The sequence below is a fragment of the Aliidongia sp. genome, assembly GCF_035943795.1.
Classification (GTDB): domain Bacteria; phylum Pseudomonadota; class Alphaproteobacteria; order ATCC43930; family CGMCC-115725; genus Aliidongia.
Genome location: NZ_DASZBY010000140.1, coordinates 1 through 55895, shown reverse-complemented (window position 1 = coordinate 55895; position 55895 = coordinate 1). Strand labels below are relative to the sequence as shown.

General features: G+C 65.6%; 57 protein-coding genes and 1 tRNA gene (1 of these 58 running past the window's edge). 24 read left to right on the top strand and 34 right to left on the bottom strand.

Going from position 1 to position 55895, the window contains the following annotated elements:
* Positions 1–97: the end of a nuclear transport factor 2 family protein gene (locus tag VGV37_RS26935; RefSeq protein WP_326882897.1), read on the top strand. 344 nt of this gene lie to the left of the window's left edge; 97 of the gene's 441 nt are visible here — the last part of the coding sequence; its start codon lies off the left edge, out of view; it ends in the stop codon at positions 95–97.
* A gap of 54 nt (positions 98–151) precedes the next feature.
* Here VGV37_RS26935 and VGV37_RS26930 read toward each other — a convergent pair whose 3' ends face one another.
* The 3 genes from VGV37_RS26930 to VGV37_RS26920 form a co-directional block, all read right to left on the bottom strand.
* Entirely contained in the window at positions 152–1615 is a 1464-nt protein-coding gene (locus VGV37_RS26930; protein ID WP_326882896.1) for a catalase, read from the bottom strand.
* A gap of 92 nt (positions 1616–1707) precedes the next feature.
* Positions 1708–2823: an NAD(P)/FAD-dependent oxidoreductase gene (locus VGV37_RS26925; protein WP_326882895.1), complete on the bottom strand. Its 1116-nt coding sequence runs from the start codon at positions 2821–2823 to the stop codon at positions 1708–1710.
* Complete coding sequence (locus tag VGV37_RS26920) at positions 2820–3515, bottom strand: CreA family protein (RefSeq protein ID WP_326882894.1); 696 nt, start codon at positions 3513–3515, stop codon at positions 2820–2822. Before VGV37_RS26920 ends, VGV37_RS26925 begins: the two co-directional genes overlap by 4 nt.
* Between VGV37_RS26920 and VGV37_RS26915 the strand changes: the two genes are divergently transcribed.
* Positions 3505–3762, top strand: a complete 258-nt coding sequence (locus VGV37_RS26915) for a hypothetical protein (protein WP_326882893.1) — start codon at positions 3505–3507, stop codon at positions 3760–3762. The genes VGV37_RS26920 and VGV37_RS26915 overlap by 11 nt on opposite strands.
* A gap of 18 nt (positions 3763–3780) precedes the next feature.
* Here the strand turns inward: VGV37_RS26915 and VGV37_RS26910 are convergent, their stop codons facing one another.
* On the bottom strand, positions 3781–4347 hold the full coding sequence (locus VGV37_RS26910; RefSeq protein WP_326882892.1) for a sigma-70 family RNA polymerase sigma factor: 567 nt from the start codon (positions 4345–4347) through the stop codon (positions 3781–3783).
* A gap of 233 nt (positions 4348–4580) precedes the next feature.
* Here VGV37_RS26910 and VGV37_RS26905 point away from each other — a divergent pair, with 233 nt between their 5' ends.
* Positions 4581–5297 (top strand): response regulator, encoded by a 717-nt coding sequence (locus VGV37_RS26905; RefSeq protein WP_326882891.1) that lies wholly within the window; start codon positions 4581–4583, stop codon positions 5295–5297.
* Positions 5298–5332: 35 nt separating this feature from the next.
* On the opposite strand, the gene VGV37_RS26900 is transcribed toward VGV37_RS26905, so the two are convergent.
* A complete protein-coding gene (locus VGV37_RS26900; RefSeq protein WP_326882890.1) occupies positions 5333–5755 on the bottom strand; it encodes a hypothetical protein in 423 nt (140 codons plus the stop codon).
* A 260-nt stretch (positions 5756–6015) separates the two neighbouring features.
* Between VGV37_RS26900 and VGV37_RS26895 the strand changes: the two genes are divergently transcribed.
* Together VGV37_RS26895 and VGV37_RS26890 are read left to right on the top strand one after the other, a co-directional pair.
* Positions 6016–7029 carry a helix-turn-helix domain-containing protein gene (locus VGV37_RS26895; RefSeq protein ID WP_326882889.1) on the top strand — a complete coding sequence of 338 codons (1014 nt, stop codon included), beginning with the start codon at positions 6016–6018 and terminating at the stop codon, positions 7027–7029.
* A gap of 179 nt (positions 7030–7208) precedes the next feature.
* Positions 7209–7907 (top strand): hypothetical protein, encoded by a 699-nt coding sequence (locus VGV37_RS26890; RefSeq protein ID WP_326882888.1) that lies wholly within the window; start codon positions 7209–7211, stop codon positions 7905–7907.
* A gap of 81 nt (positions 7908–7988) precedes the next feature.
* Here VGV37_RS26890 and VGV37_RS26885 read toward each other — a convergent pair whose 3' ends face one another.
* The 3 genes from VGV37_RS26885 to VGV37_RS26875 form a co-directional block, all read right to left on the bottom strand.
* Positions 7989–10259 (bottom strand): tetratricopeptide repeat protein, encoded by a 2271-nt coding sequence (locus VGV37_RS26885; protein ID WP_326882887.1) that lies wholly within the window; start codon positions 10257–10259, stop codon positions 7989–7991.
* 72 nt (positions 10260–10331) lie between these two features.
* Positions 10332–11267: a cytochrome c gene (locus VGV37_RS26880; RefSeq protein WP_326882886.1), complete on the bottom strand. Its 936-nt coding sequence runs from the start codon at positions 11265–11267 to the stop codon at positions 10332–10334.
* Positions 11237–11713 (bottom strand): cytochrome c, encoded by a 477-nt coding sequence (locus VGV37_RS26875; protein ID WP_326882885.1) that lies wholly within the window; start codon positions 11711–11713, stop codon positions 11237–11239. The genes VGV37_RS26880 and VGV37_RS26875 overlap by 31 nt, the downstream gene beginning before the upstream one ends.
* 395 nt (positions 11714–12108) lie before the next feature.
* Between VGV37_RS26875 and VGV37_RS26870 the strand changes: the two genes are divergently transcribed.
* Entirely contained in the window at positions 12109–12603 is a 495-nt protein-coding gene (locus tag VGV37_RS26870; RefSeq protein ID WP_326882884.1) for a helix-turn-helix domain-containing protein, read from the top strand.
* A gap of 145 nt (positions 12604–12748) precedes the next feature.
* On the top strand, positions 12749–12874 hold the full coding sequence (locus VGV37_RS26865; protein WP_326882883.1) for a hypothetical protein: 126 nt from the start codon (positions 12749–12751) through the stop codon (positions 12872–12874).
* A 95-nt stretch (positions 12875–12969) separates the two neighbouring features.
* On the opposite strand, the gene VGV37_RS26860 is transcribed toward VGV37_RS26865, so the two are convergent.
* The 7 genes from VGV37_RS26860 to VGV37_RS26830 all read right to left on the bottom strand — a co-directional run bounded on the left by VGV37_RS26860 (position 12970) and on the right by VGV37_RS26830 (position 17992).
* Positions 12970–13494 (bottom strand): hypothetical protein, encoded by a 525-nt coding sequence (locus VGV37_RS26860; protein WP_326882882.1) that lies wholly within the window; start codon positions 13492–13494, stop codon positions 12970–12972.
* A gap of 20 nt (positions 13495–13514) precedes the next feature.
* On the bottom strand, positions 13515–13967 hold the full coding sequence (locus VGV37_RS26855) for a structural protein (RefSeq protein ID WP_326882881.1): 453 nt from the start codon (positions 13965–13967) through the stop codon (positions 13515–13517).
* Positions 13968–13986: 19 nt separating this feature from the next.
* Positions 13987–14343, bottom strand: coding sequence for a hypothetical protein (locus tag VGV37_RS26850; protein ID WP_326882880.1), 357 nt, complete (start codon positions 14341–14343; stop codon positions 13987–13989).
* 200 nt (positions 14344–14543) lie between these two features.
* Positions 14544–15236, bottom strand: coding sequence for a hypothetical protein (locus VGV37_RS26845; RefSeq protein ID WP_326882879.1), 693 nt, complete (start codon positions 15234–15236; stop codon positions 14544–14546).
* Between the two features lie 134 nt (positions 15237–15370).
* Positions 15371–16801, bottom strand: a complete 1431-nt coding sequence (locus tag VGV37_RS26840) for a terminase (protein ID WP_326882878.1) — start codon at positions 16799–16801, stop codon at positions 15371–15373.
* Positions 16740–17246: a hypothetical protein gene (locus VGV37_RS26835; RefSeq protein WP_326882877.1), complete on the bottom strand. Its 507-nt coding sequence runs from the start codon at positions 17244–17246 to the stop codon at positions 16740–16742. The genes VGV37_RS26840 and VGV37_RS26835 overlap by 62 nt, the downstream gene beginning before the upstream one ends.
* A gap of 146 nt (positions 17247–17392) precedes the next feature.
* On the bottom strand, positions 17393–17992 hold the full coding sequence (locus VGV37_RS26830; protein ID WP_326882876.1) for a DUF6456 domain-containing protein: 600 nt from the start codon (positions 17990–17992) through the stop codon (positions 17393–17395).
* A gap of 130 nt (positions 17993–18122) precedes the next feature.
* On the opposite strand from VGV37_RS26830, the gene VGV37_RS26825 reads away from it, so the two are divergent.
* A complete protein-coding gene (locus VGV37_RS26825) occupies positions 18123–18788 on the top strand; it encodes an XRE family transcriptional regulator (protein ID WP_326882875.1) in 666 nt (221 codons plus the stop codon).
* Positions 18789–19082: 294 nt separating this feature from the next.
* Positions 19083–20135 carry an OmpA family protein gene (locus VGV37_RS26820; protein WP_326882874.1) on the top strand — a complete coding sequence of 351 codons (1053 nt, stop codon included), beginning with the start codon at positions 19083–19085 and terminating at the stop codon, positions 20133–20135.
* A 110-nt stretch (positions 20136–20245) separates the two neighbouring features.
* Here VGV37_RS26820 and VGV37_RS26815 read toward each other — a convergent pair whose 3' ends face one another.
* Positions 20246–20752, bottom strand: a complete 507-nt coding sequence (locus VGV37_RS26815; RefSeq protein WP_326882873.1) for a hypothetical protein — start codon at positions 20750–20752, stop codon at positions 20246–20248.
* A 532-nt stretch (positions 20753–21284) separates the two neighbouring features.
* Between VGV37_RS26815 and VGV37_RS26810 the strand changes: the two genes are divergently transcribed.
* Positions 21285–21830 carry an N-acetyltransferase gene (locus VGV37_RS26810; RefSeq protein ID WP_326882872.1) on the top strand — a complete coding sequence of 182 codons (546 nt, stop codon included), beginning with the start codon at positions 21285–21287 and terminating at the stop codon, positions 21828–21830.
* Between the two features lie 18 nt (positions 21831–21848).
* Here the strand turns inward: VGV37_RS26810 and VGV37_RS26805 are convergent, their stop codons facing one another.
* Both VGV37_RS26805 and VGV37_RS26800 read right to left on the bottom strand, forming a co-directional pair.
* Positions 21849–22919, bottom strand: a complete 1071-nt coding sequence (locus VGV37_RS26805; RefSeq protein ID WP_326882871.1) for a GGDEF domain-containing protein — start codon at positions 22917–22919, stop codon at positions 21849–21851.
* 40 nt (positions 22920–22959) lie between these two features.
* Entirely contained in the window at positions 22960–25569 is a 2610-nt protein-coding gene (locus VGV37_RS26800) for a bifunctional diguanylate cyclase/phosphodiesterase (protein ID WP_326882870.1), read from the bottom strand.
* A 385-nt stretch (positions 25570–25954) separates the two neighbouring features.
* Here VGV37_RS26800 and VGV37_RS26795 point away from each other — a divergent pair, with 385 nt between their 5' ends.
* Positions 25955–26152: a hypothetical protein gene (locus VGV37_RS26795; RefSeq protein WP_326882869.1), complete on the top strand. Its 198-nt coding sequence runs from the start codon at positions 25955–25957 to the stop codon at positions 26150–26152.
* Here VGV37_RS26795 and VGV37_RS26790 read toward each other — a convergent pair.
* The 6 genes from VGV37_RS26790 to VGV37_RS26765 form a co-directional block, all read right to left on the bottom strand.
* A complete protein-coding gene (locus tag VGV37_RS26790) occupies positions 26149–27456 on the bottom strand; it encodes a branched-chain amino acid ABC transporter permease (RefSeq protein ID WP_326882868.1) in 1308 nt (435 codons plus the stop codon). The genes VGV37_RS26795 and VGV37_RS26790 overlap by 4 nt on opposite strands.
* A gap of 47 nt (positions 27457–27503) precedes the next feature.
* A complete protein-coding gene (gene panC / locus VGV37_RS26785) occupies positions 27504–28373 on the bottom strand; it encodes a pantoate--beta-alanine ligase (protein ID WP_326882867.1) in 870 nt (289 codons plus the stop codon).
* A 75-nt stretch (positions 28374–28448) separates the two neighbouring features.
* Positions 28449–29348: an ion channel gene (locus VGV37_RS26780; protein WP_326882866.1), complete on the bottom strand. Its 900-nt coding sequence runs from the start codon at positions 29346–29348 to the stop codon at positions 28449–28451.
* 9 nt (positions 29349–29357) lie between these two features.
* Complete coding sequence (locus tag VGV37_RS26775) at positions 29358–30338, bottom strand: hypothetical protein (protein ID WP_326882865.1); 981 nt, start codon at positions 30336–30338, stop codon at positions 29358–29360.
* A gap of 79 nt (positions 30339–30417) precedes the next feature.
* On the bottom strand, positions 30418–31023 hold the full coding sequence (locus VGV37_RS26770; protein ID WP_326882863.1) for an alpha-ketoglutarate-dependent dioxygenase AlkB: 606 nt from the start codon (positions 31021–31023) through the stop codon (positions 30418–30420).
* Complete coding sequence (locus tag VGV37_RS26765) at positions 31020–31484, bottom strand: MmcB family DNA repair protein (RefSeq protein WP_326882862.1); 465 nt, start codon at positions 31482–31484, stop codon at positions 31020–31022. Before VGV37_RS26765 ends, VGV37_RS26770 begins: the two co-directional genes overlap by 4 nt.
* Positions 31485–31661: 177 nt before the next feature.
* Here VGV37_RS26765 and lysS point away from each other — a divergent pair, with 177 nt between their 5' ends.
* From lysS to VGV37_RS26750, 3 genes are all read left to right on the top strand, one after another.
* Positions 31662–33203 (top strand): lysine--tRNA ligase, encoded by a 1542-nt coding sequence (gene lysS / locus VGV37_RS26760; protein WP_326882861.1) that lies wholly within the window; start codon positions 31662–31664, stop codon positions 33201–33203.
* Between the two features lie 477 nt (positions 33204–33680).
* Positions 33681–34523 (top strand): hypothetical protein, encoded by an 843-nt coding sequence (locus VGV37_RS26755; protein ID WP_326882860.1) that lies wholly within the window; start codon positions 33681–33683, stop codon positions 34521–34523.
* A gap of 75 nt (positions 34524–34598) precedes the next feature.
* Positions 34599–35048 carry a MucR family transcriptional regulator gene (locus VGV37_RS26750; RefSeq protein ID WP_326882859.1) on the top strand — a complete coding sequence of 150 codons (450 nt, stop codon included), beginning with the start codon at positions 34599–34601 and terminating at the stop codon, positions 35046–35048.
* A gap of 56 nt (positions 35049–35104) precedes the next feature.
* Here VGV37_RS26750 and ptsP read toward each other — a convergent pair whose 3' ends face one another.
* The 7 genes from ptsP to VGV37_RS26715 form a co-directional block, all read right to left on the bottom strand.
* A complete protein-coding gene (gene ptsP / locus VGV37_RS26745; protein ID WP_326882858.1) occupies positions 35105–36886 on the bottom strand; it encodes a phosphoenolpyruvate--protein phosphotransferase in 1782 nt (593 codons plus the stop codon).
* Positions 36873–37169, bottom strand: coding sequence for an HPr family phosphocarrier protein (locus tag VGV37_RS26740; protein WP_326882857.1), 297 nt, complete (start codon positions 37167–37169; stop codon positions 36873–36875). The genes ptsP and VGV37_RS26740 overlap by 14 nt, the downstream gene beginning before the upstream one ends.
* 7 nt (positions 37170–37176) lie before the next feature.
* Positions 37177–37584 (bottom strand): PTS sugar transporter subunit IIA, encoded by a 408-nt coding sequence (locus tag VGV37_RS26735; RefSeq protein WP_326882856.1) that lies wholly within the window; start codon positions 37582–37584, stop codon positions 37177–37179.
* A gap of 10 nt (positions 37585–37594) precedes the next feature.
* The gene (rapZ, locus tag VGV37_RS26730; RefSeq protein WP_326882855.1) at positions 37595–39004 is read right to left on the bottom strand and encodes an RNase adapter RapZ; all 1410 of its coding nucleotides are present in this window, start codon (positions 39002–39004) and stop codon (positions 37595–37597) included.
* 6 nt (positions 39005–39010) lie between these two features.
* Positions 39011–40699 carry a stimulus-sensing domain-containing protein gene (locus VGV37_RS26725; protein ID WP_326882853.1) on the bottom strand — a complete coding sequence of 563 codons (1689 nt, stop codon included), beginning with the start codon at positions 40697–40699 and terminating at the stop codon, positions 39011–39013.
* Complete coding sequence (locus VGV37_RS26720; RefSeq protein WP_326882852.1) at positions 40668–41366, bottom strand: response regulator transcription factor; 699 nt, start codon at positions 41364–41366, stop codon at positions 40668–40670. The genes VGV37_RS26725 and VGV37_RS26720 overlap by 32 nt, the downstream gene beginning before the upstream one ends.
* 87 nt (positions 41367–41453) lie before the next feature.
* The gene (locus VGV37_RS26715) at positions 41454–41768 is read right to left on the bottom strand and encodes a multidrug efflux SMR transporter (protein ID WP_326882851.1); all 315 of its coding nucleotides are present in this window, start codon (positions 41766–41768) and stop codon (positions 41454–41456) included.
* Positions 41769–42030: 262 nt separating this feature from the next.
* Here VGV37_RS26715 and VGV37_RS26710 point away from each other — a divergent pair, with 262 nt between their 5' ends.
* Together VGV37_RS26710 and VGV37_RS26705 are read left to right on the top strand one after the other, a co-directional pair.
* A complete protein-coding gene (locus tag VGV37_RS26710; protein ID WP_326882850.1) occupies positions 42031–43620 on the top strand; it encodes a phosphoenolpyruvate carboxykinase in 1590 nt (529 codons plus the stop codon).
* Positions 43621–43768: 148 nt separating this feature from the next.
* Positions 43769–44653, top strand: coding sequence for a hypothetical protein (locus VGV37_RS26705; RefSeq protein ID WP_326882849.1), 885 nt, complete (start codon positions 43769–43771; stop codon positions 44651–44653).
* 323 nt (positions 44654–44976) lie between these two features.
* Here VGV37_RS26705 and polA read toward each other — a convergent pair whose 3' ends face one another.
* Both polA and VGV37_RS26695 read right to left on the bottom strand, forming a co-directional pair.
* Positions 44977–47778 (bottom strand): DNA polymerase I, encoded by a 2802-nt coding sequence (polA, locus tag VGV37_RS26700; RefSeq protein WP_326882848.1) that lies wholly within the window; start codon positions 47776–47778, stop codon positions 44977–44979.
* Positions 47779–47970: 192 nt separating this feature from the next.
* Positions 47971–48159, bottom strand: a complete 189-nt coding sequence (locus VGV37_RS26695) for a zinc-finger domain-containing protein (protein ID WP_326882847.1) — start codon at positions 48157–48159, stop codon at positions 47971–47973.
* A gap of 110 nt (positions 48160–48269) precedes the next feature.
* Here VGV37_RS26695 and VGV37_RS26690 point away from each other — a divergent pair, with 110 nt between their 5' ends.
* From VGV37_RS26690 to VGV37_RS26655, 8 genes are all read left to right on the top strand, one after another.
* Complete coding sequence (locus tag VGV37_RS26690; protein WP_414638109.1) at positions 48270–49295, top strand: ABC transporter ATP-binding protein; 1026 nt, start codon at positions 48270–48272, stop codon at positions 49293–49295.
* A 58-nt stretch (positions 49296–49353) separates the two neighbouring features.
* Positions 49354–50349 (top strand): lysophospholipase, encoded by a 996-nt coding sequence (locus VGV37_RS26685; protein ID WP_326882846.1) that lies wholly within the window; start codon positions 49354–49356, stop codon positions 50347–50349.
* Positions 50350–50454: 105 nt separating this feature from the next.
* Positions 50455–50531 (top strand) — tRNA-Arg (locus tag VGV37_RS26680).
* Between the two features lie 502 nt (positions 50532–51033).
* Entirely contained in the window at positions 51034–51813 is a 780-nt protein-coding gene (locus VGV37_RS26675; RefSeq protein ID WP_326882845.1) for a helix-turn-helix domain-containing protein, read from the top strand.
* 168 nt (positions 51814–51981) lie between these two features.
* A complete protein-coding gene (locus tag VGV37_RS26670; RefSeq protein WP_326882844.1) occupies positions 51982–52605 on the top strand; it encodes a ParA family protein in 624 nt (207 codons plus the stop codon).
* A gap of 17 nt (positions 52606–52622) precedes the next feature.
* The gene (locus VGV37_RS26665; RefSeq protein ID WP_326882843.1) at positions 52623–52901 is read left to right on the top strand and encodes a hypothetical protein; all 279 of its coding nucleotides are present in this window, start codon (positions 52623–52625) and stop codon (positions 52899–52901) included.
* Between the two features lie 353 nt (positions 52902–53254).
* The gene (locus VGV37_RS26660; RefSeq protein WP_326882842.1) at positions 53255–53938 is read left to right on the top strand and encodes a hypothetical protein; all 684 of its coding nucleotides are present in this window, start codon (positions 53255–53257) and stop codon (positions 53936–53938) included.
* A complete protein-coding gene (locus tag VGV37_RS26655; RefSeq protein ID WP_326882841.1) occupies positions 53935–54978 on the top strand; it encodes a hypothetical protein in 1044 nt (347 codons plus the stop codon). The genes VGV37_RS26660 and VGV37_RS26655 overlap by 4 nt, the downstream gene beginning before the upstream one ends.
* Before the next feature lie 182 nt (positions 54979–55160).
* Here VGV37_RS26655 and VGV37_RS26650 read toward each other — a convergent pair.
* Positions 55161–55895, bottom strand: a 735-nt coding sequence (locus VGV37_RS26650; protein WP_326882840.1) for an AIPR family protein, incomplete at its 5' end; no start/stop codon positions are given.

Here is a 55895-nt window from a genome sequence, read left to right as displayed (position 1 = left end):
CTTCGAGGTGCGCATCGCGAATTTCCTGACGCTCGACCACGGGCTGATCAAGCGCGACGACGCCTATTACGATGCTAAAGGCCGCCCCTGCAGCTGACGGCAAGCCACCCTCTTTTCCGATGCGTCCGGAAAAGAGGGTGGCCAGGCGGGATCAGCGTTCTGTCGGCACCGGCAGGCCGAGCGACGCCGCCACGCCGGCGCCATAGGCGGGATCCGCCTTGGCGCAGTTTGCGATGTGGCGCTGCTTGATGTGGACCGCGGCATCGCCCATCGCGCGGGCCGTGTTGTCGAACAGCACCTGCTGCTGGGCCGGCGTCATCAGCCGGAACAGGTTGCCTGGCTGTTCGTAATGGTCGACGTCGACCCGATGATCCCAATGGGCGGCCGCACCGTCGATCGGCAGCGGCGGCTCGGCCAGACCGGGCTGGTCGGCCCATTCGCCGTGGCTGTTGGGGAAATAGCTGGGCGTGCCGCCGCCGTTGCCGTCGACCCGCATCGCGCCGTCGCGATGATAGGAATGGTACGGGCATTTCGGCGCGTTGACCGGAATATGGTTGAAGTTCACGCCCAGCCGGTAGCGCTGCGCGTCGCCGTAGGAGAACAGGCGGGCCTGCAGCATCTTGTCGGGCGAGAAACCGATGCCGGGCACGATGTTTGCCGGCGAGAACGCCGCCTGCTCGACGTCGGCGAAGTAATTCTCCGCATTGCGGTTCAGCTCGGCGACACCGACCTCGATCAGCGGGAATTCCGCCTGCGGCCACACCTTAGTCAGGTCGAACGGATTATGGCGATGGGTTGCCGCCTGGCTTTCGGTCATGACCTGGATGAACAGGGTCCAGCGCGGGAAATCGCCCTTTTCGATGCTGTAGTACAGGTCGCGCTGGCTGCTCTCGCGATCCTTGGCAACCACGGCCTCGGCCTCCGCATCGGTGAAATTCTCGATGCCTTGCTGGGTACGGAAATGAAACTTCACCCAGACCCGCTCGTTGGCCGCATTCAGCAGGCTGAAGGTATGGCTACCGAAGCCATGCATGTGCCGGAAGCTGCGCGGCAGGCCGCGCTCGCCCATCACGTAGGTCACCTGGTGTAGCGCCTCGGGCAGCAGGGTCCAGAAATCCCAGTTGTTGTCGGCGCTGCGCAGCCCGGTGCGCGGATCGCGCTTGATGGCATGGTTGAGGTCGGGAAAGCGCATCGGGTCGCGGAAGAAGAACACCGGCGTGTTGTTGCCGACGATGTCCCAGTTGCCTTCCTCGGTATAGAATTTGAACGCGAAGCCGCGGATGTCGCGCTCGGCGTCCGCCGCGCCGCGCTCGCCGGCCACGGTCGAGAAGCGGGCGAACAGCGGCGTCTGCTTGCCGATCTCCGAGAACAGCTTTGCCCGGGTGTATTGCGAGATGTCGTGGGTAACGGTGAAGGTGCCGAAGGCGCCGGCGCCCTTGGCATGCATCCGGCGCTCGGGGATCACTTCGCGATCGAAGTGCGCCAGCTTTTCGAGCAGCCAGATGTCCTGGAGCAGCGCCGGGCCGCGGGGGCCGGCGGTTTGGATGTTGAGATTGTCGACCACGGGCGCACCCGTCGCATGGGTCAGCTTCCGGCCTGTATCGTCCTGGGGCATGTTTGTCTCCACCGCGTCAATTATGGAGCGAGCCTACCCCGTGTCGAGCGATAGAGGAAATCGCCTATTCCGTTTAGACCAATCGACACAGCCTATCGGTACTCTTCGCGCGCCAGGGTCGCGACATGGTCCGCGATCGCGAGCGAGGCGGTCAGGCCTGGCGATTCGATGCCGAACAGGTTGACCAGCCCGGCCAGACCATGTTGCGCCGGGCCGTCGATGCGGAAGTCGGCGGCCGGCTCGTGCGGACCGCTGATCTTGGGTCGCATGCCGGCATAGCCAGGTTGCAGCGCTCCGTCGGGCAGGCCGGGCCAGTAGCGCCGGATTGCCGCGTAAAAGCCGTCGGCCCGCGCGACATCGACCGCGTAATCGATGCGATCGACCCATTCCGTGTCGGGGCCGAAACGCGCCTGGCCACCCAGGTCGAGCGTCAGGTGCACGCCCAGGCCGGCATGCTCCGGCACCGGGTAGATCAGGTGCCGGAACGGCGGCCGGCCGGCGAGGCCATAATAGGAGCCCTTGCACAGATACGCAGGCGGGATCGCCCCGGCGGCCAACCCTTCGAGCCGCCCAGCGAGGGCGACGGCCCCGAGGCCGGCGGCATTGACCAGCAGGTCGCAGTCGAGCCGCATCGGCTCCGCCCCACCGACCTCGAGCGACCAGCCGCTGCCGTTCGGTCGCCCGCGCAGGATCGGCGCATGGAACGCGACCATGGCGCCCGCATCCTCGGCATCGCCCTGGTAGGCCAGCATCAGCCGGTGGCTGTCGACGATGCCGGTCGAGGGGGAAAGCAGCGCGCCGGTGCAGGCAAGCGCCGGTTCGAGTGCCAAGGCTTCCTCAACCGAGATCGGTCGCAAATCCTCGACGCCGTTGGCCCAGGCCTTGGCAGCGATGCCGTCGAGCGCCCGCGCCTCGTTCTGGCTCGTCGCCACGATCAGCTTGCCGAGCCGGCTCACCGGCACACCATGGGATTGGCAATACTCGTAGAGCAGGCGCCGCCCCCGCACGCAGAGCAGCGCCTTCAGGCTACCCTTCGGGTAATAGATCCCGGCATGGACGACCTCGCTGTTGCGCGACGAGGTCTCCGTGCCGATCGCGTCCGCCGCCTCCAGCACCAGTACCTCGCGGCCGGCCCGGGCAAGCGCGCGCGCGACGGCCAGGCCGACGACCCCAGCGCCGGCGACGACCGCGCCGACCCGTTCGCTCACGGCTTGCGGCCGGTCCAGGTGGCGCTGGTGCCGAACAGCGGCACCGTCGTCACGCTCATCTTGGCGCTGGCGTCCTGGACCTGGCGCGAATAGGCGACGTAGATCAGCGTGTCGCTCTTCTTGTCATAGATCCGGCGCACCGCGATCGATTTGAAGACCAGGCTCGCCCGCTCGGAAAAGACTTCCTCACCCGACTCGTCCGTCTTGATGTCGCCGATCGCGATCGGTCCGGTCTGGCGGCAGGCGATCGAGGAATTGGATGGATCTTCGAACCAGTTCCCCTTGCGCAGACGATCGATCACACTGCGATCGAAGTGGGTCAGGTGGCAGGTGACGCCCTGCACCTTCGGATCGGCGATCGCTTCGACCACGATCTTGTTGCCGGTCCAGTCGTTCTTGAAGGCGCCCACCTCGTCCGCGCGCGCGGCACCGACAACGGCCGGTATCGCGGCCACGATCGCCGCGACCATCAGAATCATCCGCATCCGCAATCCTCCAGCACCATCCTCGAAAATTCGCCGGAGAATAGCTCCCGGCGACACCCCTGTCTCGTGGGCCTCGCCCTGCCCCGGCTGGAACCTTCGGAAGGATTGATCCGTTTGTAAACCGACTGTATCAAATACGATCAGTGTGTACGGGCCACCGGCCGTCAGACGGAAAACGTCTTCGGAGTTGAAAACAATGGCGGCCATCTCCCGTCTGTTCGTCAGCAGTGACGATCTGCACGCCTATATCGATGAAATGCTGCCGCCCCGGGCCGCGACCCGCGTCGCTTCGGCGCTCGAACAGGATGCCGAAGCCTATGCGCGCGTGACGGCTTACCAGATGCAGAAAGCGGATTTGCGGCGGCTCTATGACGACATCCTGGAAGAGCCGGTGCCGGCCGTGATGGCCGACATGATCGCGGCCGCGCGTCGGGAGGCGACGCGCGGCCGATAGCTTCGTCAGGCCGTGGGATCAGGCGGCGCTGACTTCGAGGTCTTCTTCCGACCGCCGGTTGCGGCGCGGCGCGGTATCGGCCTTGCGCTCGGCCCGATCCTCTTCCGACTCGCCCATCAGAGCGCGCAGTGCATCACGGCCACGCGACAGGCGCGAGCGGACGGTACCGACCGGGACGCTGAGGATTTCCGCCACTTCTTCGTAACGCAGCCCTTCCATGCCGACCAGCAGCAGAACCTGGCGCTGTTCGCCCGGCAGCTTGGAAAGCGCACGTTCGAGATCGCGGAGCTCGAGGCGCTTGGTCTGGACGGCGGGTGCCACCAAGGTCGGTTCGGTATCGCTGACTTCGACGACCGTGCCTTCACGCACCGAGCGGCGCACCGTATTGACGTACTGGTTGTGGAGGATAGTGAAGAGCCAAGCCCGGAGATCGGTGCCTTCCTGCCACAGATGCGATTTCGCAAGCGCACGGGCGAGGCAGTCCTGGACCAGGTCGTCGGCGGCCGAGGGATCACGGGTAAGGGCTCGGGCATACCGGCGGAGTCGGGGAATTTCCAGCTCGATACGATTGAAGACGTCGGACATGCTCATCTCCTTAAATTCTTTTTTTGCACTGCAGCGAACGTTCCCCGCCCGCAGTGCGCATCAGAAATCTAAGGGCAGCATGTAATCGCTTAATGTCATGAAGACGCTTATCGCGTAATGAATTGTAACAGCGAGTAAGGTCGGTTTACACTCGCGACGGATGCTTTCGATCTCAGAGGGTTAGACGTGGCCGCCGAGCGAGCGTGGATATTGGCTGGGAGCCGAATGAAGATATGAAAGCGGCAGACCATATCGTCATCGTCGACGACCAGCCGGAGATTTGCGAGCTGGTCTATAACTATCTGACGGGCGAAGGCTACCGGGTATCGACGGCCAACGACGGCCCGTCGATGCGACGGATCATGCAGCAATACGAGATCGATCTGGTGCTGCTCGACATCATGCTGCCCGGAGACGATGGCCTGTCGCTGGCGCGGCAACTGCGCGCCCAGTCGGACATCGGCATCATCATCCTGACCGGACGCGGCGAAACGGTCGACCGCATCATCGGGCTCGAAATGGGTGCCGACGACTATCTACCGAAGCCGTTCCATCTGCGCGAATTGCTGGCGCGCGTCAAAAGCGTCCTGCGCCGCGCGTCGGCCCGCAGCGAATCCGCCAAGGCGCCGCCCCAGTCTGCCGTGTTCAACGGCTGGAAGCTGGACCTGACGTCGCGTGAGCTGACCGCGCCTTCGGGCGAGGAAGTGCGGCTGACGACCGGCGAGTTCGATCTGCTGGCCGCCTTCGTCGGCAACGCCAACCAGGTCCTGTCGCGCGACCGCCTGCTCGATCTCGCCCGCAACCGCTCGTCGGGACCGTTCGATCGGACGATCGACGTCCAGGTCGGGCGCCTGCGCAAGAAGCTGGAAGAGGATCCGCAGAACCCGAGCATGATCAAAACCGTGCGCGGGTCGGGCTATATCTTTACCGCCGCGATCGACGCGGCTTGAAAGAAGGTATGGACGAGGAGGCCTGACCGGCCGCCCTACTCCTCGACGCCGCGCGGGCCGCTCGGCACGCCGCGGCTATTGGCCGGCTCCGGCATGGCCTGTTCCATCCGTTGCAGCACCATCGCCGCCGGCTTCAGGGCCTGGGCGATTTCCAGGGACGCCGTGAAGGCGGCCTCCGGCTCCTGCGCCAACGCCGCAGCCAAGGCGGGAGCCAGCCAGGCCCGCGCCTCACCGCACGTCAGCAATTCCAGCATGCCGACCAGCGTCGCCGCCTCCTGGTACGCCAGCATCGGATCCCGCTCGAGCGCCGCCCCCAGCCAGGTGCGCACATAGCCCGACGTATCGGGGGCCGCCAGGATCCGGGCGATCCCGCCGGTCTCGATCGGCTGCCCGCGCTTGCCAGACCGCCCGTGGGGCGCTGTCGCGGGGGCCGTTCCGTGGGGAAGGCTATCGACCATGCTGTGCCGCTCTCGCGCTTGAAAATATCGAACGATCCGGCAGCCCGACCCGGCGACAGGCCGTCACACTACCCGGCCGAGCAGAGCGAAGAATCGACTATCGCACCTACCCGTATAGCGTGAGTATATCGAGAGCACTCCCGCAAACGCAAATGATTTGATCCGCCATGGCAACATAAATTGCCAAAGTGGCATCACAATTTCGGATGACGCGTCGGGAAAGGGCTTCCATGTTGCCCTGCTGGCGCCCAAATGGTTGAATGCGGCAACAACGCCGTTCACACGGCAGAGCGGGAATGAAGAGCAGCGGGATGCAGAAGCGGTCGACGAACCCTCTCGTGCCCAGTTCCGACAGCCCGGCGCACCTCGAGCAAAGGTCCGAAAGCCCGCTACGGTCGCTACGGTCCCAACGGGGCCTGACCGTCCGTGAACTCGCCAGCCGCGCCGGCATGGCGCCTTCGACGATTTCGCGGATCGAACGCGGCGATCGCGGGCTCGGAATCCACTCCCGCCGGCAGATCGCCGCCGCGCTCGGATGCAGTGAACGCGATCTGTTCGACATCGGAGAACGGGTCGGCACGCCGTTCACCGATCTGTTGGCCGCGCTTTCGAAGCTGATCGAAGCCGGTGCCCACGAACTTGCCGCCGATACTGCAGACCATCTCGCCGCGCAGTTGCGCCAGCAGGATGCGCTCGGCCGACATGACGATATCGTCGACTTGGCCCGCAGCCTGCTGAACGTCGCAGGCGCACCGCTTCGCCCTGCCATGCCGGGCTCCGCCCAACCGCATCAGGTGTCGGAACGCAGCATCGAGGACCTCAAGGTTTTCTGCGGCCGGATCGAACGGCACGAAGCACTGGGCGCGGATGCGGCCGACGACCGCCATGCGCAGTTGATGGAGACCTGGCGTCACTGCAATGGGGAACTGACCTTCGGCTTTCTCGACCATCTGGCCGACCTGGGCCTGTCGCAGCTCGTCAGCATCTATGATAGTGCCATCAAGGTCCGTCATATCGGCGATGGGACGGTGTTCTGGACCGAAGAGCAGCGTCGCGCCGTGATCGGCCGAGAAATATTCGAGCTGGCCGCTCCGCCCGAATATACTCGGTTAGCCCACGAAGCTCTCGTCGATGCCACCCGGACAGGACAAGTGACGCACCGATTGGTCACCTTCGATTCCGGCGTCCATCGCGTAACCTATAAGCGAGCGGCATTCTGGTTTCCGCGATCTGGACTTGTGGTGGGCTCGCCGGCACTTCAGGCGCCGAAATAAAACGCGCCCATTGATGTGCGGCCCCGGGTGTCGATTGGATTTCTGCGAGCGATAGTTGCGTGCATCCTTCGTCCGTTCTCAACCTGGACAAGGGATCCATCATGCATACGGAATTTCTCGTCGCTAATTGCGGACTTACCTTATCGGAATTCTCCGCCATCGACCGGTTGGACGGACAGATGTACCAGGATCTGGCCGCGCGCGGTCTCTGGGCCACATTCTCATCGGACTTCTACGCGCTGAAACTCTTCAACGCGTCGGCTCGCGCGCAAGGCTTCGGCGAACTGGTGCCGATCTACGATCCGCTGATCGAGCATATCGATCAGACGAACGGCCTCTGGATCGCGGTCAGGGATGGCGATGGCGAGCCGATCGGCGCCATGGCTTGCCGTTTGCGCGAAATCACGACCGATCTGGGCCGGGCGTTCGAGGATTGCAGCTTCCTGATGGGGCCGACACCGCCCATGGGCGCGCGCTGCAGCGTCGATGCGGTCGACCTTGCCACGATCCGCGGGCCGGTCGTGTTCGCGGGCGCGCTCTGGGTCCGGCCCAACAAACAGGGATCCTCACTCTCGAAGCTGCTGTTCCAGGCGATCGTCCGCATGGCCTTCGCGCGCTGGAAGCCGACGGCCCTGGTGTCGCTCGTGGCCGAACGCGACATCAACATGTCGATGAGGATCTATGGTTTCCGCCGCGTCAACGGGCTGGTGCGCTTTACCGACCCTCGGTGGAAGGGACTGCCACGCTATGCGCTGCTGAGCCTGGACCAGCACGAGATCCGCGAACGGCTGCTGGGATTGGGCGCGCTGCCGGTCGTCCGGACCGAAAGGATCGAAGCCCAGGACGAGACGGTGCGCGAGGCCGTGGCGGCGGAATAGACCGTCGCCGGGAACCCGACGACCTTGAATGCAGATCGGCTTCGACGGCGGGGCGCGTCCACGGGGCGCGTCCCGTCTCGCTCAACGTCTCGGCCGGCACCATTCATGCCATTGTGCGCGATAGATCGCTTCGAGCGACCGCGCGAATCCCGCGCCATCGCCCAACCCCGCACGCGTCGCTGCGCGCAAGCCGTCGCGCAAACCCGCCAGGCGCGTCCGGTCGGCGGCCAGTGCCACCGCACGATCGATGTAATCCTCGACCGTGTCGGCGATCAGCTCGGACCGCCCGACCGCCTGGAGCATGCTCGCACTGACACGACCGACGAAGGTGTGGCCGCGCAACGTCACCAGCGGCACGCCCATCCACAGCGCCTCGGCCGAGGTCGTGGCGCCGGTGTAGGGGAAAGGATCGAGCGCCAGATCGATCCGACGGTACGCTTCCAGATGGGCTTGCCGGGGCGTCGCGCCCTCGATGATCAGCCGTTCGGCACCGATGCCCAGCCGCGCGAATGCCGCCATCATTTCAGACCGGGTGACGGGATCGCTGAAGCTCGCGGTCTTGAGCAGCAGGCGCGCCCCCGGAACCCGCCGCAGGATCTCCGCCCAGGCAGCAAGCGCCGGCGCGCTCATCTTGTCGCGCCGATTGAAGCACCCAAAGGTGATCGGCCCGGCCGCACCGGCCGGCAGCGGCCCGACCGGCACATCGACCGTTCCGCCGTCGAAGCACAGATAGCAATGGGGCAAACGCCAGACCCGCTCGACGTACCAGGCCTCGGCCTCGACCGGAATGATCGTCGGGTCTGCGATGATATGGTCGATCGCGTCGAGCCCGGTCGAGCAGAAGAAGCCGAGCCAGGTGACCTGCACGGGCGCCGGGCGGTGTTGGAACAGCGGCAGGCGATGGTCGGCCATGTGCCCGGACAGGTCGACCAGGATGTCGATGCCGTCGGCCCGGATCAACGCTGCCGCCGACGCGTCGTCGAGCGCCGTGATGTCGCGCCAGCCTTTGACGGCCCCCGCGATCCGTCGCGTCACGTCATCGGCGATCCGGGAATTGCAGTAGCAATGGATCTCGACGGCAGCGGGATCATGGTGACCCAGGATCGCCGTCAGGAAATATCCCACGGGATGATGACGGAAATCGGGCGAGACATAGCCGACGCGGAGCGGCCGATCCGGATCGGGCGAATTGGCACGATCCGTCGCGGGCGCGGGCACCAGGGACCAGGCCGCGGTCCAGCGCCGCGCCGCCGCCAGCAGGTCGACGCCGGTACTATCCGGAAGGGCGTTGAGCGCGAACATCAGATGATTGAGCGGCTCGTGGAAATCGGGCCGCCGCGTCAGCGCGCGCTCGTAGAACGGCACGGCCTCGTCCACACGACCTTGCGCCTGGAGTGCCGCGCCAAGCCCGCTCAAGGCCTCGGGATAATCCGGCACGATGGCGAGCGCGCGCCGATATTCCGCGATCGCATCGCCCAGCCGATTCTGCCGCTTGAACGCCGTCGCGAGATTATGGCGTGCCGCCGCGTCGTCGGGGGCGATCTCGAGCGCCCGGCCATAGCACGCCATCGCCTCGTCGAACCGCGCCTGTGCCTGCAGCACGCTGCCAAGGTTGCCGAGCGCGCCGGCATGGTCCGGGTCGAGCGCCAGCAGGCGGCGATAGAGTTCTTCGGCCTCGGTCAGCCGGCCCGCCGCCTGCAACAGGTTGCCCAGATTGTTGAGGGCGGGCGCGCTTGACGGATCGATTTGAAGCGCCTGCCGATAACAGGCCGCAGCATTCTCCCGATCGCCGTTGAGCTTGAGCGCGTTGCCCAGATTGACGAGCGTCTCGCCGTGCCCTGGCCGCAGGGACAGGGCCTGGCGATAGACCTCGATCGACTGGTCGGTTCGCCCTTGCAGCGCCAGCAGATTGCCGAAATGAAACCAGCTTTCGGCATCGTCGGCGCGCAATCGCAGGGCCGCCCGATAATGCCCACCCGCTTCGTCGAGCCGACCCGATCGCACCAGAGCCGTCCCGAGATTGACGAGCGCGTCGGGATAGTCGGCCCTGAGCGCCAGAGCCCGCTGAGCGCTCGTCTCGGCACCGGCCCGATCGCCCAGGGCCAGGCGTACGGACGCCAGATTGTTGTGATAGATCGGATTGGTATCGTCGATCGCGAGCGCCGCTTCGATCAATGCCCGCCCGTCATCCGATCGGCCGCGCTGGTGCGTGAGCACGCCCAGCAGGTGCAGGGCATCGGCATCATCCGCACGCTCGGCCAGAAGCTCTCGATAGATCGCCTCGGCCTCGACATAGTGCCCGAGGCCATGCCGGGAGATCGCCGCCTCGAGCCGGGTCTCGCGATCCGCCATGGTTCCCATCCGCCGCGTCATGCCAAGCGTCGATCGACAACTTAGCAAGGACCGTGGCGCCGCGGCCAGGATTTAGCGGGCCGCCGCCGCAGGCTTCGGGGTCGGGTCCTTTGCCGGCAACGCCTTCAGGAAGACGGCGATCGCATGCCGGTCGGCATCGTCGAGCTTTGCGGTATTGGCCACGACGTCAGCCATGCCGGAGCCGACGAAATCGCCGTCGGGCGTGATCCCGTCTTTCAGCAGCCCCTCGATGTCGCCGGTGCTCCATTTGCCGAGCGCGTCTGGATGCTGGGTGATGTTCGGCGCGCTCTGCCCGTCCGGCCCGTTCCAGACGCCGGCCAGCCGCCTCGTCTTCTCGATCGCGCCCAGCGAGTTACGTGGACTATGGCATTCGCCGCAATGGCCGATGGCCTTCACGAGATAGGCGCCGCGATTCCATTCCATGGGCCGGCTGGGATCGCCCATGAACGGCCCCTCCCGGAAATACAGGATCTTCCAGGGCATCAGCGCCCAACGGATACTATAGGGAAAATTGAGGTCGTGCGGCTTGTTGGCCGTCGGCACCGGTGGCTGGCTGAACAGATAGGCCTTGAGATCGAGCAGGTCCCGATCGGTCATACCGGTGAAGGACGTGTACGGAAAAGCCGGGTAATAGTCGCGCCCGTCCGGCGACACGCCCTTGCGGAACGCCTTGATGAACTGGCCGTCGGACCAGGTTCCGATGCCATGCTGGCGATCCGGGGAGATGTTCGGCGTGAAGAAGGTGCCGAACGCGGTCTTGAGCGCCCGGCCGCCACCGAGCGGCGCGCCGGCGTTCTTGGTGTCGGTATGGCAACTGGCGCAGTCCGCCGCAGTGAATAGGTACGCGCCGCGCGCGACCGCGTCGGCCGTCACTTCCTGGGCGACGGCCCGACCGCCCAGAGCCAATGCCGCGGCGAGCAGCAGCGCAGACGCCGGGTACCAGAACATGGGCGCGATCAGGTCTTGGCGCGAAACGCGCCGTGGCATGCGCCGCACCCTTCGCGGCCCATCGCCTCGAATGCGGACGACGCCCCGGCCTTGTCGCCGGCGGCAATGGCCTGCTGCAAAGCAACTGTATCGGCCTGGAAGGTCGCGGCGATCGCCTTGAACTTCGCCTGGTCGTTCCAGATCTCGGGTTTCGCCGCGGTCTTGCCCGAGAAACTGTCGAGACCCGATCCGACCGGGAACCAGCCGGGAATCGACTTCGCGGTGGCGACGAGTACCGCGGCATCGGCCGAGGCTTCGGCCTGGCCAGCGCCGCTCTCGGCAAAGGCCTTGATCTCCTTCAGCTTGCCGCCCATCGCTTTCATGCCCGCCTGGCGTTCGGCGACTACCGATGCCAGATCATCGGCCTTGACCGCCGCCATGAGCGCGATGCTGGCCGCCAGGGCCGCCGCCGCACCGAGAGAAAATTTCCAACGCCAAGTCTGCACCGCTCAGGGCCCCTTCGTTTCGTCGGTTGAGACAGTCCCTCCCCGGGATCGGTCTCGACATCCGTTCGCCTATCGTGCTGCGGGCCGTGCCGAATGCCAATGCTGAAGTGAGCGTCGACCCTGCGACCCAAAGCAGCGGGCGTGCAGCACAGCCCTACGGGCTCGACGCTGGGATGTGGCGACGCCCACCCAACCGCACCCTGCACCATATCCCTTCCGTCCCGCCAGCGGGCACGCTCGCCCGCCAAAATCTTTTCTTTCTGGCACCTGCCGCCAATCGGCACGGAACTTGCCTGATGAAACTTGCGGTTGGCAAATCGGGAATACGGACTCGCTCCGCTGAGCCCGTTGCGAGGTCAACCCCGGATCCCTTTTCGAAAGGCACGTTAGTGACCATGACCCAAGAAAATTCCTACGACTGGCGGCAGCGTGGCGAACCCGATCCGGTCGACATTCACGTGGGAAGCCGCATTCGCATGCGGCGCATCCTGTTGGGCAAGAGCCAGGAGGCCGTTTCGACCTTGCTGGGCGTCAGCTTCCAGCAGCTGCAGAAATACGAGAGCGGCGCCAATCGCGTCAGCGCCAGCCGGCTGTTCGACATGGCGCATATCCTGCTGACGCCGATTTCCTACTTCTTCGACGAAATGCCGGCGGACCTGACCTTGCCGATCGACGAGGCCGGCACGCCGGAAACGGCGAACAAGTCCGTCATGAGCAACCGCATGACCCTCGACCTGATCCGCGATTTCTATCGGATCGGTTCGGCGCAGCAGCAGCGCTGCGTGCTGGATCTGGTCCGCGCCATGGCCGATGCCAGCGACAAGGACCAGTCGATCGCGCCGACTCGCCGGAAGCCGGGCCCGAAGCCCAAGCTCGCCGCCGCCCGCTGACGACGGCGGAGCCCCGGCTCCGCCCCCTCGCCCCGGTTCCTTCCCGCATCCCCGGCACCATGGGGATGCCCGCCTGCCGATCGCCGTAGAATTTCCACGATTGCGTACGTCGCGTGGGGCGGCGACCGGGCGGGGAGGACGTGTCATGACCAGGCTGGTCTGGGTGGTGGCCGGGCTGATGTTCGTCTGGACGCTCGTCGCCGTCACCGAAACGGCCGGTATTCCGATCCTGCCACGCGAAACGATCTCGTTGCATTTGGCCACGCGCTAGGGTGGCGCCGATTCGGCAATTCGCGGCCCTCAAATCAAATTGCATGACGAAACGCGAAACAAGTCGCAAAATGCAATTGCAGTCTGCGGTTGAGCCTATCGCTGCGCCAGCGCATTGATCGCCTTGTCCTTCACTGCGGCACCGACCGATGAGCCATAGTAATAGGTGACGCCGCCGGTCCAGGCGCTGCCCAGCGTGCCCAGCAGGATATTGAGCAGGTCGCGGTTGCCGACCGGAACATCGTGGCTGGCGAGATAGCCGATCAGGCCGAAGAAGCCGCCGGTCAGCAGCATCATGAGCGTTCCCGGCACCCAATCGTGGGTCGCGGCCTCCCGGGTACGTGCACTCGCCCGATCGTCGGACGCGACCTTCTCGGCCGAGAGATCGAGATTCTTGAGTGCCACCTGAAAATCCGTGTCGGCCTTCTTGAGCGCCAGCAGTTGGTCGGGCGAAGCTGCCGTCACGGCCGCCGCCAGTTGCTGCGCCGGCGTCGCCGGATCGAGGCCGAGCGCGGAGGCGACGAGACGGGCCGCCGTTCCGCCCAGCGGGCCGCCGACGGCCGTACCCAGGATCGGCGCCACCGCGCCAAGCGCCTGCTTGGCATCGTCCCAAAGATCCATGATTTTCTCCGATCTCGGGCTCAGGCCCGATTGCTGAATGCGAGCTTCAGGCCGCGCGCGACGGTCTCATGCGGATACCAGAGCGGTCGTCCGCTCGGCAGCGGCCCGTTCTCGCGCCGAATGATCGCCTGAACGATGCCCATCAGGGTTGCCGGCTCGTCGAGCGAGATCCGATCCGTCGCTTCGCGATCGAGCGAGGTCGCGACCCACCGGCAATAGCCGCTCGTGTCATGGACCTCCGGTGGCCGGAACCGGGAGACGAGGCCGGCAATGGTGTGGCGCGCTTCCTGATGCTGGTAGCCGAGCAGAGTCCGGGCGAGCGCGCGAATGCCCCATTCGGGTCCGGTAAAGGCGACCAGCCGCGGATCGACCGATTGATCCGGCGCCAGGCCGCGCCAATCGATCCCGATGCGTTCCAGGCAGCCGGGATTGTTCAGCCGAATGCCGCGCGGCAGCGTCATGACGGTCGTCATGGACGCTCCTCGCCGCCTGTCAGATGACGCTCGATTTTCTCGATCGAGCCGTGGATCGCGTCCAGCCGGCTCTCGATGACGGCAAGACGGCGGTCCGTCGCCTGGTTCTCTCGATCACCAGGCGGACCAGATCGTAGGCGTCGGCGAGACCGCGCAGTTCCGCGAAGCCGGTGCCCTCGTCCTGGCGCGGCTGGAGCCGCAGGTTATAGCCGACCGGATAGTCGAACTGCCGGCCCGCGGTCTCCGCCGGCGCCTCGGGCCGGAGCGGCTGCGACGGGCCGAACCAGGCCGGCGCCGCACCGGTCACCGCATAACGCAGGCCACCGACCACGCGCGCGAACAGGCCCGCCTCGGAAGGGCCAGGGGTTGCTGCCATGAAGCAGGGTCCTTCTTGCTGGAAGCGCAAAACAAAAAGCCCGCCGCGGAGGGATCCGGGCGGGCGTCATGCGAGCGATGGAGAATCTATCTCAGATGTTTCGGAATGGGTCAAGCAAAATGTTCTTATTATGTTCCATTGGTTAGTGCGCGATGCCACGAGGCATCGCTGCCTGGTCTGGTTGAAAAGGTGATGCGTCCTTAGATTAAACGCAGCTTCCGCAGCGCCGGGGCCAGATTTTTGTCTAGCAGGGTAACGACGGCGCCTCTGATCTCGTCGGAATGCTGCCTCGGAGCAACGAACCACGAATCGGGCACACCCTTTTGCACCAATTCGGAAGTGGCGGCGGCCGAGACCTCGAAAGTCTTGCCATCGATAATGTAGATGTTCATCCGAATCGATAGGTCGTGCCCCTGTGCCGCCAGCAACCGGAGCGCCGGCGCCACTTGCGGCTCGGTTATCCAGACGGACCCGCCCTCGATGACTACATAGGCATCCAGCCCTCGCCCTCCGGCCAAAGTCTGGACGACACTGGTAAACAACGGCCTGGAATCACCGAAAATCTGCCGTTCGCCACCGGAATGGACCTTGGGTGTCCCGACGTACTCCGAGGCGAGAGATTGCAGGTCGACGATCTCATGAGCATTGCCCGCGGATTTCTCGACCTGCTCGATCACCAACTCGTTGAGCCCGATATCCAGGTCGAAATGCTCAACCAGTGCGTTATCAAACAAGCTTGGCGGCGTACGTTTACCAATATCCGATTCGTATGCGGGCAATACGCCAATACGACCATAGCGCGCTGTACTCGAAAGCGTGGACGGGGCGCTACACGCGGTCACCAACAATAAAATCGGAACGCATCTATGCATTCGAGCAAATCTACCGAACATTTTTTCCTCGAAAAAACTTGCAACCAAAAATGTGACATACCACTGGCAGTGGATTTCTGCGCTTGTGCACTGTTTCGATTTTGCAAGCAAGCCACGGTAGATGTCTCGCCATGTGGCAACATTGACCCGGCTCGTCAGCCCCGCTCCGCCTCCTCGCGCAGGAAATCCAGCAGCCCCTGCCCCGGCACCATCGGGCGGGCATGGGCATAGACCAGGCTGTCGCCCTTGTCCGGCGAGCGGCCGATGCGGGCGATGATTTCGTCCTTTCGTTCGACCAGGATGCCGGCCCCGCTGAGTCGCCAGCGCGGTGCCGTCAGGTCGGCCAGCAATTCCCGGTCGGGCGGCAGGGCCAATCCTTCACCCGCCACCGGATCGAGCGCCTCGCGCAGGCGCCACCACCATTCGGCCCGCGCATTGGCGAAGCCCAATTGCCCCGACCGGTCGCGCGCCGCCGATCCCGCGGCACCGTTGAGCGGCACGGCATTCAGGCCACGCGCCCGGGCCGCGTCATAGACAGCGGCTCCGACGCCGATCACGTCGATCTGCACCGAAGCGCGCGTCGCCAGCAACGGCACCAGCAGGGCGATCACAGCGCCGCCATCCGGCGTTTCGGCACCGGCGAACGCTTCGGGATGCGCGAACCACAGACCGTGCCGCGGCGTGACGACCGTCCGATCGCGCCCACCACGCGCGACATCGACGCCCAGCGCGTCGAGCGGTCCCGGCGGCGTCTCGCACCAGCGCCCCTGGGCCGCCAGGATCCACTGGGTCGGGATGATCTGCCACGGATCGTCCTCCTGCTTGGCGGCAAAATCTCCGAACAGCATCTGCGAACGCAAAGGTTCCGGCAGGGATTGCAGGGTCGCCCGATAGCCGGCGGCCAGCAGGAACGGGTTGTCCTCGACCCGGGCGCGGATGAAGCTGCGCGAGCGCGGCTCGATACGCTCGCCGTCATGGACGAACGGTTCGCCGCTCTCGACCTCGGCCTCCTTGCCATCGATCGTCGCGAACCAGCGCAACTCGCCCGGTGCCGCCGGGTTCGGATGCTGGCGATCGAGCCAGGGCGCCCAATAGCGGATGACCCAGTCGCCCTCGGCCGAGGTCGGCGGATTGCCAGCGGCGACGACCCGGCAGCGCAAGCCCGCCACGGCGCTGCGGTTCCAGCCGATCAGGAAGCGGAACTGCGCCTCGGTGAAATGGGTAATTTCATCGAATGCCTTCAGATCGTGCGGCCGGCCCTGGTACTTGCGCTCGTCGCCGGGCCGTTGGACCGCGCCCAGTTCCAGGCTGCGGCCACCCGGCAGTTGCCAGGTCCGGCGCGTCGCACTGTAATGCGCGCGCGGCCCCATCATGTCGCGCGCCCGATCCTCGATCGCCTTCAACTGCGAGAACTCGCGGCGGAACAGGATCGACCGCCGATGGCTGCCGAGCGCCAAGCCCAGCAGCAGGTCGGTCTTGCCGCCGCCGGCCGCGCCGCCATAGAGCAGCACGTCGGCCTGGTTCTCATAGGCCGCCCGCTGCGGTCCCGGCAGCGGCACCCAGATGTCCGCCAGCAGGCGGTCCATCGCGGCGCGTTCGCGCCTGCTCAAGAAGCCACATAATTCGGCGCACTCGCTCGCCGTCATCGAGAGCAGCGAACTCGCCATCCTGGTCCTCGTCGGTCGGTTTGAAGCTTTCCGGTCGCCGTGCCTTCAGGAGCAGTTCCAGCAGCCGGTCGGAATAATGGCGGACGGTGACCGGGTCGCCGCCGTCGTCGTGCACCGGCTTGCCCGCATAGAGCACCGGCTGCTCCACGCCCTCGACCGCGCGCCGCCGTGCCTCCATCTCCAGGGCATCGACCGCCTGCCCCTGCGCCTCGGCCCAGGCGAGCGCGAACTCTTCGTCCGCGAGACGCAGCGCATAGGCACCCGAGCGTGCCACCGCAGCCCAGCGTGCGGCATCGCTGACATTGCCGGTTTCAGCGAGGCGCGCCAGAAAGGCCCCCCGCTCGTGGTCGGTCCAGCCCGCCATTGCCCCTCCCCCGGAACGCCAGCGCGCCCGGAAACGAAAAGCCCGCCGCGGAAATTTCCGGGCGGGCACAATTCGAACGATGGGGTTTTTCTGCCAGATCTCTCGGATCGCGTCAAATGAATTGTTCTTCTTTTGTTCGGCCTAAACTAAAATCCGGCGGCCGGCGCAGGACGCTCGGCACGCGCGATGCGGCGGCGATCGTGATAGTGCGAATCAAGGGCCGCCAGGGCCGCCACCAGGATCCCGGTCGCCACTTCCTGCCGCAACGGCCGGCCACCCCAGACCTGACGCAACGACCAGTCCTTGAGTGTCAGCTCCGCCCCGATGACGTGCCATACGATCGAACCGGCCGGCGCGGAAATCCCGCCCATGCCCGCGACCGCATCGAACAGGCGCTGACGGGCGTCCTCGACGCGGTCCATGATAGAGCCTTGGCCGCCTGCGCCCCGCGCGCGCCGCAGATCGTTCGCGCACAGGGGATCGAATTGCGCCACGCGATAGTCACGCCGGAACCGGTCGGCCGCGACCGCCCATTCGGAACGCACCAGACCGTTGCGCACCAGGCGACCGATGGTGTCGACCGTTCGGCAGTGGCGGACCGGCCAACCTTCCGGATCGTTTTCCTCGACCAGGGTCACCGGATCGTGCTGCAACCGCTCCGGCGGCGGCATCTGCGGACCCAGCCGCTCCAGCTTCAATGCCTGCCGGCGGGTCTTGTGGCTGGGGATGATGGGCAAAGCGGACATAAGCATCTCCAAAATGGACATAAGAGATGCAATTCGTACTTGTTTTGTTCAATATCATCAACTGAATTAATGCCGAAAATTATCGAACTTCCCTCTTGCCAACCATGTCCATTATGGATAATATCCGGGCATGACATCGAACCGACTGAGAGAATTTCGCGAGCAGGCCAGCCTCAGCATGCAGGCCTTGGCGACGCGCGTCGGCACGACCGCTCCGCAGATCAACAAGCTCGAGAAGGGCGAACGGCGCCTGACGCTGGACTGGATGACGCGATTGGCCACGGCTCTCGGGATCGAAGCCAAGGACCTGTTGCCGCCGACAGCGGAATCCCACCTTGCCGTTGGCGGCGTCATGCCTCCGCCGTCGATGGGCAGCGAGGCGGCGCCCGGACCGATCCTGCCGGCCCGTGACCCGCGGGACCTGATCCCCGTGCGCAGCGCCGCCCGGGGTGGCGAGGAGCAGGAGATGTTTCTGGAAGACGGGCCGATCGACTACATCGCCCGACCGCATTCGCTGCTCCACGTCCGCGACGCCTATTCGATCTACATGATCGGCGAAAGCATGATCCCGCGCTTCCGGCCCGGCCAGTTGCTGCACGTCAATCCCTACAAGCCCCCGCAAGTCGGCGCAGGCGTGGTCGTGACGAAGACGAACAACGTCGTCCTGATCAAAGAGTTCGTGCGGCGCACCGAAACAACGCTGCTGCTGAAGCAGTACAATCCCGCTGCAGAGTTGAAATATCCGCTGGGCGAGGTTCGCGACCTTCACACCGTCGTAGGGCTCGACGAGCCCTGAACGAAGGCGCTCGACGCCCGAAACGGTGCATTCGTGCCACAGGCTGGAAGGAACCGTTCCACCGCGTCTTGGCATCCGCAGCGATTGAGTTCATACACATCCCGCTTGACCGGATGGCGACCCGAACAACCGGGCGCTCGACCGACCGTGTACTTTAAGCAACACCCCCGGGAAAAGCACAAAATTCCAACGAAGCCGAGACCTGCACGGCAACCTCTGGCCGTATTATAGGTTCACGTGCAAGAAGACTAACGCTTTCATTCCGCTTAGACGACAAATGTGATGAGGATGATGATGAATAAACGTCTGTGCGTCCTGGGCGCGGTTCTACTCTGCTCGGTTTCCTCCGCTGCGCTGGCCCAGCAGCTGACCGGCCCTTATATCACCGGCGGTGTCGGTGGCAGTTTCCCGCTGACGGAGCAGTCGACCGGCCCGTCGCCTCAGAACAGCACCAGCGTGACGTATAATGCCGGCCTCGCCAGCAGCCTCGCCGCCGGTTACGAGTTCGGCAACGGGTTCCGTGCCGAAGTTCAGCTCGGTGCGGCCACCAACAACATGGACAACGTCGATCACGGCGCGCTGCCCAAGGGCGGCCACGTCCAGACCTACGACCTGTTCGGCAACGTCCTCTATGACTTCTACGGCTACGGTCTGCCGGTCGTCCCGCATATCGGTGCCGGCATCGGCGAGATCTCGGTCCGCAACTCCGGCGTCGCGACCCCGGATGCGCCGATCAACGGTCACAGCTCGGTGTTCGGTTATCAGGCCATCGTCGGCGCCGAATATCCGCTGGCCCAGAACCTGAAGCTCGGTCTCGACTACCGCTTCATCGGTAGCCAGGACACCGACATCAACGAGACCTTCGGCGGCGTCGCCTCGACCGCGCATTACAAGTACTACTCGCACAACGTCTTCGTGACGTTGCGCGTCGAGTTCGGCGATCTGCCGGCCGCCCCGGCAGCGCTCCCGGCCGTCGTTCCGCCGCCGCCGGCTCAGGCCGCCAAGGCGCCGGAAGTGCAGCGCGCGTTCCAGGTGTTCTTCGACTTCAACAAGTCGGATATCACCGCGGCCGCCGCCAAGGTCATTCAGCAGGCCACCGACAGCGTGAAGGCTGGCCATCTGACGCAGATCAACGTGACGGGCCATACCGACACGGTCGGCTCGGCCAAGTACAATCAGGCTCTGTCGGAGCGTCGTGCCGCTGCGGTCAAGGCTCAGCTGATTTCGGACGGCGTGCCGAGCAGCGAGATCGCGACTTCCGGCGTCGGCAAGACGGGTCTCCTGGTTCCGACCGCCGATGGCGTGCGCGAGCCCCAGAACCGCCGCGCCGAGATCGTCCTGCACTAAATCCGCAGGCGGTTTTCCGCGAAATGACGAAGGCGCGTCCCTCACGGGGCGCGCCTTTTTCTTCGTCCGATCCGGGCGGGCGACCAGCTTTGCGGCGCGAACCGTCCAGGCTACTTGGCGGCGATCGTCTTCCTGGCTTTGACCGCCTTGTGCGGCGCCGCCGGTGCCTTCGCCACGCAGAGATCGCCACCGATTTCGGCCTTGTCGGTCACGTGCGACAGCGCCAGTTGCGAAAAGCCCGCGGTATCGGTTGCCAGCACCTGCTGAAACAGAGGTGCGGCGTCGGCGCAGGGCGTGGTCGAGCTCATGCTGCGATCCGACGCCTCGTTCGCGACCCGTGTCACGAACGAATCCAGCTGCTTTTCCGACGCCCCGCCGTAGACGCGCTTGAAATGGGCGCGAAGCTCGCTCGCCGCCACTTTCAGCCGTTCGCCGAAGCGGGCGACGAAAGTGCCGTACTGGGCGTCGTAGCTATGCTCCGGCACGTTCGAGCAGGTCAGCTGGGCCACGTTCAGTTCGGTCTGCAGAATTCGCACATGCGCCGCCTGCCATTCCGCTTCCGTATAGCATTCCGCGCGCGCCAGACTCGGCGCCAGGACGAGGGACGCGGCGAGCACCCCCGACAAAACTCGGTTCGACAAATTCAGCCCCCTTACCATGCGGCTCCGGACGGTGGCCGGACAGCGGGCCCCTGCTGCGTCCGAAGCGGCGATATCCCGGAAGTGCCTTCCGGGTCCGCGATCAATCATTTCTCATCGGCGAATCCACCCCGGTCGCCATCCTCCACGATGGCCGACAAGATGAATCCAGCGCCTGCCTGGGGCAAGCCGTTTTTTTGCGCGCAAATTGCGGCGAATTCACCCAACGGCTGGTGGAAGGGCAGATCCGCAATGAGATCATGGACTTGGCCGCTTGACAGGATTTCGCGGCTCGCCCATGTTTTGCGTCCTCGACACGAATTCGGCCTTGCCCATGCCACGCCTGTCCCTACGACGACGAACGAGTCTGCGACGCGCTTGCCGCGTTGCGCAGCTGTTCGCCTGCCCGTGGGCCCCGGCCGGCAGCCTCTTCTAGGGGCTGATGGCGCAAGCGGCTCTCTCCGGCAGCCGGACAGTTCCTGTCCTGCCCGCGCCCGATGAAGAGAGCCTGATGATCGATCTCACCAACGAACGGCCGGCCGATGCCGCGGCCATCGAAGCCTTGCTGGATCAAGCGTTCGGCACGACCCGCCTCGCCAAGTCGTCCTATTCCTACCGCAAGCGGGTGGCCCGCATCTGGCCGCTGTGCCTGGTGGCGCGCGACGCCGGCGAGATCGTCGGCACCATTCGCTACTGGCCGATCGCGGTCGGTCCGGCCGCAGCACCGGCACTGTTGCTGGGACCGGTGGCGGTCCGGGCAGACTACCGCTCCGCCGGCGTCGGCGGCATGTTGATGCGGACCAGCCTCGCCCGAGCGGCGGCAGCCGGGCATCATCTCGTCGTCCTGGTCGGCGACCGGCCCTATTACGGCCGGTTCGGCTTCAAGCCGGCGGCGGACTGGGGTATCGCCATGGAGCGGGAGAATCCCGCGCGCGTCCTGGCGTTGCCGCTCGGCGTAGCGTCGCTCGAGGGCGCCGCGGCCTCGGCCATCCCCGCTGGAACGGTCCAGCGCTGGAGGTCGCCCCGTCGCGCCTCGGCGAGAATCCTCGCAGCCTGAGATCCAGCGCGCCGGGCCCTAGATGTCCTGCTCGATCGGCAGGCTCGATTCGCCGGTCGACTCGTCGAGTTCGACCTCCGTCACCACGCGGTTGCGTCCGGTCTGCTTGGCCTGGTAGAGCGCCGCGTCCGCCCGCTTGATGAGGACGTACGGCGGCTCCCCCAGGCGGTAGAGGCTGACGCCGACGGAGATCGTCACGGTGCCGAAGTTCTTCTTCGTGTCGCGATTGACGATCGCCTTGCTGCCGATCCGTTCGCGCAGATGCTCGGCGACGACGGCGGCGTCCCGCAGATCGGTATTGGGCAACAGGATCGCGAACTCTTCGCCGCCGTAACGCGCCGCCAGATCACGCCCCTTGATGCCCTCGACCATGTATTTCGAGACGAGCTTCAGCACCAGATCGCCGAATTGATGGCCATAGGTGTCGTTGAAATTCTTGAAATGATCGATGTCGATGAGCAGGAGCGTAAGCTCCGTCCCCTGCTCCATCGCTTCCTGCATGCACAGCTTCAGCTGCAGGTCGAAGTTCTTGCGGTTGCCGATCCCCGTCAGGGCGTCGGTCTGTGCCTCGCGGCTCGCATCCTCGACCTGCTTGCGCAACTCGCCGATTTCTTCCGTCGTCTTGGTCAATTGCCGTTCGAGCACCTCGGATCGCTCGATCATGTCGCGGGTCTCGTCCATGACCTGGCGGATGATCGCCCGCACACTGTCCAGCGGATTGTCGGCCAGCAATTCCCGGGTCGTGTGATCCAGCGTTGCGCCATACTGGCGCACTCCCTGGCCGGCATCGCCCAAGGTGCCGAGCACGCCCGCCATCGCGGTGTCGATCTGCTGGGCGAGAACCCGGATCCGCTCCGTATGCTTCGTCCCGCCATAGAAGCGCTCATAGAGGTCCGAGAGCACCTCCGGGGTGAAATCCTGATTGTTCGATATCAGGATATCCATGGCACGCCGGGCCGCCGGCGGCGCGTCCGCGGCAAAACCGTACCAGACGGTGAAGTTCTCCGGCGTGGGCTTGATGCCGCGCCGCTGCATCTGCTCGAGCGATTCCCGCGCGAAGCCTCGTGAGGATTCGAGGTCCGGCTCCATCAGGCTTCGCTCCCGTTCAGGGCCGGCCCGCGTGGCGCGATCATCCGATCACCCGCTTTCTGAGAATGGCTTCGGCCGCTTCGGCAGAGACCGGTCTGGAATAGTAATAGCCTTGGGCGAAGTCGCAACCCAACTCTCGCAGGCGCTCCGCTTCCTCCGCGGCCTCGACGCCTTCCGCAACTACGTCGAGCCCCAGGTCGTGGCCAAGCTCGATGATCGAGCGCACCAGCCGGAACGCCTCCGGCGCGCGGCTCATGCGGCTGACGAACGACCGATCGATCTTGAGCGTGTCGAGGGGAAAGCGGTGCAGATAGCTCAACGAAGAATAGCCGGTGCCGAAATCGTCGAGCGACAGCTCGACACCGCGCCGACGCAGTTCCTCGAGCGTCACGACCATGGATTCCGGATCGCTCATCAGAACGCTCTCGGTGATCTCCAGCTTCAGGCGTCCAGGCGGCAAGGTCAGCCGGTCCAGCAGCTTGTGCAGCCGCATGATACCCGCTCGATCTGAGATCTGCCGCGTGGACAGGTTCACGGCCATCGAGAAGTTCTCGTCGACCAGCCCCGCCTCGGCCCAGCGCTCGCTCTCCTTGGCCGCGCACGTGATCGCGAAGATGCCGAGCGGACCGATCAGGCCGGCTTCCTCGGCCAGCGGGATGAAGCGCATCGGCGGGATCAGCCCCAGTTCCGGATGGCGCCAGCGCATCAGCGCCTCGAAGCCTGCGACCCGGCTCGTGCCATTCTGTTCCAGCGCCACGACCGGCTGGTATTCGAAGAAGATCTGGTCCAGCCGTTCAGCGTGGGTCAGGTCCTTGCCCAATTGCCGCCTCAGGTTGGTCTCGCGCAGCAGGGCATCGTCAAACAGCTCGGTCCGGCTGCCGCCGCGCAACTTCGCCCGATCCAGCGCCAGCCGCGCGTTGCGCAGCAGATCGGCGCCCGACGCCGCATCGCCCAGGGTCGGCGTCGCGATGCCGACCGACACCCCCACCGGCATCTCGACGTCGCCCAGCGAATAGGGCTGCGCCAGGTCGGTCATCATCAGTTCGGCGACGTCGAGGGCCTGGGCATGATCCGGCACCTCCTGGAGCCAGATCGCGAATTCGTCGCCGCCCAGGCGCGACAGCGCATCCTGCGGCTTGACCCGGGCCGCCAGCCGCCGGGCGACAGCGATCAGCAGGGCGTCGCCAGCGCCCGACCCCAGGCTGTCGTTGATGCGCCGGAACTGGTCGATGTTGAACATCAGGACCGCCGTCGCATCGATCGCGGCGGCGCTGTTGCGCGTGTCGACCAGATGGGTGAAGAACGCCCGATTGTTGATGCCGGTCAGCCGGTCTTCATACGCGGCATTCAGCAGGTTGATCTCGTAGGTCTTCCTGAGCGTGATATCCGACTGCGAGCCGGCCATCCGGATCGGCTCGCCGGCGTTGTTGCGGAGCGCGATGCCGCGGCACTGCATCCAGCAATAGCGGCCGTCGCCGTGGCGGACCCGGTATTCGGTGTCCAGCTGCGGCGTGTGACCGGCAATATGTTCGTCGATCTCGCGCTTCAGCCGCAGCACGTCCTCGGGATGGACCCGCGACAGCCAGTCGTCGAGCGTCGAAAGCCGCTTGCCCGGTTCGGCGCCGACGATTTCGCGCCAGCGGCTCGAGTAATAGACCTCGCCCGACGGGATGTCCCAGTCCCAGATGCCATCGTTGGCGGCGCGGGAAATCAGGGCATAGCGCACTTCGCTCGCGAGCAACGCCTCTTCCGCCGCCTTCCGATCCGAGATGTCGTAATAACCGGCCAGGATCGAGGGTTCGCCATTGAATGTCACCGACCGGGCGGCGATCAGCGCCCAGAAGGTGGTGCCGTCAGCACGGCGCATTTCGACTTCGTGGTTTTCGACGGAGCCGTCCCGCCGGATCAGGTCCAGCAGCCGCCCCCGGTCTGCGATGTGAGCGAACAGCGCGTCGGTCGTCAGACCCTCACCGGTCTCGACCAGCGGTGCGAATTGCTGACGCGAGCGGCGGTTGGAGAACACGATGCGCTTGTGGTCGGCGGTCGTCAGGATGATGGGGATCGGCAAGGCTTCGGCAATGATCCGAAAGCGCTCCTTGCGGGCGACCGAGCGCGGACTGGCGACGAGCGAAAGGTCGGCCAGCCGTGCGCCCAGCAGCGCACCGAACGCCAGCAGATAGACCACCGCCACGCCGTCGAAGATCGGTCCGCCCGGCCAGTGGCCCGAGACGGCGGCCAGCCCGATACGATGCACCAGGGCCATCCCGCTGACGACGGTCAATGCCGCACCGATGGCGGCCCGCAGATCGATGAGCAGCGGCCCGATCCAGGCGAGGCCAAAGCCGCTGATCGCCCCGATCGCAAGACTGGCCAGCGATGCCGGGCTCACCAGATTGAGTGGGCCGGTGACGGCGGCGATGCTGACCAGGTGAACCAGCACCAGACCGACCCCGATCACCGCACCGGCGAGACCCGATGGACGATGGTGGCTGTGCCAGACCCGCGGGATGAACCAGGCGAGGCAGGCGACCAGCAGCAACGACCCGCCGACCGCCACGGGCTGCAGCTGCGCCGGATCCGCAGCCGCCCCCACGACCAGCACCGCCATCTGCAAAGCCCAGAGAACGAGGCCAATCGCAAAAAACGCCACCACGCGTCTCAGGCGCGCAGTCCAGCTTCCGGTGGACGCCAGATCACGGGAAGGCGAAGCGGCTGTGGAGGTCTGGCTCAAGGTCTATGATCGCCCGCGCTGCATCTCGGCATGAGACAAAAAAGCCGCCGATAGGTTTGGCGCGTCGACTGACATACCGTCGAAACGGCCGAAGGAATGCACGGCAACCGACTTCGGGCCGGCGGAAAGCGCACCCCTTATCCTTTTAGCCGCAAAGAATGGTTTCCGCGATGGTCGTCCTCATCCCTGTAAAAAAATATCGGAAATTATCGAAAAGAAAGACCTGAAAAATGTTTCGTTAACGAGATAAGCGCCATGATCCGGCATCCAGACTCCGTGATTACTCGTTGCTGGGGAGGTCGCAATGGCACATTTTTCGTCACAAACCCTCGAAACCTTGATCGATCTCGTCGAGATCAAACTGAGCTATCTCGATGTCACCGATCGGGAAGACAGGCTCGAATTGAAGCGCCTGCAGCATGCCCTCGCAGAGCTGGGCGCCGAGCGCCGCGGCGCCGCACCGAAGCGGGCGGCGCACGGGGCGGTCGCGGCGCACTTCTAGGCCTTCGGCGCCTCGACGCCGAACAGGCCCTGGGGCCGATAGATCAGGACCAGGCATAGGATGCCGAACACGGCCACATCGCGATAGGCGTAGCCGAGGTAGGCGGTCCAGAACGTCTCGAGCATGCCGATGGCGAAGCCGCCGATGACGGCGCCTGGCAGCGAGCCGAAGCCGCCGAGCAGGGCCGCCGTCAGCGCCTTGAAGCCGATCACGAAACCCATCGCGGCATCCGCCTCGCCGTAGTAGACCGACACGATGAGGCCGGCCAATGCGGCAAGACCCGCGCCGCCCGCGGAGGTCCAGCCCACGACCCGGTCGACGTTGATGCCGAGCATCGACGCCATGAACAGATCGTCGGCGCAGGCGCGATAGGCCCGTCCGACCCGGCTCGACCGGATGGTCCATGCGAACGCGGCACCCACGAGCAGGGCGACGCCCAGCAGGATCAGTTGCGTGTCGCCGATCATGACGGGGAAACCCGCCTGCTCGAACAATTCATGGTGCCCGGTGAAGATCGGGTCCTGCCATTTGTCGTTGGGGCCCTGGACGACGCGCAGCCCGTTCTCGAGCAGGATGGCGAGCCCGATGCCGGCCAGCAACGGCGTCAGCCGCCCCTGGTCGCGCAACGGCCGATAGGCCACCCGGTCGATGACCCAGCCCCACAGTGCCATGACCGGAATGATGGCGAGGCCGACCAGCCCCAGCAGGATCACGCCACGGAACGCGCCGAGATCGACACCGACCGCCATCAGCAGGATCGTCAGCAGCGCACCGGTGGCGTAGATCTGGCCGAAGGCGAACTGGATCGTTCCCGTCACGCCATAGACCAGGGAATAGCCGACGGCGACGAGCGCCAGGACGGCGCCCAGCACGAGGCCGTTCAGCAGTTCCTGCACGAAATATGGAAAGCTGCGGCCGGGTGGAATGCTCATCGGCGCGTTGTTAGCCAATTCGCCCAGATCGACCGGCACCCCGACCGCGGCGCTCAGCATGATGAGGCGCGTCGGCGACACGGTCATCTCGTCGAGTTCGACCGACCGCAGGATCGGCCGGTCGTTCAAATGTTCGAGCGGCGTGAATTCGCAGGAGCCGCGATGCGGCGCCCGGCCGTCATGGCCGATGAGCGACAGGGCCAATCGACCGTCGTCACTGTCGGCAGGCGAGACGGCATAATCCGCCGGCCCGGCATCGAGCAGCGTTTCGAGCGCCCGGCTGCAGATGTCGGTCCGCTCGGAATCGTCGCGACAGCCGCCGAGGCACAAGCCCATCAACAGGAAGACCAGAAGCAGGGGGGCGAATCGCATGCCTTTCGAAAGCAACGCTCCCCGGATCGCCGATCCACCCCGTGGCTTCATGGAGCCGGCGCTTCGATCGGAATGTTGTCGATCAGGCGCGTCTTGCCGAGCCGCGCGGCAACGAACAACCGGGCGGGGCGGGCCAGATCCTCGACCGGTTCCAGGCGTTCGGCGTCGCAGATCGCCACATAGTCGATCGGGCCGAACCCGGCCGCGGCCAGCCGCGCCCTCGCCGATTCCAGCAGTTCGGCGAACGGGGCGTGGCCTGCGAGCGCGGCCGCAGCCGTCTCCTGCATGACCTGCGGCAGCAGGGATGCGGCCTGCCGCTCATCGGTGCTCAGATAGATGTTGCGCGACGAGAGCGCCAGGCCATCGGCCTCACGCACGGTCGGCACGCCGACGATTCGGGTCGGGATGTCCAGATCGCACGCCATGCGGCGGACCACCTGAAGCTGCTGATAATCCTTCTGGCCGAAATAGGCCCGGTCGGGCAGGACCTGCAGCAGCAGTTTCGCGACCACGGTCGCGACGCCCTGAAAATGTCCCGGCCGAAACGGACCGCACAGCCCGTCGGTCAGGCCCGACACGGCGACGTGGGTCGCAAAGCCGCCGGGATACATGGCATCAACGGTCGGCGCCCAGACCAGATGGCCGCCGACGGCGGCGAACTTGGCGACGTCGTCCGCCTCGCGGCGCGGATAGGCGCCGAAATCCTCGTTCGGCCCGAATTGCGTCGGATTGACGAAAATGCTGACGACTGCGCATTCACCCGCCTCCAGCGCACGGCGGACCAGGGTGAGATGGCCCTCGTGCAGAGCGCCCATGGTCGGGATCAGTCCGATGCGGGCGCCTTCGCGGCGCCATTGCGCGATCCGGTCGCGCAGGTCGGCCACGGTGCGGAGTATCGGCGGGGCGACGATCGACATCAAAGCGGGTCCGAAGCGGCCAATGGGGCCGCGACTATAAGCCCTCCGCGCAACCGCACCAGTGCCGCGTGCAAGTCATTCGGCGACATCGTGAAACCTCGTATAATCCACCGCCCGCCGGCCGTCGGCACGGACGGTGAAGATGTCGGCGAACCGGGCGTTCCAGCGCACGGTGTCGGCGTTATAGGCATAGCGCGCATACACGGTCTGGGCGAAGGTCTCGTCGGTCCCGGTCATGGTGCAGACGAAGCTCATGTCGTCGAGCTCCATCATCTCGGGCGTCACGTCGTGCAGCGGGCTCGCCTCGTCGATCCGATGCATGACGGTCCAGGTCAGCGCGAACACCGGCGTGTGGTCGCGAACCAACGTCAAGTCGTGGAACCGGCGCATGACATGGCCTTCAGCCGACCGCTCGGACCGCAGGACATAGAAGCGCATCTGCGCCTCGACGATCTGGTTGCGCCGCTGGTTGGCGACCCGGAACATCAGATGCGGGGCGCCGCCGAAATTATCGACGACCGCAATGTGGCTGAAAGTCATGCGCGCGGTCGGCCGCGACACCCGGGCGAACAGCAGGCCGGTCGACAGTGCCATGGTCATCATGCCGTAGACCGTTTCGGCCGTGGCGATCAGGTTGGCCGCCAGGGTCTGGGGATACATGTCGCCATAGCCGATCGTCGCCATGGTCTGGACGCTGAAGAAGAACGCGTCGGCGAACGAGCCCGGACGGGCATGGGCGACATCCTCGGGAAAGCACAGGTAGAGGCAGGCGAACAATCCATTCGCGGCGATCCAGGTGCCGGCGAGCAACAGCAGCAACGCCAGGATCGGGATGGTCATCAGGAAATGATAGGTGTCACGCCACCCGCTGTTTTCGAAGCCGATCCGGGCGACGTCCTCCGCGTCGCGGCCAAAGGCACTGGGCGACGCCGTCTTGCGCGGCTTTGCGCGCCTATGGTCGGCCGAAGCTGCCATCGGGACGGGTCAGCTGGCCGGCGGCGGGTCGGTATCCGCCGCAGGTGGCGGCGACGGATTGAAGGCCTGAGCCAACCCCTCGGTCGAGGTATCGACCAGTGCCGTGAGCGCCTGCTGCCGGTCCGGCAGGTCGACGCGGGCCATGAGGGCGGCCGCGGCGATGGGATCGCCATCGGCCTCGCGCACCGTCTCGGCCTTGGCCGCGGCCTTCAACGCCGATGCATTGGCCTGGGCCGGGCGCAGCACGGCGCTTTCGACGTAACCGGGCGATCCGTCGTTCAATGTCAGCTGGACCCAGCCGGGTGCCGCCTCGCCACCGGGGCCCTGCACCCGTTGGGTCCGGCGCAGATTGGCGACGCGGGAGGCAGTCGCCGTCGGCTTGGCATAGATCGCCGCCGCTGTGGTCGCGACGAAGAAATGAGCCGGCGGGGGCGCCGCGGCCGCCGCACGTGCGACCTTCAGATCCGTTCCGGGCCGGGCGGCGGCCAGCCGGTCGGCGACCTCGCGCAGCATCGCCTCGTGCTGGCCCAGCCGCCGGGCGGCATCCTGCGCCACCGCGATCTCACTCTCGAAGTTCGCCCGTTCCGCGGCGAGCAGGGGCGCCGCCTGCGCTACGGCCAGGCTGCCGCCGGCGACGCCGTTGCGGATCTCTTCAGCCCGATCGAGCCGGCAGGACTTCAAGGTGGCGAAGCTCGACGTCATGTGGTCGACCGCAGCGCTGTCCTTGGCGAGATCGACCGACAGGGTGCGGGCCTGGTCGCCGGGATCCTGCACGGTACGGCGCAGGGCGGCGTAATAGCCGTCGGCCCCGCCGGCCTGGTCCGACGGCAGGCCCGCGCGGTCGGTAGCCGCGCCGAAATCGGCGCGCTCGACCAGGCAACTGCCGCTCGCCTGCGGTCTCGGGGCCTCGGTCTGACAGGCGGCGAGACCGGCCAGCAAAGCGCACGTCAGGGCCCGGGCGATCGGGTCGGAAAGCAAGGAACGAATCATCGGGGGTGTGGGATCGCGATTTCCAGGGCAGGGCACGGCTCGGCGCCACGATACAGGACCCGGCGGCGAGAGACAGCCCTTAAGTCACCCGACGGAAAGTCAGGTTGATGCGCTGCGCGCCGAGGGTCGCGTGACGGCCGGGCAGCACCCGGTCGACGCCGTGGTAGGCGAGCCGTGCCGGGCCTCCGAAAACCAGCACGTCACCATGGTCGAGCACGAAGGACAGGGTCGGACCGCCCCGGCTGGTACCGCCGATGCGGAACCGGGCCGACAGCCCGAACGAGACCGACACGATCGGTGCCGCCCGATCCCGTTCGTCGCGGTCCTGATGCGCGCCCATGCGCGACTCGGTGTCGTAGAGATTGACCAGGCAGGCTTCGGGCACGAATCCTGGAAAACTCGAGGCTTCGGCCGCGGCCGCGGCGAGTTCGGCCATCGGTGCGGGCATCGCCGGCCAGGGCCGCCCGGTCGACGGATCGTCGGACACGTAGCGATAGCCGTCGCGATCGGTCACCCAGCCGAGCGGCCCGCAATTGGTCATGGCGACCGACATCGCCTTGCCGCCGGGCGTCAACATCTTGCGCGGCGGGCTGGCCTCGATCACCGCCAGGGCCGCCTGCAGCACCGCGTCCCCCGCCAGCGCCTTGAACAGGGTGATGCCGGGGCCGACGGTGAGCCGGCTCACCACGTCGTCTCCATCACGGCAGCCGGGTCGATCAGCCGCTGCAGGCGCAGTGCGGCCAGATGGGCGAACCGGAGCGTGACCGCCTTGCGCCGCGCGGCGACCAGGCGATGCTCCGACGCGGGCCGGACGATCTCGGCGCCGAACCCGTCGGCCAGGATCAGCCCGCAATCGTCCGGGATGAGCTCGACCGGAAAGCTCTCCGGCACCGCAAAGAACAGCTTGTCGCAGAACTCCCGGTATTCCGGCCATTTCCGGTCGGTGCGGAAATCCTCGATCGAGGATTTGACCTCGACGATCGTGATGTCGCCGGCCCGGTCGAGCGTCATCACGTCGGCGCGCCGTCCGTTGGCGAGCGGCATCTCGGTCAGGCCGGCAAATCCATGGGCGGCGAGCATCCGGCACACGCCGCGCGCCAGCAGCACGCCGGCCTGCACCCTCGCCCCGCCTTCGCTCGGCACCATGCGCTTGTCCTTGTTTTGTTCCAAACCGGATCATAAGAAACCAAATGCCGGGCGCGTGGCAAGGCCGCCATGCTCGGCAACGCCTTGTCGTCCCTTCCGGCCGCCGCTAGTAAGGAACGCTTGCGTTCCCATCGGTGGGAACGAAGTCGTCCCACTCAGTCCATCGAACAGGACACCATGACCGCCAACGACCGGCCCGAGGCCCCTGCCGCCCTGCCGCGCGATGAGGCTGCCGCCTTTCGCGCCTCCAACGCGTCCAACGAATTCCGCCAGGCGCGGCTGGGCAAACTCGAGGCGATGAAGCGTCTGGGCGTCAATCCCTATCCCTATCGCTTCGAGCGAACGGCGCTGGCGGCCGGGATCGAGCAGGAATTCGCCGAACTGCCGGTGGGCGAGACGACCGACAAGTCCGTCAGGATCTGCGGCCGCATCAGGGCGATCCGCAATTCGGGCATGTTCATCGACCTGCACGACCAGAGCGGCAAGATCCAGGTGTTCTGCCACAAGGACTACATGACGCCCGAACAGATCGAGCTGGTAAAGCTCCTGGACCTGGGCGACATGCTGGGCGTGACCGGCCTGGTGCGCCGCACGCCGCGCGGCGAGCTGACGGTCAATGCCTCGGAAGTCACGGTCCTGGCCAAGGCGCTGCTGCCACTGCCGGAAAAATATCACGGGCTCAGCGACCTCGAGACGCGCTATCGCCAGCGCTATCTCGACCTGATCATGAACCCCGAAAGCCGCGAGACGCTGCGCAAGCGCAGCCTGATCATCGCCGCGATGCGCAGCTTTCTGATCGAACGCGGCTTCCTCGAGGTCGAGACGCCCATGCTGCACACGATCGCCGGCGGCGCCACCGCCCGGCCGTTCGTGACCCACCACAACACGCTCGACATGGATCTCTTCCTGCGCATCGCGCCGGAACTGCACCTGAAACGGCTGATCGTCGGCGGCCTGTCGGACAAGGTGTTCGAGATCAACCGGAACTTCCGCAACGAGGGCGTGTCGCCGCGGCACAATCCGGAATTCACCATGATGGAGTTGTATTGGGCGTTCGCCGATTACAACGACATCCGCACCCTGGTGGAAGACATGGTCGCCCACGCGGCGATCGCCGCCAACGGCACGACCAAGGTCATGGTCGGCGCGAACGAGATCGAGTTCGCCGGTCCCTGGGCGCGCCGCTCGATGATCGACCTGGTCAAGGACGAGACGGGTGTCGACTTCAACATGATCGACACGGCCGAGGCGGCGCGTGATGCGGCAAAGCGCCTGGGCGTGAAGATCGAAGGGCACGAGAACTGGGGTCAGGCGGTCGAGGCCGTGTTCGGCGACAAGGTCGAACATACCCTGATCCAGCCGACCCATGTGATGGACCACCCGCTCGACATCTCGCCGCTGACCAAGGTCCACCGTGACAATCCTCGGCTGGTCGAACGGTTCGAGACGGTCGTCAACGGCATCGAATTGACCAACGCCTATTCGGAGCTGACCGACCCGCAGGACCAGTTCGACCGGTTCGCCGAACAGATGAAGCAGCGTGACCAGGGCGACGACGAGGCCCAGCAACTCGACGTCGACTTCATCACGGCGCTGGAATACGGCCTGCCGCCGACCGGCGGCCTGGGCGTGGGCATCGACCGGCTGGTCATGATGCTGACCAACAGCCCGGCGATCCGCGACGTGATCGCCTTCCCGACCATGCGACCGGCAACCTGAAACCATCCGGTTTATCATTGGCGTTCGACTTGGGCTTCTGGCCCCGGTCGATTGTCCATTTTCGGTGACCGCATCTTGGCGAACATTTGCGCGACTCGGAGCGGAGGCCTTTGCCAATTCTGTCGCCGCGCACATTACGTGGCGGTGACTTCCGACCGTGCGCCGCTATGCTGACGAAGGAAGACTGTCGAGAACTCGGCTTTTCTGACATTTTTTGATAATTATCTCCGTTGCCCTCTTCCGTTTATTGTGGCAAGGCACTATTTACGGTGTCAGCAGCCGCTGCACGTCCCCTCTAGCGACGTCTCCGCATCGATGAAATCCGCCACCGCGGCCGAGGTTTCATCTAGGAGCGTCAAAAAAATAGAGAGATCTGACACTATCGACGTGTCGCGCGCTCGCCCCCCGGCAAGTCCGGGACTAATCCCCGATGCGGGTGATACCATCCGTCATCGAGTCGTCTTGTGAAGGTTACCAATGACAGCTAGCTCTCCATCACCGGAGACCATTCGTTTCATCGCCCGGATTCTCGCCGCGCAGCCGACCTCGGTCGCCGACGTGGCCCAGACGATCGTCAACATCGTGCGCGCCGTCGACACGCTCGGCGCGCCGGCGGCCAGGCCGGACACGGCACCGCTGCCGAAGGCGCGCACGGTCAGGACTGCCCCCGCCCATGCGGTGTCGGAAGTCGAGGTCTCCACGGTGCCCAAGACGATCGTGCTGAAGCCCCGCGGTGAGCGCGCGAGTGTCGCACGGACCCGGCGCCGTCTCGTCGAGGCGCCCCCGGCGGAGGAGCCGCTGGAGGAAGCGGCACCGGAGCCGACGCAGCAGCCCCGGCTGCTGCGCCGGGCCGAAATCGTCCAGCCCGAGGTGGACCCGGCCGCATCGCTGCAGCCGATCCGCCCGGCGGGCGGCCCCGTGCGCGGCGTCGTCAAATGGTTCGACGGCAAGACCGGCAAGGGCGCGCTGCGCCTGACCGGCGTGTCGGGCGACGTGGCGCTGGAGCGCGGCGTGCTCGAACAATCCGCCATCAAGCGGCTCTACAAGGATCAGGAGATCGAGGCGACGATCGAGGACCTGGGCCGGGGACGGGTCACCCTCGTATCGCTGAGCCTGCCCGGCCGCAACCCTGCTTCGGCCGCCGCCGGTTTCCTGGGCGGCAGCGATGGGACGACCACCGTCCGGCGGCAAGCCCGGTCGATCCTGGTGGAAGTAAGGCGCGACGGCGGGCGGGCGACCAGCGCGCGCGAAGAGGCCGAGCATGTCCTGGGCGGCATCGAGCGCCTGCGCAACACCCGCCGCATGACTCCGTCGAAGTAGCGCCAAGCGAACCTGTGCCGTCTCAGGGCGGCGTCTCCGGTCTCATCGTTTCCAGTCGTAAGGATAGGAATAAAAATGTCCGATAAGCCGACCCCATCCAGCCACGGCGAAGTCCTGCGCATGGTCACCGATGTCATCGCCAGCTATCTGAAGAAGAATCCGGTTGCGGCCAGCGATCTGCCGGGCGTGATCGCAACCGTCTATGGCGCTTTCTCCGCCCCCCAGTCGGGAACGGTCGAACCGGTCGTCGAGCGGCCGGAGCCGGCCGTGCCGATCAAGCGTTCGGTGACGCCCGACTTCATCATCTGCCTGGAGGACGGCAAACAGCTCAAGATGCTGAAGCGGCATCTGGCGACGTCCTACAACCTGACGCCGGACGAATATCGCGCCCGTTGGGGCCTGCCGGCGGACTATCCGATGGTGGCACCGAATTACGCGACCCAGCGTTCGGCCCTCGCCAAGCAGATCGGTCTCGGTTCGCGCGCCCGGGACGGCAAGCCGGTCCGGAAGGCAAAGACCGTCTAACGACCAAGGCCGCTCCAGCACGACCAGCCGCCGCCGCCTCTCCCGAGGTGGCGGCGTCAATATTCGAGCAGGCTCGCGATCCGACGTTCGTCCGACTGGGCCATCACCTGGCCTGCGAGCCGGGTCGCCTCGGCGAGACTGAGCATGCGCAGGCGCTGCTTGACCCGCGGCAGGCTGGCCGGCGTCATCGACAGGGTGCGAATGCCCAACCCCAGCAGCAGGGGGGTGAAGCGGGGATCGCCGGCGATCTCGCCGCACACGCTGATCGGGATCCCGGCACGCACCGCCGCCTCGGCGGAGAACTGGATCAGCCGCAGCACGGCCGGATGCAGCGTGTTATAGAGGTGGGCGACCTGATCGTCGCCGCGATCGATCGCCAGCGTGTATTGCGTGAGGTCGTTGGTCCCAAGTGCGAAGAAATCGCATTCGGCCGCGAAGGCGTCGGCGGCAAGCGCCGCCCCCGGCACCTCGATCATGATGCCGAGCGGCGGCAGCGGGTCGGCGATGCGGACGCCCGCCGCCTTGAGCCGTTCGGCCGTTGCCAGCAGCACCGTGCGCGTGTCGCGCACCTCGGATAGCGACGAGATCATCGGCAGCAGGATGCGCACCGGCCCCTCGGCGCCGGCGCGAAGGATGGCCGCCAGCTGGGTCTCCAGCAGCGGGCGATACTTGAGCGACAGGCGGATGGCGCGCAGGCCCAGCGCCGGGTTCGGACTGTCGGCCGTGATGCCGCGCAGGCTGTAGGCGAGCTTGTCGCCGCCGATGTCGAGCGTGCGGATGGTGACCGGCGCGCCGGCCATGCCGCGCACCAATAGCGTCAGCGCCTCGACCTGCTCGTCCTCGCTCGGCGGGTTCTCGCGATTCATGAACAGAAATTCGGTCCGGACCAGGCCGATGCCGGCGGCAGCGACCTCGATCGCCTGGGCCAGTTCGCGCGGCAGCTCGATATTGACCTGCAAATCGACCGCGACCCCGTCGCGCGTGACCGACGGCAATTGCCGCAGCAGGTCGAGCTGGCGCTTCTCGCGCTGCGCCACCAGCCGCTCGGCCTCGTAATGGGCCAGGGTCGCCGGCGACGGATTGATCGTGACCGTGCCGGCGCTGCCGTTGACCAGCACCACGTCGCCATGGCCGACGCCCTGCAGCAAACCGACGCAGCCGAGCACGGCGGGAATCCCCAGCGACCGCGCCATGATCGCCGTGTGGCTCTCGGCACCGCCGAGGGCGGTCGCAAAGCCGGCGACGCGCGCCGGGTCCATCAGCGCCGTGTCCGCCGGCGTCAATTCATCGGCGAGCAGCACCGTGCCTTCGGGCAGCTTGCCGATCGCGGTGAACGGCGTCTTGGTCAGGTTGCGGATGAGCCGCGAGCCCACCACACGGATATCGTCGATGCGGGCCGCCAGATAAGCGTCGCCCATCAGCGCGAAGCTCTCCGCGATCGCCTCGATCTCGATGCGGACCGCGGCCTCGGCATTGATCGCCTGGCCCTGGATGCGCGCCACCACGCCCCGGATCAGGCGTGAATGGGTCAACATCGCCAGATGGGCGTCGAGCAGGTAACCGACCTCTTCCGCCGCCGGCCCATGCAGCGCCGCCGACTTGTCCTTGAGCTTGGACAATTGATGGCGCGATAGGCCGACCGCGGCGTCGAACCGGTCGAGCTCGGTCGAAATCTGGCTGGTGGCGATGCCGTATTCCGGCACCGACAGCGCCGCCAGATCCGAGACGTGCGCGGATCCGAGCGCCAGGCCGGGCGACACGCCCAGCCCCGTGATCACCCGCTCCGCGCGTGCGCCCGTCGGGGGATCAGTCGATCGCGTCGTCTCAATCCTGCTCATCGAACGCGTCCGAGACGAGGCCGGCCATCGCCTCGATCGCCGCATCGGCCTGCCGGCCCGTCGCCCGGATTTCGATCGTCGTGCCGATCGAGGCGGCGAGCATCATCAGCCCCATGATCGAGCGGCCGCTGACGACGCTGCCGTTCTTCGCGACCCGGACATCGGCATCGAACTGTTCGGCCAATTTGACGAATCTTGCCGCCGCGCGCGCATGGAGCCCCCGCTTATTGCAGATCGTGACCATCCGGCGCACGGTCGCGCCGTCCATCCCGTCGTCGCTCATATCGGCCTCACCCGCGCGCATCGGCGAGCAGCTGCGAGGCGACGTTGATGTACTTGCGGCCGGCCTCCTGCGCGCCCGTGACCGCGGCGCCCAGGGTTTCGGTCTGGCGCAGGCTGGCGAGCTTGATCAGCATCGGCAGGTTGATGCCCGCGATCACTTCGATGCGGGCCTTCTCCATCACCGAGATCGCGAGATTGGACGGCGTGCCGCCGAACATGTCGGTCAGGATGACGACGCCGCGCCCGGCCTCGACCTTGGCGATCGAATCCACGATGTCCTGGCGGCGCTGCTCCATATCGTCCTCAGGACCGATGCAGATCGCGGCGATGTTGGTTTGCGGACCGACCACATGCTCCAGCGCGGCGATGAATTCCGCGGCCAGACGACCATGGGTCACGAGAACCATTCCGATCATGCGTGTTCCCTTAAGGTGCTGCTGGAAGGGGGGCCGGCTTGTCGTCCATCGAAACCTCGACGAGATGGTTGACGGGTCGGGAGATGTCGCGATGTGCGACGGCGACGGTTTGCCCATGGTCGGCCAGCCAGGCGCCGATCCGCTCGGCCACGTAGACCGACCGGTGGCGGCCGCCGGTGCAACCGACCGCGACGGTGAGGTACGCCTTGCCCTCGCGATCGTAGCGCGGCAGCAGGGGCGCGATCAGCCGTATCAGGTTGTCGAAGAAATCCGCGAACACCGGGTCCTTGGCGATATGGGCCTGAACCGGTGCGTCGAGGCCGGTCAGATGGCGCAGCACCGGATCGTAATAGGGATTGTCGAGGAAGCGAACATCGAACACGAGATCGGCTTCCCGCGGCAACCCCTGGCGGAACGAGAAGGAGGTGACGAAGATGCCGAGGCTCGTGCGGTTGTCCAGACCGAAATGGCCGGTCAGCAGGCGCTTCAACTCCTGCGGCTTCAGCACCGACGTATCGACCACGACGTCGGCCCGCGCGCGCAGCGGCGACACCCGGCCGCGCTCCAGCCGGATGCCGTCCATGACCGGGCGGTCGCCGGCCAGCGGGTGGCGCCGGCGCGTCTCGGTATAACGGCGGGCCAGCGCCTCGTCGTCGCAATCGAGGAACAGCAGGGTCGCGTCGGTCAGGCGGTCGATCTCGGTCAACAGGCCGGGTACCGCGAAGTCGCGCGTACGGATATCGATGCCGACGGCGATCGGCTGCTCGCGTCGCGAGGTGACGCCGACCAGGCGCGGCAGCAGCGACAACGGCAGATTGTCGACCGCCTCGTAGCCCATGTCTTCCAGCATCTTGAGCGCGGTCGACCGGCCGGCGCCGGACAGGCCGGTCACCAGAACGACCCGCGCCGCCTTCTGGGTCGGTGCGCCGTCTTGCTGTCTTCCCGGATCGGAGGCGGGGTGGCTCATGGCTCCCTGTTTATACCCGATGGGGGGCCGGGCGCCAGCGGTCGGCGACAAGCCCAGCGCCAGCAACAGCTTGAGTGGCGTCGAGGCCTCGAACGGATCGAGCGATATCGAGGGGATCGCACATCCTTCGAGCCGTTGCACCGCCGGGTCCGGCAGCCGCTCGACCTGATCCGACGGCACGAGGTCGACGACCAGCGCGACGAGGGCGCGGGCGCGGTGGGGCAGCGACCGGATGCCGATGCCGCGCACCTCGATCAGCCCGGCGATGGTCGGTGGCGCGCGCGCGACGAGGCCCTCCGGCTCGGCCACCAGATCGACCTGGTCGTCGGCGACCAGTTCCGCGCCGATCGCGATCAGGCGCAGCGCCAGATCGGATTTCCCGGCACCCGGCGCGCCGCGCAACAGCACGCCCTGCCCCTGGAAAGCGACCACGGTCCCGTGATGCAGCGCCATGGCCGCCTAGCGCGCTGCCGGCAGGCGGAGGCAGAACCGCGCACCCTGCACCTGACCTGCATCGTCGCGCCGATTCTCGGCCCAGATCGTTCCGCCATGCGCCTCGACGATCTGCTTGGAAATCGACAGGCCCAGCCCGGAGTGGGTCCCGAACTTCTCGCCGACCGGGCGTTCGGAATAGAAGCGGTCGAAAATCGCCGCCAGCTTGCCGTCCGGCACGCCCGGCCCCTCGTCCTCGACCGACAGGAGGATCTCCTGGCCCTGCCGCTCGGCGCGAACCAGGATCCGCCCGCCCGGCGGACTGAAAGAGGCGGCATTGCCGATCAGGTTGCGGAACACCTGGACCAGCCGCCCCTCCTTGCCCAGCACCATGAGCCGCTCGCCCTCGTCCAGCGGATGATATTCGAGGATCGGATCGTTCTCGTCGCGCGTCGTCGACTGGACATCGACCAGGGTGCCCAGCATGCCGGCGAGCGAGACCGGCGAGCGCTCCAGCCGGCTCATCTCGGCATCGAGACGCGAGGCGTCGGAGATATCGCTGATCAGCCGGTCGAGCCGCGTCACGTCGTCCTGGATGATCGCCATCAGGCGCTTCTGCTGCTTCGGATCCTGAACGCGCGTCGCGGTCTCGACGGCACTGCGCAGCGAGGTCAGCGGGTTCTTGATCTCGTGCGCCACGTCGGCGGCGAACCGCTCGATCGCGTCCATGCGCCGGAAGATCGCCGCGGTCATGGCCGTGAGCGCCACCGACAATTCGCCGATCTCGTCATGGCGATGGCTGAAATCCGGAATATCGACCTTGCGGCCGTCGCCATGCCGGATCTCGTAGGCCGCCTGGGCCAGCTTGCGCACCGGCCGGGCGATCGTGCCCGCCAGATAGAGCGACAGCGCCACCGTGACGGCCAACACGATCATGAACAGGCGCAGGATGTCGGCCCGGACCGAATTGACTTTCTGCTCCAGGCTGGCGCCGCCGACCTGCAGCATCACCGCGCCCAGGACCTGCTTGTAGCGCTTCACCGGCACCGCGGCGCTCAACACCAGCCCGCCATCGAGGTCGGAGCGGACCTTGCGCGTGATATGGCCTTCGAGCGCGTCGCCCACTTCATCATAGTCGGCCGCCGTGGCATGGACATGCTCGACATAGGCCGGGTGGTGATCGTGCCGCCGCAGCAGGTTCGAGACCCAGTCGACGGCTCGCCGCAGCAGCCCCGGACCGGCGTCGTCAGGCGGCGCCAGCTCCTGGATCTGGATGGCGCCGCCGCGCCCCTGCATGGTCCGGCTGTCGGCGATCATGGCGCCGGTCGGCAGGAACAGGCGAGCGCGGATCCGGGTCGGCTCGACCAGGCGCCGCATCAATCCCTGGCCGAGGCTCGGCACCAGCACCGGCTGGTCGCCCAGGTCCTCCAGCGTGGCGCCCTCGCTGAGCGCACCGGCGAAGATGCCGCCCTGGGTCGCCAGCGCCTGCAGCTCGGTATCGATCAGGCCGGTCTCGTAGCGGTCGAGATACAGCATGCCGCCGCCCAGCAGGGCCACCGCCAGCACGTTGACCGCGAGCATGCGCCGGCTGAGCGAGAATTGCCCGAATTTGCGCGGCCGGGCTAGCAGCCGACGCACACCGTGCGCGGCCTCGTTCCTGCCCGACAGCGAACTGGCGGCGCCGTCAGGCTTCTTTATATCGGTAACCAACGCCATAGAGGGTCTCGATATGGCCGAAATCGTCGTCGATCACCTTGAACTTCTTGCGAAGCCGCTTGATGTGGCTGTCGATGGTGCGATCGTCGACATAGATATGCTCACCATAAGCCGCATCCATCAGCTGGTCGCGGTTCTTGACGTGGCCCGGACGGGCGGCGAGCGACTTCAGGATCAGGAATTCGGTCACGGTCAATTCGACCTGGCGGCCGCGCCAGGTGCAGAGGTGTCGGCTGGTGTCGAGCAGCAGGTCGCCGCGCGTCAGCAGCGCGTCGCCGTCGGTCGCGGGCTTTTCCTTGGCCAGTTCGACCCGGCGCAGCAGGGCCCGGATGCGCTCGATCAGCAGGCGCTGCGAGAACGGCTTGGTGATGTAATCGTCGGCGCCCATGCGCAGGCCCAGCGCCTCGTCGATCTCGTCGTCCTTGGACGTCAGGAAGATGACCGGCAGGCTGCCCTGCTTGCGCAGGTTGGACAGCAGTTCCATGCCATCCATGCGTGGCATCTTGATGTCGAGGATCGCGAGGTCGACCGGCTTGGCCGCCAATCCCTTCAGCGCTTCGGCGCCGTCATTGTAGCAGTGGACCAGGAAACCCTCGGCTTCGAGCGTCATCGACACCGAAGCCAGAATATTGCGGTCGTCGTCGACCAGCGCGATCGTGTTCGCCACGGGATATCGGCCCCATCCTCAAAGTTCCACCCGGCGGTTATAGACGCGTCGGGCCATCGGCACCATGGCCCGCGAAAATGGCTTTCTCTAGGCCATCAGTTTCAACCCCGCGATGCCGACCAGGATCATGCCCAGGAACCCCATGCGGGCCAGGTTGACCGGCTCGTCGTAGAGTGCCATGCCGACGACGGCGACACCGGCGGTACCGATCCCGGTCCAGATGGCGTAAGCGGTGCCCATCGGGATCTCGCGAAAGGCCCGCGACAGGCACCAGGGGCTCGCGATCAGCCCGATGGCCGTCACGACGTTCGGCACCCACCGGGTGAACTCGTTGCTCGCCTTGAGCGCGCCGGCCCACATCACTTCGAGCAGCCCCGCCAACAACAACCAAGCCCAAGCCATCGCGACCTCATCATCAGACAACGATCATTTCTACCGGCACATCCCCAGGATGCAAACATCCCGCTTGACCATTCTTCCGTGCCGACCGCCTATCGGGACCTCAACGCCGGACGGATCATCGCCCCGAAGATTGCGTTCATCGAACGGCGATGGCAGTTTCCAAGGATCGATCGAGGTCTCCTGGCGATAACCATGAAGCCTCGATCACCGACGCCGAGACCGGTCAACGGTCCGGCGATCGACCATAACGGGAGATACCCTAGTGCAGAAGCAAACGGCCCTCGGGCACGGGCTCGTCAATTTGGCGGCCATTCACCATAATCTGTCCGTCCCGGAACTCTACGAGCACGCCATCCGCCAGGGGGAAGGCACGATCGCCGCCGGGGGCGCGTTCGTGGCCGTCACGGGCCAGCATACCGGGCGCTCGCCCAAGGACAAATACATCGTCCGCGATTCCGTGACCGAATCGTCGGTCAATTGGGGCGATGTCAACGTGCCGGTCAGCGAAGCGGTGTTCGACATGGTGCACCAGCGCATGCTGGCCTATCTGCAGGGCCGCCCGGCCTATGTCGTCGACGTGTTCGCCGGTGCCGATCCGGAATTCCGCCTGCCCGTGCGCGTCGTGACCGAGCAGGCCTGGCACAACCTGTTCGCCCGCAACATGTTCATCCGGCCCTCGCCCGAGGATCTGGTCGGTTTCGCGCCCGAGATGACGATCCTGCAGGCGCCGGGCCTGGTCGCCATGCCGGAGTTCGACGGGCTGCGCACCTCGACCTTCGTGCTGGTCAATTTCAAGAAGCGGCTCGTGCTGATCGGCGGCACCAGCTATGCCGGCGAGATCAAGAAGTCGGTGTTCGGCTATCTCAACTACATCCTGCCCGATCGTGGCGTGCTGCCGATGCATTGCTCGGCCAACATCGGCAGGAACGGCAAGTCGGCCGTGTTCTTCGGCCTGTCGGGCACCGGCAAGACCACGCTGTCGGCCGATGGCAGCCGCACGCTGATCGGCGACGACGAGCATGGCTGGTCGTCCCGCGGCATCTTCAATTTCGAGGGCGGCTGCTACGCGAAGGTCATCAAGCTGTCGAGCCAAGCCGAGCCGGAGATCTGGGAGACCACCCGCCGGTTCGGCACCGTGCTGGAGAACGTCGTCCTGGAGCCCGCGACGCGCATCGCCGACCTGGACGACGGCCGCCTGACCGAGAATACCCGTGCCTGCTATCCGCTCGACTTCATTGCGAACGCGAGCGCCACGGGCATGGCCGACCATCCGGACACGGTGATCATGCTGACCGCCGACGCGTTCGGCGTGCTGCCGCCGATCAGCCGGCTTTCGCCCGAGCAGGCGATGTATCATTTCCTGTCTGGCTACACTGCACGCGTCGCCGGCACCGAGAAGGGCCTGGGCAGCGAACCGCAGGCGACCTTCTCGACCTGCTTCGGCGCCCCCTTCATGCCGCGCCACCCGACGGTCTATGCCAAAATGCTGGGCGAGCGGATCGCCCAGAACAAGGTCAAGTGCTGGCTGGTCAACACCGGCTGGTCCGGCGGCGCCTATGGCGTCGGCGAGCGCATCCGCATCGCCCACACCCGGGCGATGGTGCGCGCGGCACTCGACGGCAACCTGTCCGACAGTTCGATGCAGCAGGATGGGCATTTCGGCCTGCATGTGCCGGAAGGCGTGCCGGACGTGCCGACCGACGTGCTGCACGCCAAGCGGACCTGGACCGACGGCAAGGCCTATGACGAGGCAGCCCGTCAGGTCGCCAAGCGCTTCGAGGCGAACTTCCAGCAGTTCGAAGGACACGTCGGGGCGGATATCAAGGCAGCCGGCATCCACGCCGCCGCCTGATCCGGGCTGCTGCCGCGCGAGGCGCCGATTTGACACGATCGGCGCCTCGCGATTTCCGATGCGGTGGGTTATTTCGGCTCGCGTCCTATGGCATGATCCCGCCCGCCATCCTCGAAATTTGCGATGGCCGAGGATGGAGTCCCCCTTTTTGTCGAAGCGTCTTTCGTGGTCGCGCCAAGCCGTCGCCGCCCTTCTGAGCCTGGTCGCGCTCGTCCTCACGGACCCAGCCGACGCCGCCACGGTGATCCAAGGTCAGAACGCGCTCACCGGCACCACCTCCAAGGTGACCGGGACCTTGACCGCCATGCCGGCAGGTCAGCCGACTGACCTGCGGCTCGACATCCGGCTGATGCAGACCGGCCAGACGAAGCCGGTCACCAAGTACGATCCCGACCTGGGCAAGGCGATGCACGTCATCGCGATCAGCGAGGATTTCTCGGTCTTCATCCATCACCATGTCGACCATGTGATCGACGGCAACGGCCAGGTCCGCATCCGCTTCCCGAAGCCGGCGCTCTACCACATCTATGTCGACGCCATGCCCCACACGCTGGGGCAACAGGTGCTGCGCTTCGAGCTGCCGGTCGGCGATGCGCCGGCCGCCCCGCCGCTGAAGCTCAGCCCCGGAATCCTCGCGGCCGACTCCGGTCCGTTCCAGGTCACGTTCGACTCGCTCGACCTGGTGGCCGGCGAGCCATCGATGCTGACCCTGCACATCGCCGAAAACGGCAAACCGGCGAAGGACCTGAAACCGTTCCTGGGCGTCGGCGCCCATGTCGTGCTGATCGCCGCGGACGGCCTCGACTACGTCCATGTCCATCCGATGGCGGCGAGCGCCATGGCGGGCGGGCGGGACATGGCCAGCCACGAGATGCCGGGTATGGCGATGCCGCACGAGCCATCTGCGGCGGCGATCTCGCCCGATATGATGCTGCACGTCGCCGTGCCGAAACCGGGGCTCTACAAGCTCTGGGTCCAGTTCGACGGCGGACGCACGCTCTATACGGTGCCGTTCGTCGCCGCCGCGCGCTGAACCGTCCGGAGCCTCAAAAAGCACGACCCCCGCGGAGGAACCCGCGGGGGTCGCTTTTCCGGGACAGCCACCGACCGAAACCTTGCGGTCCGGTGCCGGCGCGTGCCCCACGCTGGAATTGCGGGTGGTTAGGCCCGCATTACCCGTAACCCTGCGACGTCAGGCGAGGCGAACCCCGCTCACGTCGGCGATCCCGGGCGCAGCGAACGCCACCAGCAATTCTTTCGACGTTGACACGAGATCACCTCCTTTCGGTTGTTGACGACCAAGGAAAGCCTAAGCCCGCGCCGCGCGATTGCGCAAGTGTGAATTGTCACGCCCCGTCAGTGCGCCGCATCCCAGCTCGTTGCCTGCCCGACCTCGACCACGAGCGGCAGCGACAACTCGACCACCGGCGCACAGGCGCCTTCCATTACTTCCTTCAGCACCGGAATCGTCCGCGCCGCCTCGGCTTCGGGCACCTCGAACACCAGTTCGTCATGGACCTGCAGCAGCATGCGCGCCGACAGGCCTTCGGCCTCGAGCCGGTCGGGCAGCCGGATCATGGCGCGCTTGATGATATCGGCTGCGGCGCCCTGCAGCGGCGCGTTGATCGCCGCACGCTCGGAAAAGGCCCGGCGCGCCGGGTTCGAATCCTTGATGCCCGGCAGATGGCATTTCCGGCCGAACAGGGTCGTGACATAGCCATGCTCGCGGCAGAAGGCCTTGGTCTGGTCCATGTAGTGGCGGATCTCGGGGAAGCGCAGGAAATAGGCCTTGATGAACTCCGACGCCTCGCCGGGCGAGATCGAGAGTTGCTGGGCAAGGCCGAAGCCCGAGATGCCGTAGATGATGCCGAAATTGATCGCCTTCGCGCGTCGGCGAACCATCGGGTCCATACCTTCGACCGGCACGCCGAACACCTGGCTGGCCGTCATGGCGTGAATGTCCTGGCCGTCGCGGAATGCGTCCTTCAGGGCCGGGATATCGGCGACATGGGCGGCCAGCCTGAGCTCGATCTGCGAATAATCGGCTGACAGCAGCACATTGCCGGGTTCCGACACGAAGGCGCGGCGGATCTTGCGCCCCTCTTCGGTTCGCACCGGAATGTTCTGCAGGTTGGGATCCGTCGAGGCGAGGCGCCCGGTCGCGGCCCCGGCCAGCGAGAAACTGGTATGGACCCGGCCGGTCTTCGGATTGATCTGCTCGATCAGCGAGTCGGCATAGGTCGATTTCAGCTTGGCGAGCTGGCGCCAGTCGAGCATCCGCCGCGGCAACTCGTGGCTGGCCGCCAACTCTTCGAGAATGGCCGCATCCGTGCCATAGGCGCCGTTCTTGCCCTTCTTGCCGCCGGGCAGGCCCAGCTTGTCGAACAGCACCTCGCCCAATTGCTTGGGCGATCCGATGTTGAACGCACCGCCGGCCAGCTCATGGATCTGCTTCTCGTATTCGGCCATGCGCTCGCCGAAATCCGCGGACAGGCGCATCAGCTCGGTCCGGTCGACCTTGATGCCATGGCGTTCCATGCCGGCGACGACGCCCATCAGCGGCCGCTCGATCGTCTCGTAGACCGTCGCCATGCGCTCGCGCAGCACCCGCGGCTTCAGTAGCCGATGCAGCCGCAGCGTGATGTCGGCATCCTCGGCGGCATAGTCGCGTGCCGCATCCAACGCGACCGCGGCGAAGCCCTTGTGGCTCTTGCCACTGCCGGCCACATCCTTGTACTTGATCGTTTCGTAATCGAAATAGATTAGCGCCAGCTCGTCCATGCCCATGCCATGGGCGCCCGCCTCCAGCGTGTTGGCGAGCAGCATGGTGCAGTCGACCGGCGCCACTTCGATGCCATGGCTGCGGAAGATCTGGATGTCGTATTTGCCGTTGTGGGCGACCTTGAGTACGGCCGGGTCTTCCAGCAGCGGCTTCAGCCTGGCCAGCGCCACCTCGAACGAAAGCTGCAGCGGCCGCTCGGCCCCGCTCAGATTGAGCTCGCCTGCCGCCTCGCCGACATGGCCCAGCGGAATGTAGCAGGCCTCGCCCGGCGCCACCGCAAGCGAGATGCCCACCATCTCGGCGAGCACGGCGTCGAGCGCCGTCGTCTCGGTATCGAACGCGACCGTGCCCTCGACATAGGCGCGCGCGATCCAGCGATCGAGATCGGCCTCGGTCTGCACCAACTCGTAGCGCTTTTCGACGGACGAGGGCGGGACGGCCGAATCGCTGCTGAGCGCCATCGGCGCTACCGGCACCGCTGCCGAAGCTGCGACCGCGCCTGGATTGCGCGATTGCACGCGGGTGACCAGCTGGCGGAAGCCTTGGGCCTGCAGGAAGCCGATCAGCTTGCCCGGATCGTTCGGCCGCAGGCACAGGTCGGCCAGCGGCACCGGCACTTCGACGTCGTTCTTCAGCTGGACCAGCGTCTTGGAGATGCGTGCCTGCTCGGCGAAATCGATCAGCGATTGGCGCCGCTTCGGCTGCTTGATCTCCGGCGCACGTTCCAGCAGCGCCTCGAGCGTGCCATAGGTGTTGATCAGTTCGGCCGCGGTCTTGACGCCGATGCCGGGCACGCCCGGCACGTTGTCGACCGAGTCGCCACACAGCGCCTGGACGTCGACGACCTGCTCCGGCCCGACGCCGAACTTCTCGCGCACCTCGTCCGGGCCGATCATCCGCTGCTTCAGCGGGTCGAACATGGTGACGCCATTGCCGACCAACTGCATCAGGTCCTTGTCGGACGAGACGATGGTGACGGTCGCACCGGCCGCGCAGGCGAGGCGGGCATAGGTCGCGATCAGGTCGTCGGCTTCATAATCGACCATCTCGACCTGGGCGATGTTGAACGCCTCGGTCGCCTCGCGCACCAGGCGGAATTGCGGGATCAGCTCGGGCGGGGCCTCCGGGCGATGCGCCTTGTACTGGTCATAGAGCCGGTTGCGGAAGGTCAGCCGCGAGGCGTCGAAGATGACGGCGATATGGTCGGCATCGGTCTCGCCGATCAGCTTCAGCAGCATGTTCGAGAAGCCGAGCACGGCATTGACCGGGGTGCCGTCCGCCCGGTTCAGCGGCGGCAGGGCGTGGAAGGCGCGGAAGATGAAGCCCGATCCGTCGACCAGATAGACGTGACGCGGCGGCACGGGACAGTCGGACAAGATGGCTTCCTTTTCTTTCGTCCGTCATTCACCGGGGGGAATGTACGGCATCCTCAATCAATCATTCGTCGTGCCCGGGCTCGACCCGGGCATGCACGCAGTGCCGCCGCAGCCGACCTCGGGATTTACGGCGCGCTGCCCGGCCACGTGGACGGCGGGGTCGAGCCCGGCCATGACGTTGTCACAAAGCAATCAATGCGCGTGGGCGCTGCCGTCCTTGGACGCCTCGTAGACGAACAGGCGCGAGCAATAGGGGCATTCGGCCTGGCCCGCCGGCGACAGGTTCAGATAGACGAGCGGATGGCCGCCGACCGCCCCGCCGCTGCCGCTGCAGCCGACGGTCTTGGTATCGACGGTGATGGTCTCGAACGGCGTGGTCATCGCTTGGGTCATCCCAGGGCGTGGAGAAAAGGGGCAGAGGCCAACCCGCGACAGTGCGCGAGATTGACCCTCGTCGGCGCGGGATGATACCCATTGCCCGGACACAATCAATGACTGCCTCTCCCGCCCCTCTCGCCATGCTTTCATCCGCGGCCGTCGCGACGGCTCCCGGCCTGCCGGAATTCGCCCTGCAGCTCGACGGCTTGAGCAAGACCTACGCGCCGCGCGGCAAGTTCGGCGCGGTGACGGCGCTCGATCGCATCGACCTCAAGGTTCCGCGCGGCGCCATGTTCGGCCTGTTGGGACCCAATGGCGCCGGCAAGTCGACCATGATCAACATCCTGGCCGGCCTGGTGGTCAAGACCGGCGGCTCCGCCCGCATCTGGACCCACGACGTCGACCAGGAGCCGCGCCAGTCGCGTGCGGCCATCGGCGTCGTGCCGCAGGAACTGAACATCGATCCGTTCTTCACGCCGTTCGAGCTCCTGGACCTGCAGGCCGGGCTCTACGGCGTGCCGAAGCGCGAGCGACGGACCATGGAAATCCTGGCGGCGGTCGGCCTGGCCGACAAGGCCAAGGCCTATGCCCGCACCTTGTCGGGCGGCATGCGCCGGCGGCTGATGGTCGCCAAGGCCATGGTCCACAGCCCGCCGATCCTGGTGCTGGACGAGCCGACGGCCGGCGTCGACGTCGAGCTGCGGCAGACGCTCTGGGCCTATATCCGCGAACTGAACCGGGGCGGCACGACGATCCTGCTGACCACCCATTACCTGGAAGAGGCGCAGGAACTGTGCGATCGGATCGCCATCATCGATCACGGGCGGCTGGTCGCCCATGATTCGACCGAGGCGCTGCTGCGCCGGCTCGATGCCAAGGAAATCATCCTCAGCCTGAGTGCCGACCCGGAACCGCTGCCGGATCGGCTGAGGGTGCTGGGGTTCGAGCGCTCTGCGCCGTCCCGCCTCCGCTTGCGCTATCAGCCGAGTTGCACGCAGTTGGGACCCCTGCTCGCCGCGGTCGGCGAGGCGGGCTACGGCATCCTCGACGTCTCGACCGAGGAAACCAATCTCCAGGACATTTTCCTGCAGTTGACCGGCAGCCAGGCGGACCAGCGCGCCGGCGTCGGCGGGCGCTGACGCGCCGATGCGGTGGGGCGGGCGGCTTCTCGGCCTCGCATCTTTGGCCCTGGCAGCGATGCTCTGCGCCTGCGCCCCGCCCGATTTCCAGGACTCGCCGACCTCGGCCCGCCCGCTGGGTCCTGGCCAGATCCCCTATGCAGGCCTGACCGAAAGCCATCTCATCACCGACGACGGTCAGGCGCTGGTGCTCCAGACCTGGATGCCGACCGATGCCATGGGCCATCCCGTGCCGCCCAAGGCGGCGATCGTGGCGCTGCACGGCTTCGACGACTATTCGGAAGAATTCGCCGATCCCGGTGCCTATCTGGCCGAACGGGGCATCGCCACCTTCGCCTATGACCAGCGCGGCTTCGGTCATTCGGACAATCCCGGGCGCTGGCCGGGGGCGGAAACGATGAAGCGCGATCTGCGCACCGCGATCCGGCTGGTGCGCGCGCGACTGCCCGGCGTGCCGGTCTATGCGCTGGGCTGCAGCATGGGGGGCGCGGTCGTGCTGGCGACCTTGGGCGACGGCGGCCCCGACCTGCCGGACGGGGCGATCCTGGCGCCCCCGGCGATCTGGGCACGCGAGACCCAGCCGCTCGTGAACCGGGCCGTGCTCTGGGCCAGCGTCCGGGTGATCCCGGCGATGAGCTTCACCGGCCGCGGCCTGGGCGTGCTCGCGTCAGACAACATCCCGTTGCTGCGCAAGCTGGGCCGTGACCCGCTTTACATTCATGCCACCCGCACCGATTCGATCTACGGGCTGGTCGACCTGATGGACCAGGGATTGGCGGCGGCACCCCAGGTGACCCAGCCCCTGCTGGTGCTGTATGGCGCCAAGGACCAGGTTATCCCCAAGACGCCGATCGCCGACCTGATGGTCCGCCTGCCCCGGACCGCCGACGGGACTCAGCGGCTCGCCTATTACGCCCAGGGATGGCATCTGCTGCTGCGCGATCTGGAGGCGCGGACCGTCGATGCCGACGTGGTCGCCTGGATCGCCGATCACCACGCCCCGCTGCCCAGCGGTGCCGACCTGGCGGCAGCCCACTTCCCGCCCGCCTCCTGACGCGCCCGCCCGCCATGCGATTTAGGGGGTTGAGCCCGACCGCCGGTTCAGGCTAGCTTCGCCCCACTATCCGCGCCGCCGGTTCCCGGCTTTCGCGCATGCGCTGCACCCGTAGCTCAGCTGGATAGAGCGCTGCCCTCCGAAGGCAGAGGCCACACGTTCGAATCGTGTCGGGTGCACCAACTTTTCCCTATATCTGTCAGTCACTTAGCGCGCCCGCGCTTGCCTGTATGGCGCAGAGTCGCGCAGAACAGCGCAAGAACACGCCGGCATTTCGGCGCAAGATTGACACACTGGTTGCCACACTGTTCCGGTCGCGAGTCGGGCTCGAGAGCCCGCGATCCGATGATGCCGGACAGGTAGCGGCCCGTTCGGAAGGATGGGCCGCTGACCGTCAGCTGTTGGGATCGACTCGGTCGGTGCCGGCGGCATCCCCTCCCCGATCGGCGGGAGGGTCGCCATGACGTAGCCCTTCCCTCGCTGCCCCAAAACACAACGACCCCGCTCAACGAAGGGCGGGGCCGTGGACCGGCGATGAAACCGGGATGGATCGCGTCTGGTAAACCGATCCTCCCAAACATCGCCGACCTCGTCAAGCGTGGAACCCGTTTCCGCGGACGCCCGAGCTTTGTCCGCCGCTTCGCCCTTCTCCGCACACGCCCTCAGGGCGCGAAGGAAGAAGTCATGTCCACCATCGAAGGCATACAGCCAAATCGGCATCCAGAAACGGTGAGAGGCAACGAGCTGCTCCGTCGGCTATCCATGAATCAGCTGGTCATCGATGACCGGCGACGCGCGGACACAATCGTCGCCGAAATCACGGCGAAAGAAGCACATCCAACGCGAGAAGCGAAATTCTCGACCTGGGGCGGCTATGCCAAAGCGTACCGCACACGCCAGCCCCGACGGGCCCGTCGCCGGGAGGCTTGGATATATGGCCATCCAAATTGGCGACCCGCACTCGATCGCAACAAGGGGGCGAAGCTGCTCAATGCCGCCCGGATCTACAATCGCGAACATCGCCAGAAGGGCCAGCATTGCGGCCCCCTGGCCGAGTCTGGGGTCGACATCCTCGCTGCGCTGCTCCGCCTTCAGAATTGGGAAACGGGGGCCTGTTTTCCAAGCCTGAAGCGGATCGCCGAGGAAGCCGATCGCACGCGCTCGACGGTCCAGCTGGCGGTCCAGCGGCTGGAGCTCGCCGGCTTTATCGAGATCGTGCCGCGCCGTCAGCGGCAGGGGCTGTGCCGGGATGGCAAGCGCCGACCTATTGTTGCCAGCAACGCCTATCTGATTTCCGAACCACCTGAGACCGTCAATCGGCACGGAACCGGCGCCAATTCCTTAATAACCCTTTCGACCTGTTCACAGAATGCAGCGTCGGCCTGGTCGGCCGACTTGCGGTCGCCCGCAGCGACCGCTCCGAGCCGAATTCTCCTTCCGCCGGGGGTCGAACCGCCCTTCTGACCTCACACCACACCACCGGAGCGGTGGTGAGAGCGCTTTGCCTACAGGTCGGCAACCGACTTTTCGCCGCTGAATTCCCCGGCCGACACCCAGTCTCGTCCAACCGGTCGAGGCTGAACAGCGTCGCAAATCATCCGTACTAGTATCCATGGATCATAGGAGACTAACATGAAGGTTCTCGCCATCCTCGCCCAGAAGGGCGGCGTCGGGAAATCGGCCGTCGCCCGTTCGATTGCAGTCGCCGCTCTGCTTGACGGCCGGCCGACAGCCATCATCGACGCGGACCCGCAAGGGACCTGCGTTCGCTGGGCTCAACGCCGCGCGGCACCGGCGCCAACCGTCGTCGACCTCGGTAGCCTCACGCTGCGCCAGCAGCTGGCCGAGCTCGCCGGCCGCGGAGCAGACATGGTCGTGATTGACACACCTCCCCATGCCCAGGCGACGATTGCCCAGGCGGCGGAGATGTGCGACGCCGCGCTGTTGGTGACAGGGCCATTCCCCGAGGATCTAGAGGCGATCGGCGCCACAGTCGGGATCGTTCAGGCCCTCGGCCGACCGGCCGGGATCCTGTTGAACAAGTGCCCGCCGCGGGCCGCGGCCCTGAGCTTGGCGCGTTCGGCGCTGACCGCGTTCCGCCTGCCGATCTGGCCCGGGCAGATGACCCAGCTGATTTCGCATCCTTATGCGGCGGCCGAGGGTCTGACAGCCTCAGAGCGCGAGCCAAGCTCGAAGGCCGCGGCCGAAGTCGCAGCTGCTTGGGGGTGGGTGAAGGCTATGATACCAGTATCATAGGTTACCAGGAGACTAGCATGGCGAAGAAAGCTCCCACAGCGTATCCAAGCTTGATGGTCGCACCGACAGCGCCGCTGGCGCCTGCAGGGGCTGCGGCCGCGGACCAGCAGCCGGCCCGGCCGCCGCGAATGCGCGACCGGGCCGACCAAGTCGTGCTGTATCTGAACCCCGCTGGCCATAAGGAACTGAAGCGGTTCGCGATCGGCGCCGATCGGAAGGTTCACGACCTATTGATCGAGGCGGTCGAGGAATGGGCGGCGAAGCGCGGGATCCGCGAGCAGATGCGGGTTCGTTAGAAGCGGACAGATATTGAAATTTTATGGAGCGATGGAAGTACAGGATCACCGACTCAAATTCTCATCGGCCATTAGGGCATTACAGATAAAGAGCTGACCAAAAATTTCTTATTGATTACGTGCCTTCCACACTAAACCGTGCGGCGAGTGGGGGGATCAAGAAAAACAAGCGTCGCTCGATCGTCTGACGAATTTTCGGCATTTCCAACTCGTACCAACCGTCTGCATCTAGTGCCGGCGGGGCGACGTCCTCCTATTGGTTGTGGCACAAATGCCGAGCGAGGCATATTTTGCATGATTGCAACCGATGGAACTTCGCTTTATACCGAATCTATCGGGGCGGGAAAGAGCACATGTCTCCAGAAAAGAAATACCTTGATTGGAGGAAGGGTCTTCCGGTGGGTTGCATGTTTGCACGCATCGTGAGCCTGCATCCGGAACGACACGAACAGGCTGTCGAGCGCCTGTCCGGGATAGGAACCCCAGATACGATCGCGACACGCATCGCGGACCGAGTCCAGCAACTCATCGATGCGCCCGACGTATCTGCGGCGGCCCTCTTGTTTCCCGGCATATCCAGCCTTGCAAGACTGTGCCGCGTAGCGCTGGCGCTCGGTGAGAAGCCGCGGTGGAGCGTGACCACAAGCCCGCTCGAAAACACACCCGCCGGAAAGATGGTCGCCATTCACGTTGCTCGGGATTTGCAGTTTGGGGACGGCTGGGTCCCATCAGAGGTTCTTATCCTCGGTCCGTTCGAGAATTTTCCGGCGACCCGTAGAGCCCCCATCGTTGGATTCGAGATTTTCCTCGGAGCTCCGCTGCCGAGCGATCCCAAGACTGGCCAACCTACCGTCAAGGTGAATCTGGCTCATATGAAGCTCCCCACCCTGACTCAAACTGCATTTGACAAGGCTTGGGATAAGTCCGTAGTAGGGCGATTGGCGTCGTTAGGTGGCGTGGAAGATGGCCGCGCGAAAGCAAAGGTCTCGTTCACCGTCCCCGTGACGCTCGCAAGGCAATTGGGATGCGCACCATGACCCAGCGCGTTGTGGTTATCGGTCATGCCGATGCGGACGGGCATCTAATCGCTGAACAGGTCCGCCGAAATCTGGAGCTGATTGAAAGCTTCGACGTCACCGCCATCGTCGATCCGGCGCGCACCAAAGATCACAAAGCATGGATGCAACTAGAGTCGTTCAAAGAGATCGACGACGCTGATCTGGTCTTCTTTGTAGACATCATGTTTGCACCAGCCACTTTCGATAGTGAGGCTTCCGCGCTCGTCGATTTTGTTCGCGAGCGTCCGGAAAAGAAATTCTTTTTGATCGACCACCATCCGCTTCCGCTTCGCCGCCTGGGTTTGGCGGACAATTTGCATGCTATGTATCGGCCGGATGTTTTCGAGTGCGCAATCGGGCCGCGCTCCGGAATGATGATCGTAGCTGCTTTGTGCGAGGGCCAGGGACCAAATGTCGCGGAGATCAAACAGCCCTTCCATGACGTTCTCGCTCGGGGTATTCGGCGGGCCGCTGCGCTTGGCGGAGAACTGCCTGGAGCGAAGCTACTGGCCTTGCTTCAATCAGACCGGTGGGATGCGCTATCGCTTCTGGCGAATGACGACGCCGAATATCACCGACTGCCGCGCGGCCGGCGGCCGAGTGGTCAACCTTGGTCGAGTGCGATGACGGCGGTAAATCAAGCCGCAGAGACCTTGCTTGCCGGCGACAAGCCTCAAGACAATATAAGAAACATGATACAACTCGAGTCGGGGAGAACTGACATGGCCTACGATCTCGACATTGCCGCGGAAAGATTCGACCTGCACGATGGTCGTCGCGTTCGTGGTAACTCTCGAATGCATTCAAAAGACTTAGAAGCAATTGTTACACTACTGGAGATTGCCGCTCTTTCACTTACGGTTACGCCGGAATCAACTTTTACAATCGACGAGTTGGTCGAGGAAGCCAGGAAATTCGCCGGTACGGAGATCGATTTGAGTGAACTCGATGTGAAGATCGTCCTCAAAAAATCGGGCTTTTTGATTAAGATCGGCGGACGGGAATATCGCCTCAGGTAAGAAGCGAATTCCAATGGTGTCGACCTAGTAAACAACAAGACCGGCCGAGCCTTCTCCCGATCTACTTGGCGGGAGAGGGCAGCCACATAGCGCCGAGGGTTGGTGGTCACCCTTCCAACCTTTACGCGGCGATCAATTGGTGCGCTGTCGCCCGGGCCCTTGTTGACCGACATCAACAGGCTTTACACACTCCCTGTCTGGGCGGTCACCGAAGGAAGCTCGAAACCCGCTTGCTGCATCTTTTCAAGCATATGCTTCAAGGCGCTACGCTCCATCGCCGAAAGGCGAATATCCCCGCGGCTGAGTCGCCGCAGCGCAGCATCAGACTTGGGGCTCAGAAGGCGTTTCGACCGGGCAAAATCCAGGCATGGCTCGGTATTCGACAACATGGCAACGATCACACGGTCGAAATCGATGTCGGCGTCGACCTTTTTCGTTGCAATGGCCTCTCGTCGCTGTCGTTCAGCCTCCGCACGGTCAATCACCAAGCCTTCCAGAGCCCCTTCGAACTCGTATTGCGAGGCGGATACAGCCGCCCAGCACGCCTGCTGTTTGCAATATTCGCCGACATTCTTCATCTGAGGCGGCGCCTCCTTCACAGTCGCGGCAACCTGCGGTGCGATCTGTCGAAGGACGCCGCCAATCTCTTCCGGCAGCTCCTGACGTTGCCAAATGACGTTGAGATCGAGTTCGAGCCCCTGGTTGTGGAGATAATGCACCAGCCAGGCGATCGAGTAGGTTACGACCTGGGCCTTGTAAGCGCGGTCCTGCAGATACCAGTCGGATCCCCCAACCATCCTGTCGGTCCAACGGAACGTTATTCCCTTGGCGACGACGCCCCTGAACCAGTGCTCGTTGAACGGGGCCTCGGAGACCTCCCAGGCCTTGCCCACGTTCTCGGCGTACTCCAGGAAGCA

Excerpts from the sequence above, each read along its gene's own strand:
- VGV37_RS26795 (WP_326882869.1), top strand. The coding sequence starts at position 25,955 with ATGGCACATTTTTCGTCACAAACCCTCGAAACCTTGATCGATCTCGTC.
- VGV37_RS26895 (WP_326882889.1), top strand. The coding sequence starts at position 6,016 with ATGCGGCAACAACGCCGTTCACACGGCAGAGCGGGAATGAAGAGCAGC.
- VGV37_RS26690 (WP_414638109.1), top strand. The coding sequence starts at position 48,270 with ATGACTGCCTCTCCCGCCCCTCTCGCCATGCTTTCATCCGCGGCCGTC.
- VGV37_RS26670 (WP_326882844.1), top strand. The coding sequence starts at position 51,982 with ATGAAGGTTCTCGCCATCCTCGCCCAGAAGGGCGGCGTCGGGAAATCG.
- VGV37_RS26870 (WP_326882884.1), top strand. The coding sequence starts at position 12,109 with ATGACCCAAGAAAATTCCTACGACTGGCGGCAGCGTGGCGAACCCGAT.
- VGV37_RS26845 (WP_326882879.1), bottom strand. The coding sequence starts at position 15,236 with ATGTTCGGTAGATTTGCTCGAATGCATAGATGCGTTCCGATTTTATTG.
- VGV37_RS26675 (WP_326882845.1), top strand. The coding sequence starts at position 51,034 with ATGTCCACCATCGAAGGCATACAGCCAAATCGGCATCCAGAAACGGTG.
- VGV37_RS26880 (WP_326882886.1), bottom strand. The coding sequence starts at position 11,267 with ATGCCACGGCGCGTTTCGCGCCAAGACCTGATCGCGCCCATGTTCTGG.
- rapZ (WP_326882855.1), bottom strand. The coding sequence starts at position 39,004 with ATGGCGCTGCATCACGGGACCGTGGTCGCTTTCCAGGGGCAGGGCGTG.
- VGV37_RS26865 (WP_326882883.1), top strand. The coding sequence starts at position 12,749 with ATGACCAGGCTGGTCTGGGTGGTGGCCGGGCTGATGTTCGTCTGGACG.
- VGV37_RS26780 (WP_326882866.1), bottom strand. The coding sequence starts at position 29,348 with ATGGCAGCTTCGGCCGACCATAGGCGCGCAAAGCCGCGCAAGACGGCG.
- lysS (WP_326882861.1), top strand. The coding sequence starts at position 31,662 with ATGACCGCCAACGACCGGCCCGAGGCCCCTGCCGCCCTGCCGCGCGAT.
- VGV37_RS26825 (WP_326882875.1), top strand. The coding sequence starts at position 18,123 with ATGACATCGAACCGACTGAGAGAATTTCGCGAGCAGGCCAGCCTCAGC.
- VGV37_RS26920 (WP_326882894.1), bottom strand. The coding sequence starts at position 3,515 with ATGGCCGCCATTGTTTTCAACTCCGAAGACGTTTTCCGTCTGACGGCC.
- VGV37_RS26840 (WP_326882878.1), bottom strand. The coding sequence starts at position 16,801 with ATGGACCGCCTGCTGGCGGACATCTGGGTGCCGCTGCCGGGACCGCAG.
- VGV37_RS26765 (WP_326882862.1), bottom strand. The coding sequence starts at position 31,484 with ATGGTGCCGAGCGAAGGCGGGGCGAGGGTGCAGGCCGGCGTGCTGCTG.
- VGV37_RS26910 (WP_326882892.1), bottom strand. The coding sequence starts at position 4,347 with ATGTCCGACGTCTTCAATCGTATCGAGCTGGAAATTCCCCGACTCCGC.
- VGV37_RS26715 (WP_326882851.1), bottom strand. The coding sequence starts at position 41,768 with ATGGCTTGGGCTTGGTTGTTGTTGGCGGGGCTGCTCGAAGTGATGTGG.
- VGV37_RS26740 (WP_326882857.1), bottom strand. The coding sequence starts at position 37,169 with ATGAGCGACGACGGGATGGACGGCGCGACCGTGCGCCGGATGGTCACG.
- VGV37_RS26885 (WP_326882887.1), bottom strand. The coding sequence starts at position 10,259 with ATGGCGGATCGCGAGACCCGGCTCGAGGCGGCGATCTCCCGGCATGGC.
- VGV37_RS26820 (WP_326882874.1), top strand. The coding sequence starts at position 19,083 with ATGAATAAACGTCTGTGCGTCCTGGGCGCGGTTCTACTCTGCTCGGTT.
- VGV37_RS26755 (WP_326882860.1), top strand. The coding sequence starts at position 33,681 with ATGACAGCTAGCTCTCCATCACCGGAGACCATTCGTTTCATCGCCCGG.
- VGV37_RS26775 (WP_326882865.1), bottom strand. The coding sequence starts at position 30,338 with ATGATTCGTTCCTTGCTTTCCGACCCGATCGCCCGGGCCCTGACGTGC.
- VGV37_RS26855 (WP_326882881.1), bottom strand. The coding sequence starts at position 13,967 with ATGACGACCGTCATGACGCTGCCGCGCGGCATTCGGCTGAACAATCCC.
- VGV37_RS26695 (WP_326882847.1), bottom strand. The coding sequence starts at position 48,159 with ATGACCACGCCGTTCGAGACCATCACCGTCGATACCAAGACCGTCGGC.
- VGV37_RS26810 (WP_326882872.1), top strand. The coding sequence starts at position 21,285 with ATGATCGATCTCACCAACGAACGGCCGGCCGATGCCGCGGCCATCGAA.
- ptsP (WP_326882858.1), bottom strand. The coding sequence starts at position 36,886 with ATGAGCAGGATTGAGACGACGCGATCGACTGATCCCCCGACGGGCGCA.
- VGV37_RS26915 (WP_326882893.1), top strand. The coding sequence starts at position 3,505 with ATGGCGGCCATCTCCCGTCTGTTCGTCAGCAGTGACGATCTGCACGCC.
- VGV37_RS26850 (WP_326882880.1), bottom strand. The coding sequence starts at position 14,343 with ATGGCAGCAACCCCTGGCCCTTCCGAGGCGGGCCTGTTCGCGCGCGTG.
- panC (WP_326882867.1), bottom strand. The coding sequence starts at position 28,373 with ATGTCGATCGTCGCCCCGCCGATACTCCGCACCGTGGCCGACCTGCGC.
- VGV37_RS26900 (WP_326882890.1), bottom strand. The coding sequence starts at position 5,755 with ATGGTCGATAGCCTTCCCCACGGAACGGCCCCCGCGACAGCGCCCCAC.
- VGV37_RS26805 (WP_326882871.1), bottom strand. The coding sequence starts at position 22,919 with ATGGAGCCGGACCTCGAATCCTCACGAGGCTTCGCGCGGGAATCGCTC.
- VGV37_RS26665 (WP_326882843.1), top strand. The coding sequence starts at position 52,623 with ATGGCGAAGAAAGCTCCCACAGCGTATCCAAGCTTGATGGTCGCACCG.
- VGV37_RS26860 (WP_326882882.1), bottom strand. The coding sequence starts at position 13,494 with ATGGATCTTTGGGACGATGCCAAGCAGGCGCTTGGCGCGGTGGCGCCG.
- VGV37_RS26890 (WP_326882888.1), top strand. The coding sequence starts at position 7,209 with ATGTACCAGGATCTGGCCGCGCGCGGTCTCTGGGCCACATTCTCATCG.
- VGV37_RS26930 (WP_326882896.1), bottom strand. The coding sequence starts at position 1,615 with ATGCCCCAGGACGATACAGGCCGGAAGCTGACCCATGCGACGGGTGCG.
- VGV37_RS26660 (WP_326882842.1), top strand. The coding sequence starts at position 53,255 with ATGTCTCCAGAAAAGAAATACCTTGATTGGAGGAAGGGTCTTCCGGTG.
- VGV37_RS26830 (WP_326882876.1), bottom strand. The coding sequence starts at position 17,992 with ATGTCCGCTTTGCCCATCATCCCCAGCCACAAGACCCGCCGGCAGGCA.
- VGV37_RS26735 (WP_326882856.1), bottom strand. The coding sequence starts at position 37,584 with ATGATCGGAATGGTTCTCGTGACCCATGGTCGTCTGGCCGCGGAATTC.
- VGV37_RS26835 (WP_326882877.1), bottom strand. The coding sequence starts at position 17,246 with ATGGCGGGCTGGACCGACCACGAGCGGGGGGCCTTTCTGGCGCGCCTC.
- VGV37_RS26790 (WP_326882868.1), bottom strand. The coding sequence starts at position 27,456 with ATGCGATTCGCCCCCCTGCTTCTGGTCTTCCTGTTGATGGGCTTGTGC.
- VGV37_RS26655 (WP_326882841.1), top strand. The coding sequence starts at position 53,935 with ATGACCCAGCGCGTTGTGGTTATCGGTCATGCCGATGCGGACGGGCAT.
- VGV37_RS26685 (WP_326882846.1), top strand. The coding sequence starts at position 49,354 with ATGCTCTGCGCCTGCGCCCCGCCCGATTTCCAGGACTCGCCGACCTCG.
- VGV37_RS26905 (WP_326882891.1), top strand. The coding sequence starts at position 4,581 with ATGAAAGCGGCAGACCATATCGTCATCGTCGACGACCAGCCGGAGATT.
- VGV37_RS26725 (WP_326882853.1), bottom strand. The coding sequence starts at position 40,699 with ATGGCGTTGGTTACCGATATAAAGAAGCCTGACGGCGCCGCCAGTTCG.
- VGV37_RS26750 (WP_326882859.1), top strand. The coding sequence starts at position 34,599 with ATGTCCGATAAGCCGACCCCATCCAGCCACGGCGAAGTCCTGCGCATG.